The sequence below is a fragment of the Nesterenkonia aurantiaca genome (assembly GCF_004364585.1).
GTDB classification, from domain to species: Bacteria; Actinomycetota; Actinomycetes; order Actinomycetales; family Micrococcaceae; genus Nesterenkonia; species Nesterenkonia aurantiaca.
Genome location: NZ_SOAN01000001.1, coordinates 489,858 through 547,039, shown reverse-complemented (window position 1 = coordinate 547,039; position 57,182 = coordinate 489,858). Strand labels below are relative to the sequence as shown.

The window sequence follows — 57,182 nt, the reverse complement described above, 5'->3', positions numbered from 1 at the left end:
CGGAGCTGATCGCCGAATCCGGGGCGCAGATCGTGATCACGCACAACCGCGGCGACTCCCAGACCATGGGGTCCCTGACCGAATACGAGTCGCTGCTCGAAGACGTCGCAGCAGAGCTGCTCGCCGTGCGGGACCGATATCTCGACGCCGGTGCCCGCCGCGAACAGCTCATCCTGGATCCTGGAATCGGGTTCTCCAAGACCCACGAGCAGAACTGGGAACTGATCCGCAGCCTGGAGAGCTTCGTCCGGCTCGGGCACCGGGTGCTCTTCGGCGCCTCCCGCAAGGGGTTCCTCGGCTCGGTCACCTCCGAGGGCGCCCGAGACACCGCCACCGCGGTGCTCTCCGCATTGGCCTCCCAGGCAGGGGTCTGGGGCGTCCGGGTCCATGACGTGCAGGGAAGCCGAGATGCTGTGCAAGTGATCTCCAAGCTGAGAAGGTAGAACAATGTCCAGCAGGAGCAGCCCCCGTGACACCATCCGGCTCACCGGACTCACGGCCACCGGCCACCACGGGGTCTTCGACTTCGAGAAGCGCGAGGGTCAGATCTTCCGGGTCGACGCCGAGCTCACGCTGGACCTGCGCGCCGCGGGCCGCAGCGACGCCCTCCCCGACACCGTCTCCTATGTGGAGATCGCGGAGCTAATCCACGCCGCCATCACCGGCGAGCCCTTCGACCTGATCGAAGCCCTCGCCGATCACCTGGCTCGAGAGATCCTGGCCACCGATCAGCGTCTGCTCGCGGCGGAGATCACCGTGCACAAGCCGCAGGCCCCGCTGGCCCAGACCTTCGAAGACGTCTCGGTGACCGCCCGCCGGGACCGCAGCGATCTCCCTGCTGCGGGAGACCACGCGACGGACTCCGTGTCCGCCGCGGAGCCGGGACCCAGCCTGGACCCTGAGGCCGCTCCCGCGGGGGAGGTCACCGCGGTGCTGGCGCTGGGATCCAACCTCGGAGAATCCGCCGTGACGCTGGCCTCGGCAGTCGCCGCACTGGACCGTGCCGAGGCGGTGCGGGTGCTCCGAGCGTCCCCGTTGGCCAGGACCAGCCCTGTGGGCGGGCCGGCAGGACAGCCCGACTTCCACAACCAGGTGCTCGAGGTCAGCACCACGCTGAGCCCGCATGCGCTGCTGGCCTGCACCCAGGCGATCGAGCAGGACCATCACCGGGCCCGCGGTGTGGAGAACGGCGAGGTCCGCTGGGGCCCGCGCACGCTGGACATCGACATCATCACCTACGGCCGCGCGCGGATTTCCTCGATCACGCTCCAGGTTCCGCATCCGCGAGCCGGGATCCGGGGATTCGTCCTGGTCCCCTGGACCTGGATGGACCCGCGGGCTCAGCTGGACGGGACGCCCGTGGCAGAGCTCGCCCGGCAGGCCGCCGACGCGAAGAGCGTGGAACGGCTGGAGAGCGTCCGATGAGCCGACTCTCGGCGCTGCGCCTGCTGATCATCGCAGCCCACAGCGCCCTGGTCGGGTTCATCACCACTGTCTACATGTCTGCCCAGGGGATGGGCTCCCCGGTCCTGCCCCGCACGTCTCTGGTGACCCTGCTCGGGATCGCCCTGATCGTGCTGACCCTGGGGCTGCTGGTCTGGCGCGATCAGCGCCGGATCGCCTCGGCCGCAGCGAAGGGCCGGCGCGGCCAGCGCAGCCTGCACCCGCTCCACGCCGTCCGGGTCCTGACCGCAGGGCAGGCCGGCGCCTATGCCGGCGCGCTGATCGCCGGCTGGCATGCGGGTATCCTCGGTGACCTGGTGCCCGCCGCGGCGCTGAGCGCCCCGAACGTGAACTCATCCCTACTGATGATCACGGGGGGCATGATCTGGGTGATCATTGGGTTTGTCGTCGAGCTGCTCTGCAGGATCCCGCCGGACGAGAACCCAACGGATGAGAACCCGCTGGGAGAGCGGCACCGCGGAAAGCCCGAACGCAACACAGGACCGATACCGGAGGAGGGCTATGCCCGCGGAACCCATTGATCCCACAGGTGTCACCTGGACCCGAGTCGACGAGCGCTACATCACCGTGAAGTACATCACTGGGATCCTCGGCTGGGTGATCACCCTGGCGGTGATCGCGACCCCGATCGTGCTCGACGCGATCGGCGTCTTCAGCGGCATCCCGCTGTGGATCAAGATCTTGGTCTCTGCCGTGGTGCTGAGCTGGGCGGCAGCGGACCTCTGGCTGATTCCGCGAAGGATCCGAGCGATCGGCTACCACGAGCGTGCCGATGATCTGCTGATCCGCCGTGGGATCCTCTTCCAGCGGGTGGTTGCGGTGCCCTACGGGCGGCTGCAGTACGTCGACATCGAGGCCGGTCCGCTGATGCGCCGCTACGGCCTGTGCACCGTGCAGCTGAAGACCGCGGCCGCGGCCACCGACGCCGTCATCCCGGGCGCCTCCCGCGAGGAGGGCGCGCGGCTGCGTGAAGAACTCTCCGTCCGTGGCCAGGCTCGCCTGGCCGGTCTGTGAGTCGGGGCATGGACGATCGCACCGCCGGGAACCAGGCCGCCGCGCACCAGGCCGCCGCGAACCAGGCGGCCTCGAACCGCGCGGCCGCGAACCAGGCCGCAGAGGGACGCGCGGCTGGGGAGCACGCCGCTGAGGAGTCCAAGGGCACCTCTGAGCGGTGGTTCGACGCGAGCTGGACCAAGGTCCACCCGCTGAGCCCGATCGTGCGCGGCGGGCTCGCCGTCATCGCGATCCCCGGCATCTTCCTCAGCTACAACTGGCAGAGCTGGATGGACGCCTGGGAGGCGTTCCGCAGCGGCGAGATCCAGCGGAATGTGGAGTCCAACCCCACGCCGTTCCTGCTCGGCGCCGGCGGCGTGCTGCTGGTGATCGCATTGATCTTCTCCAGCTTCGTGCTCTCCTGGTGGTTCACCCGCTACAAGATCACCTCTGATCACGTGATGGTGAAGTCCGGAATCTTCGTGCGCCAGCACCGCCAGGCCCGGATCGATCGCGTCCAGGCCGTGGACCTGCGCCAGCCGCTGCTCGCCCGACTCACGGGCCTCGCCGAGCTCAAGTTCGAGGTGGCAGAGGGCGACGGCACCGCCGCCACCCTGGCGTTCTTGAAGAAGACCCAGGCCGAAGAGCTGCGCTCCGAGATCATGGACCGCGCGTCCGGCAGGGGCGAGCCCCTCACCGCGGCCGAGGGTGCCGGGCAGGCGCACGGTGACGCGGGTCTGGGTCCCGCGGGCCCTGACTACGCAGACCCCGATCACGCATACCCCGGCCATGCGGAACCGGCTCAGTCCTATGACCCCTTCAGCGCGCAATACCCCTACTCCAGCGCGCAGTACCCCTACGCCGCCGGTCCGACCTCGGAGTCCCATGGCACCGCGCGCCAGGACCGGCTGATCGCCAAGGTCCCCACCGGGAGGCTGATCGGCTCGGTGCTCAGCGGCTGGGGGACGGTCTTCGTGCTGGTCATCCTGGTCACGGGGATGGTGGCGGTCGGGATCGGTCTGGCCGTCGGCTCCGATGCGGATTCGGTCTCGATCTGGGCTGTGCTCACCGGCGTCGGACTCCCGGCGGTCATCCCGATGGGCCTCGCTGCCGTCACCATCTATTACCAGCAGTTCAGCTCCGGCTTCGGCTTCACCTCCACCGCCACCAGCTCGGGGCTTCGCGTGCGCTATGGGCTGCTGGAGACCACCAATCAGACCATTCCGCCGGGCCGGGTGCAGGCGCTGCAGATCCAGCAGCCGGTGCTCTGGCGTCCGTTCAAGTGGTTCAGGATCGTGGTCACCGTGGCCGGCTACGGCATCGGAGAGAAGCGTTCGGTGCTGCTGCCCGTGGGTCGGCTCGACGACGTGATGGTCACCGCCGCGGAGATGTTCCCCGATCTGCAGGTGGAGAACCCCGAGGAGGTGTTCACCGCCGGGCTCACGGGTACGGGGACCGAACTGGGCTACACCGAGGTGCCACGTCGTGCCCGGTTCTTCGACCCGATCGTGCGCCGTCGTCGCGGGTTCCGCACCACTCCCACCGCGCTGATGTTCCGCGACGGTCGCGCCTCCCGGCAGCTGACGATGATCCCGCATGAGCGGATCCAGTCGCTGAGCCTGACCCAGGGCCCGCTGCAGCGCCGTCGGTCGATCGCCGACATCTTCATCCACTCGCCGGCCGGCCCGTTCGCGGCGAAGCTGAAGAACCAGGACCTCGACGCGGTCAAGGACCTCTTCGAATACGAATCAGACCATGCCGCCCAGGCCCGGCGCTACAGCGACCGCAACCAGTGGATGCGCCCCGAGGAGCTGCGCGAGTTCGAACGCAAGGCCGCCGAGGCGCTGGCCGCACCGGACGCAGCCGCCGCCGGGGAATCTCCGGTATCGACCATCCCGACCGACCCCACCGTCCCGGACCACGCCGCAGAGCCGCTGCATCACACCGGCCCGGAGAACCCCGCATCCCCGCAGACCCACCAGGAACAGGACCCCCGTGACCGCTGAGCAGCCCGTGGACCCCTACGCCGCGGAGCTCCCGCCCTCCCAGCGGGAAGGTCGCCTCGGCATCGGTGTGATCTCGGCCGGGAAGGTCGGCTCGGTGCTGGGCGCGGCGCTGCGCGGGGCTGGGCACTCGGTGATCGGCGCCCATGCGGTATCCGCGGACTCCCGCAACCGTGCGGAATCGCTGCTGGGCGGGGTGCCGGTGCTGGAGATCCCGGAGATCATGCGCCGGGCCGAGCTGGTGCTGCTCGCGGTGCCCGACGACGCCCTTTCCGAGCTGGTGGCCGGGCTTGCCGAGGCCGGTCACATCCAAGCAGGTCAGCTGATCGTGCACACCTCCGGCCGCTACGGCACCGAGGTGCTCGCCCCCGCGCAGCGCAACGGCGCCATCGGGCTGGCGATCCACCCGGCGATGACCTTCACCGGGCTCAGCATGGACCTGCAGAAGCTGCATACCTGCGCCTTCGGGGTCACCGCCCCGGGCCCGGTGCTGCCGATCGCGCAGGCGCTGGTGGTGGAGATGGGCGGGGAGCCGGTGGTGATCCAGGAGGCCGACCGGCTGACCTATCACGCAGCGCTGGCGCACGCCTCGAACCACCTGAACACCATCACCGGCCAGTCCGCCGAGATGCTGCACCGGATCGGGGTGGAGCGCGCCGAGACCGTGCTGCGCCCGCTGATGCAGGCCTCGCTGGACAACGCGCTGGCCTCGGGGGAGGGTGCGCTGACCGGACCCGTGGCCCGTGGCGACGTCGGCACGCTCCGGCACCACGTGCAGCTGCTGGCGGGCTCCGAGCTGCCCGCCGACATCCGCACGGCCTATATGGCCATGGCTCGTGCCACCACCCAGCGTGCGCTCGACCGCAGCCTGATCACCGCCGTGAAGGCCGCCGAGCTGCTCAAAGTCCTCGACGCCTGAGCCGCCCACCTGAAACTGTCGCATCCCCATGCCATGTCCCATCGCTATGGATGGAAATAGCGATGGGACATGGCATAGGGATGCGACAAACGGCCCGAGGCCCACAAGCGGGCCCAGCATCCGTCAGGAGATGCGCACTCGGCGCGCGGACCTAGACTGTCCCGGTGACTCCACCGCAGGTCCTGACCACCGTTGCCAGCTTCCGCGCCGCGCTCGCCGAGGCCGTCGCCGCCCACGTCCGTGAACATTCAGGCGCACCCACCGTGGGGCTGATCCCGACCATGGGCGCGCTGCACTCCGGGCATGCCGTCCTCATCGACGCCGCCCGAGAGGCCTCGGACATCGTGATCGCCTCGATCTTCGTGAACCCGCTCCAGTTCGACGACGAGTCCGACTACCTGCACTATCCGCGCACGCCGGAGCTCGACGTCGCGCTGCTCGGTGCCCACGGGGCCGACCTGGTCTTCGTCCCCGACATCGCCACGATGTACCCCGGCGAGTCCCGCGCCCCGCTGGTGCGGGTCAGTGCCGGGGAGCTGGGAAGGCGCTGGGAGGGGGCCGCGCGGCCCGGTCACTTCGACGGGGTGGTCACCGTGGTGGCCAAGCTCTTCAACATCATGGGCCCCCCGGCGCCGGCCCGGCTGCAGGCCTGGTTCGGTGCGAAGGACGCCGAACAGGTCGCCATCATCACCCGGATGACCGAGGACCTGAACCTTCCCGTGGACATCCGCACCGTAGCCACGGTGCGCGATGAGCTTGGACTCGCCCGCTCCAGCCGGAATCAGCGTCTGGACGAGACCGAATACGCCGCCGCGCTCGCCCTGCCCGCCGCGCTCTTCGCGCTGCGCGAGGACGCCGCCTCTGGACGCGCGCTGGGGCTGGCAGATCAGGTCGCGGAGCTCAGCTCGGCCGAGGGCGTGGAGCTGGACTACCTGGTCGTCGTCGACCCCGGCTCGCTTCAGGAGCTTCAGCCCGGCGGCGCGCTGTTGGATCGGCTTGGCATCCTGCGTGGGCCGGCGCTGGCGCTGATCGCCGCCCGGGTCGGCCCGGTGCGGCTGATCGACAACGTCATGTTGACTCCGGGCAGGTCACAGCCCCGGGAGTAGGCTTGAGCCATGACCGACACCGCGAGCAGCAGCCCGAACGCACACGCCTCCTTCCCGTACATCGACCACGACGTGCGCCCGCAGGATGACCTGCAGCGCCATGTCAATGGCGAATGGCTGAAGACCGCCGAGATCCCCGCCGACATGGACGCCTACGGGTCCTTCCATGAGCTGCGCGACAGGGCCGAGGCAGATGTGCGCCAGATCTTGGAGCAGGCCGCAGCCGGGAACCTCGAGGCTGCGGAGCTCGAGGGCGCCGGTGAGGGCATCGCCGCCCGGATCGGGGCCTTCTATACCTCGTTCATGGACGCAGACGCCGCCCAGCGGCGCGGACTGACCCCGATCCAGACGATGCTGGAGAAGCTTGAGGCGGTCAGCACCGTGGAGGATCTCGTCCGGCTCTCCGCCGCCTGGCAGCGCCAGGGGGTGGACGGGATCTTCGTCGCCGGATCCATGCGCGACGCCGGGGACCCCACGCGGATGCTCTGGCACGTGATGCAGTCCGGCCTCGGCCTGCCCGACGAGTCGTACTACCGCGAGGAGAAGCTCTCCGAGATCCTCGCGGCATACCAGGACCATCTGGCGCGGGTGCTCGAGCTCAGCGGAGTCGATGAGGCCGCCGAGGCCGCCGCCGCCGTCGTCGCCCTCGAAGGTGTCATCGCCGCCGAGCACTGGGACAAGGTGACGCTGCGTGATGCGCAGAAGCGCTACAACCTGGTCACCGACGATGAGGCCGAGACGCTCATGCCGTTGCTGCGCGAGGCGTTCGCCGGCTGGGGCCTGCAGCCGCAGCACACCGAACAGCTGGTGCTTGCTCAGCCCGAGGTGCTCCCTGGGATGCAGGCGGCGCTGACCACCCAGCCGCTGCAGACCTGGAAGCTCTGGCTGCGGGTGCAGCTGCTGCGCTGGGCAGCCCCGCTGCTGCACGAGGAGCTGGTGAACGAGAACTTCGACTTCTACTCCAAGCGGCTCTCCGGGGCCCAGCAGCTCAAGGAGCGCTGGAAGCGCGGGGTCGCGCTGACCAACGCCCACCTGGGCGAGGACGTGGCTCAGATCTATGTGGCCCGGCACTACCCGCCCCAGGCACGCGCCGCGATGGATGAGCTGATCGATGCGCTGATCCAGGCCTACCGCGAGTCGATCAGCGCGCTGAGCTGGATGGGGGAGGAGACCAAGGGTCGCGCGCTGGAGAAGCTCGACGCGTTCAAGCCGATGGTCGGCTTCCCCGAGCGCTGGATCGACTACTCCAGCGTCGAGGTGGACCCCGAGGACGTGGTGGCCAATGTCCGCCGGGCCGCGGCGTTCGAATGGGAGCGTGACATCACCAAGCTTGACGAGGGACCGGACCCTGACGAGTGGCACATGAATCCTCAGACGGTCAACGCCTATTACTCGCCGCTGGAGAACGTCATCTGCTTCCCGGCCGCGATCCTGCAGCCGCCGTTCTTCTCCGCCGAGCGGGACATGGCGCAGAACTTCGGCGCCATCGGCGCCGTGATCGGCCATGAGCTTGGTCATGGCTTCGACGACCAGGGGTCGCGCTACGGCGCCGACGGCTCGCTGAGCAACTGGTGGACCGAGGCTGATCGCAGTGCCTTCGAGGAGCGCACCACGAAGCTCGTCGAGCAGTACAGTGCGCTCACCCCCTCGCAGGCGCCGGAGCACACGGTCAACGGCGAACTCACGCTGGGGGAGAACATCGGTGACCTCGGTGGTCTGGGCATCGCGCATAAGGCCTACCGGGTGTGGCTGCAGGCGCAGGGTGCGCAAGCCACCGAGGTCGAGGGCCTCAGCGCCGACCAGAGGTTCTTCTTCGCCTGGGCCCAGGCCTGGCGGAACCTCACCCGTCCCGAGCGAGCGGTCACCTTGATCAGCATCGATCCGCACGCGCCGGCGGAGTTCCGCGCCACCCAGGTGGTCAAGAACCTCGACGCCTTCCACGCCGCGTTCCAGACCCAGCCCGGGGACGGGATGCACCTGCCCCCGCAGGAGCGCGTCACAATCTGGTGACCCGGTGACCCGGTGACCCGGTGACCTGGTGACCCGGTGACCCGGTGACCCGGTGACCCGGTGACGCGGCGACCCGGTGACCCGGTGACCCGGTGACGCGGCGACCTGGTGACCCGGTGACCCGGTGACGCGGGGCGATCCGGTCGGTGCGCACGGCACGTAGAATGGCGGACTGTGACTGCCCAGAACTCCGCCGCCTCCGGCGCCAATGACCTTGACACCAACGACCAGCGCGCCGTGCGCCTGGACAAGCGCGAGCGCCTGCTCGCCGCCGGGGTCCAGCCCTATCCGGTGACCGTGGAGCGTTCGGCCTCGCTGGCCGAGATCCGCAAGCGCTTCCCGGACCTGGAGCCCGGGGCTTCTACCGGGGAGACCGTGGCGGTGACCGGGCGCGTGATGTTCGTGCGCAACACCGGCAAGCTCTGCTTCGCCACGCTGCAGGAGGGTGGACCCGACGGCAGCGGGGTCCGGCTGCAGGCGATGATCTCCCTGGCAGAGGTGGGGGAGGCTGCGCTCGCGGACTGGAAGGCGCTGGTGGACCTTGGTGACCACGTCCGGGTCAGCGGCGAGGTCATCGCCTCGCGCCGCGGCGAGCTCTCCATCATGGCGAGCTCCTTCGAGATCGCCTCCAAGGCGGTGCGACCGCTTCCGGTGCTGCATGCGGAGCTCAACGAGGAGACCCGGGTGCGTCAGCGCTATGCGGATCTCATCGTCCGGGACGAGGCGCGGCAGATGGTGTTCCGTCGGGCCGCGATCACCCGCTCCATCCGCGACACGCTGCATGATCGCGGCTACGTGGAGGTCGAGACCCCCATGCTGCAGCTGATCCACGGCGGCGCCCAGGCGCGGCCGTTCCAGACGTATCTGAACGCTTTCGACCAGGACATGACGCTGCGTATCGCCACCGAGCTCTACCTCAAGCGCGCCGTGGTCGGCGGCATCGACCGGGTCTTCGAGATCGGCCGGGTCTTCCGGAATGAAGGGGTGGACTCCACGCATTCCCCGGAGTTCACCACGCTGGAGTCCTATGAGGCCTGGGCGGATATGTACGTGATGGCCGAGCGGATGCGCGAGATGATTCTCAATGCCGCAGACGCCGCCGGATCCAGTCGTCAGATCCAGACGGATCAGGGCGTCATCGACCTCGACGGCGAGTGGGCCTGGGTCTCGGTCTACCCCGGTCTCTCCGCGGCGGTGGGAGAAGAGATCACCCCTGCGACCTCCGCCGAGAGGCTGCGCGCCGTCGCCGCGGCACACGAGGTCTCCGTGGACCCGGCCTGGGATGCGCAGAAGCTGGTGATCGAGCTCTTCGGCGAGATCGTCGAGCCCACGCTGATCCAGCCGACCTTCGTCTGCGACTACCCGCCCGCGGCGCAGCCACTGGCCCGCGCCCACCGCGAGAAGCCCGGCGTCATCGAAGCCTGGGACCTGATCATCGGGGGCATGGAGCGCGGAACCGCGTTCTCCGAGCTGGTGGACCCGGTCCTACAGCGAGAGCGCCTGATGGAGCAGGCCCGAATGGCCGCCGCCGGTGACGACGAGGCCATGCAGCACGACGAGGACTTCCTGCGAGCCCTGGAATATGGTGCGCCGCCCATGGGCGGAATCGGTCTGGGCATCGATCGTCTAGTGATGCTCTTCACGGGAACCGGCATCCGCGAGACGATTCTCTTCCCGCTGCTGAAACCTGAAGCACAGGCTTGAACGTTTTGCCGTCGAAAGACGTAGCATGATTAGCACCGCGAACGACGTTTTTTCAACCTGAGTGCAAGCAAGGAATGTAATGGAAAACTTCTGGACGTACTTCGAAGTTCTCGCCCCTTCCATCGGCGTCGGGCTGGTCTTCTGGCTTGCCATCCGCGCCATATTCCGGGCCGACCGAAATGAGCGTGCGGCCGAGACTCAGGCCCGCGAAGAGGCCTCTGATCAAGGGTTTAAGCGCGACGAACCGCCTGCTGCGCCACGCAGCTGAACTCCTGGCTCACCGCCGAATTCGTGGCGTGAAGCACAAAGTCATGACTGTCTTCGGTTGAGAAACTGGTTCCCAACGAGAATCATCTTCCGGGTCCATGGAAGCCAAAAACTATCCGGCTTGACCGCCAATTGTATTTCTTGAAATACTTAGCTTCACATAGATCGTTCTTGATCTATCGCAGCGAAAAGCGTCGCAAGAGATGAAGCCCATTGAGTCTCGACGTGTGAGTGAGCAGTGAGGTATATGAGATGGCCCAGAAGGTAGAAGTAGTTCTCGTCGATGATCTTGACGGCAGTGAGGCAAAGGAGACGGTCACGTTCGGACTGGACTCCCGCTTCTATGAGATTGACCTCAGTGAAGAGCACGCGAAAGAGCTGCGCGAGACGCTGAAGAAGTACATCCGCAAGGGTCGGGCCATTGCCCCGCCCTCCCCGCAGAATGAAGCCCGTCAGATTCGTGACTGGGCCGTGAAGAACGGTTATCAGGTCTCCAGCCGAGGTCGCTTGCACCGCGACATCGTGGAGGCCTACCGAAACGCCAAGAAGCGCTGATCCTGCGCACCGCTCGCGGTGCCGCGGAGACGATCGGCCGAGGTCGTCGAGAAGCCCGGACGCAGCATCACGCTGCGTCCGGGCTTCTCTGCTGTCAGGCTCGGCGCCGCTGTCGAGGGGGCAGAACTTTTCCCTACGGCGAACAGCGGCGACGGGACCGCTCGATGCCCGTAGCCTTGGGAGCAGAGCACCAACGCTAGGAGTGTCTGTGGCTATGTTCGAGAGATTTACTGATCGCGCCAGGCGCGTGGTTGTGCTTGCCCAAGAAGAGGCACGCATGCTGAACCACAACTACATCGGAACCGAGCACATTCTGCTCGGCCTGATCCATGAAGGTGAGGGTGTCGCGGCCAAGGCCCTTGAGTCGCTGGACATCTCCCTCACCGGAGTGCGCGAAAAAGTGCAGGAGAAGATCGGGCCCGGGCAGAATGCGCCGAGCGGCCACATCCCCTTCACCCCGCGCGCGAAGAAGGTCCTGGAGCTCTCGCTGCGCGAGGCGCTGCAGCTGGGCCACAACTACATCGGCACCGAGCACATTCTGCTGGGCCTGATCCGCGAGGGCGAGGGTGTCGCAGCTCAGGTGCTCGTGGAGCTCAATGCTGACCTGAACAAGGTCCGCCAGCAGGTCATCCAGCTGCTCTCCGGCTATTCCGGAGGCGGCCAGGAGAAGGCAGGCGCCGGAGTCGGCCAGGGCGGTGCGAATGAAGGCACCCCGGCCGGATCCGTCGTGCTCGATCAGTTCGGTCGCAACCTCACAGCTGCAGCCCGAGAGGCGCAGCTGGACCCGGTGGTCGGCCGTGACTACGAGCGTGAGCGCGTGATGCAGGTGCTCTCCCGACGCACCAAGAACAACCCGGTGCTGATCGGTGAGCCCGGTGTCGGCAAGACCGCCGTCGTCGAGGGTCTGGCCCAGGCGATCGTCAACGGCGATGTGCCGGAGCTGTTGAAGGACAAGCAGCTCTACACCCTGGACCTCGGGTCCCTGGTGGCCGGTTCCCGCTACCGCGGTGACTTCGAGGAGCGCCTGAAGAAGGTGCTCAAGGAGATCCGCACCCGCGGAGACATCATCCTCTTCATCGACGAGATCCACACCCTGGTCGGCGCAGGTGCGGCCGAGGGTGCGATCGACGCCGCGAACATCCTGAAGCCGCTTCTGGCCCGCGGTGAGCTGCAGACCATCGGTGCGACCACGCTGGATGAGTACCGCAAGCACATCGAGAAGGACGCTGCGCTGGAGCGCCGCTTCCAGCCGATCCAGGTCGCGGAGCCCTCCGTGGAGGTCACCGTGCAGATCCTGCGCGGACTGCGTGACCGCTACGAGGCCCACCACAAGGTCTCCATCACCGAGGAGGCCCTGGAAGCCGCCGCCTCACTGGCCAACCGGTACATCAACGACCGATTCCTCCCGGATAAGGCCATCGACCTGATCGATGAGGCCGGCGCCCGGCTGCGGATCCAGAAGATGACCGCGCCGCCGGAGCTCAAGGAGTTCGACGCCAAGATCGAAGACGTCCGGCGGGAGAAGGAATCCGCCATCGACGCCCAGGACTTCGAGGGCGCCGCCAGCCTGCGCGACAAGGAGCAGAAGCTCGTCGAAGAGCGCCAGGCCAAGGAAGACGCCTGGAAGTCCGGACAGATCGACGAGATCGCCGAGGTCGATGCCGATCTGATCGCGGAGGTCCTCGCGTTCTCCACCGGCATCCCGGTCTTCAAGCTCACCGAGCAGGAGTCGGACCGCCTCCGTCGCATGGAGGAGGAGCTGCACAAGCGGGTCATCGGTCAGGACGAGGCCGTGAAGTCGCTCTCCCGGGCGATCCGCCGCACTCGCGCCGGCCTCAAGGACCCCAACCGGCCCTCCGGTTCGTTCATCTTCGCCGGGCCCACCGGCGTCGGCAAGACCGAGCTGGCCAAGTCTCTGGCCGAGTTCCTCTTCGGCGACGAAGACGCGCTCATCACCTTGGACATGTCGGAGTTCTCCGAGAAGCACACGGTCTCCCGGCTCTTCGGAGCCCCTCCAGGCTATGTGGGCTACGAGGAGGGCGGTCAGCTCACCGAGAAGGTGCGTCGCCGTCCGTTCTCGGTGGTGCTCTTCGACGAGGTCGAGAAGGCCCACTCGGATCTGTTCAACTCGCTGCTGCAGATCCTGGAGGACGGTCGCCTGACCGACTCCCAGGGGCGCGTCGTGGATTTCAAGAACACCGTGATCATCATGACCACCAACCTCGGCACCCGGGACATCTCCAAGGGTGTGATGACCGGCTTCACCTCCAGTGAAGACACCACGACGAACTACGAGCGGATGAAGGCCACGGTCAGCCAGGAGCTGCGCCAGCACTTCCGGCCGGAGTTCCTCAACCGAGTCGATGACACGATCGTGTTCCCGCAGCTGAAGCAGGAGGAGATCGTTCAGATCGTGGATCTGTTCGTGAACCGACTCCGCTCCCGGCTCGCCGAGCAGGCCATGACCCTCGAGGTCACCCAGCCGGCTCGAGTGTTCCTGGCCGAGACCGGCTACGATCCGGCGATGGGTGCCCGGCCGCTGCGCCGCACCATCCAGACCCTGATCGAGGACGAGCTCTCCGAGCGGATCCTCTACGGCGAGATCCCCCACGGTGCCGGCATCTCGATCGGCGTCGAGGGCGAGGGCAAGGAGCGCAAGCTCACCTTCGAGTGGCACGATCCGCAGGATCAGATCGAGGCCGCCGAAACACCCGCCGCCATCGAGGGCTGAGTCCCAGGGTCGGCCAGCGCTGACCCAGATATGAGTGAAGCGCCGTCGGAATCATCCGGCGGCGCTTCACTCATATCTGCCTCTAGCCCCCGGGTGGACCGATGATCAGCAGCACCACGAAGACCAGGACGACGCCGACCGCCAGCCCTCCGCCGAGAAGTTTGGGCCGGTTCAGCAGCACCCGCAGGGCGCGGTCATGCCAGCTCTGATCTCGTGGATGCTCGGTGGCCACGGTGCGCCAGGGCCCGTCGAGCCGTCCGGTGCGCTTGAGCCAGAGATCCACCGGAATCGTGGCATACGGAATCACCGCACTGATCACTGCGATCGAGGTGGGACCGGCACTCCAGCGCTGGTTCTTCGCCACGATCACCGCGGTGGCCGCGTAGGCCAGGAACACGAAGCCGTGGATGCCGCCGCCGATGCTCACGGCGATGTCCAGGTCGTTGGTCGCGCGCAGGATCATCCCGCCGATCAGCAGGGTCCAGGAGACCGCCTCGGCGAAGGCCAGCACGCGAAAGAAGGTCTTGGGGGAGCGGAACACGGATCTCCAGAGTCATCGGGGCAGGGGGCTCCGAGCATCGTACGGGTTCATGCTGGGGTGCGCCGGAATATGTCAGGCCCCGGCGGTAACGTAGGGGCTATGGCAACTCGCACCGCGTCACGGAGCACGGGGAAGTCCCGGTCCAAAGGGTCCCCGTCCTTCGAATGCACTGAATGTGGCTGGCAGACGGTCAAGTGGGTCGGCCGCTGTCCGGAGTGCCAGGCCTGGGGCTCTGTGGAGGAGAAGGGCCAGGTCACCGCCAGGACGACGGCGGCCAGTCAGCTCGCTCAGCCCGCCCGGGTGATCCATGAGGTCGACGCCTCCGAGGCGGAGTTCAGACCCACCTCCATCGGCGAGCTCGACCGGGTGCTCGGTGGAGGGCTGGTGCCCGGCGCGGTGATCCTGATGGCCGGCGAGCCCGGTGTCGGGAAGTCCACGCTGCTGCTGCAGGTGGCCTCGGCGGTGGCCCGGGCCCACCCAGACTCCCCGGTGCTGTATCTGACCGGTGAGGAGTCCGCCGCGCAGGTGAAGAAGCGCGCCGAGCGCATCGACGCGATCTCCGAGGGCCTCTATCTCGCCGCCGAATCCGACCTGGGCCAGGCGTTGGGCCAGGTGGAGAAGCTCTCGCCCCAGCTCACGATCATGGACTCGGTGCAGACGTTCTCCTCGGCCGAGATCGACGGTGCCCCCGGAGGGGTCACCCAGATCCGCGAGGTCACCGCCTCGATGATCGAGTCCGCCAAGCGCAAGAACATGACCACCATCCTGGTGGGGCACGTGACCAAGGACGGCAGCATCGCCGGACCCAGGATGCTTGAACACCTGGTGGACGTGGTCTGTCAGTTCGAAGGGGACCGGCACTCCCGGCTGCGGCTGCTGCGCGCGGTGAAGAACCGCTACGGGCCCACCGATGACGTGGGCTGCTTCGATCTCAACGAGGACGGTCTGACCTCGCTCGCAGATCCCAGCGGGCTCTTCGTCTCGGCGATGACCGAACGTGTCCCCGGGACCTGCATCACCATCACCCTCGAGGGTCGAAGGCCACTCACCGCCGAGGTCCAGGCGCTGGTGGCCGAATCACAGGCGTCCCAGCCCCGCCGGGCGGTCTCCGGTCTGGACTCACCCCGGGTCTCGATGCTGCTTGCGGTGCTGCAGCGCCGCGCCAAGCTCACGGCGCTGATGAAGTCCGAGGCCTATGTGGCCACCGTGGGCGGGGTCAAGATCACCGAACCGGCGGCAGATCTCTCCATCGCCCTGGCCGTGGCCTCCGCTGCGCTGGAGAAGCCGCTGCCGAACCGGTTCGTGGCCTTCGGCGAGGTGGGCCTCGCCGGTGAGGTCCGCCCGGTTCCGGGTCTGCGCCAGCGCCTCGAAGAGGCCCAGCGGCTGGGCTTCACCCATGCCATCGTCCCGCGGAAGTCCACCGGCACGGAGAAGGAGGCCACCCCGCAGGGAATGCGGGTCCGCGAGGTCGGTTCACTCACCGAGGCGCTGAGCCTGGTGCTCGACGGCGGCCAGTCCGGCTGACCCGGTACCTGCCGTCTGCCCGGCGACGGGCCCGCCGGGCCCCTGAGAGGCCGAACCCTGCGCTCCGGGGAGGCTGATCTGCCCGGCATCATCGGCGGCCAGGCCGTCGCGCAGCAGCGAGTCCAGGCAGCGGCTCCGCTGCTCCTGGGAGGCGTCGGGAAGCGGGAGCTCGTCGAGCAGCTCGGTGCGCCCCACGGTTTCTCCGGTGCGCAGCACCGCCATGATCGCCCCACGCACCTGACGGTCCGTGCCCGCCCATCCCTGGCCTCGGGTCTGCTGCTCCTGCGTGGCCGGAGGTGACCCGGCGGCCCGCCATGCGCAGAGGTCCGCCACGGGGCAGGCCTGGCACTGTGGGGCGCGAGCCGTGCAGATCAGCGCCCCCAGCTCCATGGCCGAGGCGTTCCAGGCGCAGGCGGTGGCGCCGTCGTCGGGCTCAGCGGCGGGCATCAGTTCGTGGGCGAGCCGACGCTGCGCCGAGGTGTAGGTCTTGCCCGGCAGCGCGTGCCCGGTGAAGGCACGCGCGTGGACCCGGCGGATATTGGTGTCCACCACCACCTCGGGCTCCAGAAACGCGAAGCAGGCCACCGCGGCGGCGGTGTACTCACCCACGCCCGGCAGTGCGCGCAGCTCGGCGGCGGTGCGGGGCACCTCGCCCTGATGGCGCTCCACCATGGCCTGCGCGGCGGCCTGCAGGCGCAGCGCGCGACGTGGATACCCCAGCCGGTCCCATGCGGTGAGGACCTCTGAGGTCGGGGCCGCGGCGAGATCAGCCGGCTTCGGCCAGCGCTGCATCCAGAGCTCCCAGCGCGGAAGCACCCGCACCACCGGGGTCTGCTGCAGCATGATCTCGCTGACCATGACCCCCCACGGGGTGCAGTCGGGCTCCCGCCAGGGCAGCGGGCGGGCGTTGCCCTCGAACCACTCGATCACTCGCTCGTGGACCAGCGTGGGCTCCGGGGTGAAGCCGATCTCCGGGCGGAGGGATCCCTCGCGAGCGGAGTTCATCGGGCTGGCGAGGGTTGTCCTGGCGGCAGGCTCGGCGGTGGGTCTCATCGCCATGAGTCTAGAGACTCCCGGCAACCGCTGCTCCGGCGATGATGCCGTGCTCTGGCGATCGCTGCGCTGGGGTGCCGTGGCGAACCTGCTGCGACGGCGCCGGTTCAGGCCTGCACGTTCAGGCTGCCGATCAGCTCCTGCACACGGGTGCGGATGTCATCGCGGATCACACGGACGGTCTCGATTCCCTGCCCTGCCGGGTCATCGAGCTGCCAGTCCTCATACCGCTTGCCGGGGTAGAACGGGCAGTCGTCCCCGCAGCCCATGGTGATCACCACGTCCGAGTCTTGGACGGTGACCGGAGACAGCTTGTCCGGAATGTTCTTGGAGATGTCGATGCCGACCTCGGCCATGGCCTCCACCGCCACGGGGTTCACCGAATCCGCGGGCTGAGTGCCCCCGGAGTAGACCTGCACGGTGTCCCCGGCGAGTTCACGCAGGAAACCGGCGGCCATCTGGGAGCGCCCTGCGTTGTGGACGCAGACGAAGAGGACTGTGGGCTTGTAGGTGCTCATGGTGTTCCTTCCGAGGGCTTGCCGAATAGAGGGGGCGAAGGTCAGAGACTGTGAGGGGCGGCTGCGGCGATCGGGCTCTCCTGCTTGGCCGCGATGTTCGAACCGGTGAAGAACCGGCGGGCCCACAGGGCCACGTAGACCAGCGCGACCAGGACCGGAACCTCGATCAGTGGGCCGACCACTCCGGCCAGCGCCTGCCCGCTGGTGGCGCCGAAGGTGGCGATCGAGACGGCGATGGCGAGTTCGAAGTTGTTCCCGGCCGCGGTGAAGGACAGCGTTGTGGTGCGCTCGTAGCCCATCCGCAGCATCCAGCCGATGACCATGGAGGCGGCGAAGATGACCACGAAGTAGACCAGCAGCGGCACCGCGATCCGGACCACGTCCATCGGGCTGCTGAGCACCTGTTCGCCCTGCAGCGCGAAGAGCACAACGATGGTGAAGAGCAGGCCATAGAGCGCCCAGGGGCCGATCTTCGGCAGCACCTTGGCCTCGTACCATTCGCGACCGCGGGCTCGTTCGCCCAGGGTCCGGGTGAGGTAGCCCGCCAGCAGCGGGATGCCCAGGAAGACCAGCACCGAGACGGTGATTGCGACGATGGAGAACTCGGCCGAGGTGGTCTCAAGCCCGAGCCAGCTCGGCAGGACCTGCAGGTAGAACCAGCCCAGCACGCCGAACATGAAGACCTGGAACACCGAGTTGATCGCCACAAGCACCGCTGCCGCCTCACGATCACCGCAGGCCAGATCGTTCCAGATCAGCACCATGGCGATGCATCGGGCAAGCCCCACGATGATCAGGCCGGTCCGGTACTCCGGCAGATCGGCCAGGAAGACCCAGGCCAGGACGAACATGAACGCCGGGGCCAAGACCCAGTTGATCAGCAGCGAGGTGATGACCAGCTTCTTGTCCTTCAGCACCCGACCGGTCTCGTTGTACCGCACCTTCGCGAGCACCGGGTACATCATGATCAGCAGACCCACAGCGATGGGCAGTGAGACTCCGGCAACCTCCATGGACTCCATGGCCACGCCCACCTGGGGGACGACGGCGCCCAGCGCAAGTCCCAGCCCCATGGCGGCGATGATCCAGACCGGGAGGAAACGATCCAGCACCGAGAGCTTGGCCACCACGGCCGAAGCGTCGGGGACGGATGGGGCAGACTGGCTCACAAGCACTCCTGGGAAGATCGACAAACTTCGATGCCCCGAGTATCGTCAGGAATATCGATGGATGTCAATCCATGAGATGTGCGGGGGGAAGATATGCGCAGAAGCCGCCCCTGGACGGAGAATGGATCTCGAGCAGACCAGCTCGAGCAGACCAGGCCGAACCTTGGAGGAGAAGCGATGACCGCCCAGATCGACTGCAAGGTGCCGCAGGATCCGCAGTCGCCGGAAGATCGTGTCGCACTGGACTCCGAGGGCGCCGCCGAGCTCGCCGTGGGATTCAAGGCGCTCGCAGATCCGAATCGCCTCACCCTGCTCACCCTGATCGCCGCCGATGCGGCCGGGGAGGCCTGCGTCTGTGACCTCACCGAGCCGCTCGGCCTGGGTCAGCCCACTGTCTCCCACCACCTGAAGGTGCTGGTCGACGCCGGGTTCCTCACGCGTGAGAAGCGCGGGACCTGGTCCTACTACTCGGTGGTGCCAGGGGCTCTGCAGGACCTCTTCAACTCCCTGACCGATTGGACCACACCCTGATGCCCGAGACCACGACGAACCACTCAGCACCCGAGACCACCCCGGAGAACTCCACCAGCCCCTCCGATCAACCGGTCCGCGGCGCCGAGGAAGAGGTTGCTCCGGTGTCAGAGCCCACCGAGCGTTCCCAGAATCCAGCGGTGCTCTTCGTCTGCGTGAAGAACGGCGGCAAATCGCAGATGGCGGCCGGGCTGATGCGCCAGGACCTTGCAGCGGCAGGACTCGGGGGCGCCGTCGTCGTCTCCTCGGCCGGCACGCAGCCAGGCTCGAAGGTCAATGCGCTCGCTGCAGAGGTGCTCGCGGAGGTCGGTGCCGACATCGCTGGTGAGGCCCCCACGCAGCTGACGCCGGAGGCGATGCGTGAGGCTGGGCACGTCGTCATCCTCGGTGCCGAGGCCGAGGTCGACGCGCTCGAAGGCGTGAAGATCGAACGCTGGGAGCTCGACGAGCCCAGTGCGCGCGGCATCGAAGGGCGCGAGCGGATGGAGCTGGTCCGCGATGACATCCACCTGCGGGTGCGGGAGCTCCGGGAGCGCCTGCTCGGCTGAGAAACAGCGCCAGTCTCCTCCGCTAACCTGGGGCCATGGGTTCCCAGCGAAGGCGGCAGTCTGCCGAGGTCTACAGGCGTCGTCGCATCCTCGTCGGGGTGCTCGCAGTGGTGCTTCTGGTGCTTGCAGGATGGCTCGTGGGCCTTGCGATGGGCGGCGGGCAGGAGTCGCAGGAAGCCGAATCGGGCCCGGACTCCACAGGTCAAGACGCTGACGCGGGTCCCGACTCGACCGGCTCCGAGCCAGCGGACGAGGACGGATCGGAGCCCGGCTCCGAAGACCCCGAGGAGGCCGAGGCTCCTGACTCCGAGCCCGAACCGTCCCAGGACCAGCCCCCCGAGGACGGGAGCTGCCGCACCGGCGATCTAGAGGTCCGCGCCTCCACGGGCTCGGAGTCCTACGGGCCTGGCTACGCCCCGATGCTGGTGATGGAGGTGAAGAATACCGCCGACTATGCCTGCGAAGCTGACCTGGGCACCGAAGAGCAGGAGTTCCTGATCGAACATGGCGGGGCCGTCATCTTCTCCACCGCAGAATGCTCCGTCTCCCGCGAGTCGCTTCCCGTGCAGCTCGAGCCCGGTCAGGTGGAACAGGCGCATTTCACCTGGCCCCGCTCAGACTCGGCCGAGGACTGCGCCGAGCCGGCCGAGCTGAATCCTGGCAGCTATGCGCTGACGGTGAGCCTCAGCGGCGTCCGCTCGGAGCCGCATGACTTCAGGCTGAACGAAGGCTGATCCCGCCAGGTCTGGCGCTTGGCCGGAACAGCACGCCGATGCCGGGTCCGCGCCTAGACTGTCTCGATGGGTTCTTTCATCATCAGACCGGCGCGCACTGCCGACGTCGCCGCAATCATGGGCATGGCTGAACCTCTGGTGGACCAGCGCGTGCTGGTGCCCAAAGAGGCCGTCGCCTATTACGAGGCGATCCAGGAATTCGTCGTGGCCGAGGCCCAGGACGGCAGCCTGATCGGGTTCGGCGCCCTGCACGTGATGTGGAAGGACCTCGCCGAGGTGCGCACCCTGGCCACCGATTCCCGTTGGCGCGGACACGGCGTGGGATCCGGACTGCTCAAGGAGCTCACCACGCGAGCCCACACCCTCGGCGTCAGCCGAGTGTTCTGTCTGACCTTCGAGGTGGAGTTCTTCACCCGGCATGGCTTCGGGATCATGGATGACCAGGCCGCGGTGGACCCGGAGGTGTACACCGAGCTGCTGCGCTCACCCGATGAGGGTGTCGCGGAGTTCCTCGACCTCGCCCGGGTCAAGCCCAACACCTTGGGCAACACCCGGATGATCCTGCAGCTCTGATCTCTGGGGCCGCACAGCCCGGAACCTCACAGCTCGGGGAGCTGCTCGCGGGCGTCTTCATGGCTGGATCCTGCGGCCTGCAGCATGTCCACCACGAGCGTGCGCAGCAGCAGCACCACGGTCTCGCCCTCCAGCGTCCCGATCCCCAGGGACTTCGGGTGCAGTCGCTGAGCCAGTGCCGAGAGTCCCTCCTGCGCGGTGTTCATCCGGTGGGTATAGGCCGAGCCGGGCTCCGAGACCGCCTGGGAGAGCAGCAGCGAGCAGTCGGCGAACTCGTCCAGCACCGCCGAGAGGTTCTCCACCGCCTCGTCGCTGAGCGTGGCGTGGTCCACGGTGCTGATGATCCGGCGCGCCACCACCCGCATGCTGCGCACCGAGAGGTCCACCTGGTCCGCGACCTCGGCCATATGCCGGACATAGTGGCGGTGCTTGCGGTAGGCCGGGGAGAAGACGGTCAGCTCCTTGGCTGAGCGCACCGCGTTGCGCAGCTCATCGATCTGTGGCTGCAGGCCGCGGCAACGGATCAGTGAATGCCAGGCCTGTCGTGAATCCGAGTTCCGCACCGCCTCGGCGACGTCGCGCAGCGAGGCGGTCATCGCGTCCACCACGCTCTTGAGCTCAGCTATCGGCTCGCGGCGCGGATCCTTCGGGGTCAGCAGCGTGATCACCATCGCCACCGCGCCGCCGATGATCGCGTCCAGGCTGCGTGTGAACGGGCCGAGCGCGGCGGCCTCCGGGGGTGGTATCAGCACCACCAGCAGGGCCTGAAGCCCCATCTGCATGGCCAACACCGGCCCGGAGTCCAAGAAGCGGGCCAACATGATGGACAGGAACAACACCAGCGTGGCGGTGCCCAGGTTGGAGCCGAGCTGATGCAGCAACAGGTCGCCGATCAGGATGCCCAGCGTGCAGCCCACGCTGACCTCGAGCACCTTGCGCATTCGTGGTTCTTTGGTGAAGCCCAGGGCGATCAGCGCGGCGATGGCGGCGAAGAGCGGATCATCGTGGCCCAGCACCCGCTCTGCGATCGTGTAGGCACCCACGCCGGCCACGGTCATCTGCAGAGCAGGAATCACCGAGCGTCGCATCCTGCGGACCCCGACCCGGAATCGGCGTCGGGTGAAGCGGCGCGCCCGGTCCAGCGGGCGGGGAATGGAGCGCTCGGTCGTCACCCCATGAGTGTAGGCGGCGCACACCCAAGGGGATACGAGGTGCCTCACACCTGGCCGTTCTTGGCCATGTCATAGGACACACCGGCACGGCGCGCCAGTTCACCAAGCGTTCACCTTAAGTGAGCGCCACGGTCACCTGTTCAGCGGTCCAGGGTCACCTGTGGTGCCTAGTGTGATGCGAGGTTCGCAGGACGCACCCCTGGTGAACCGCACAGACTCCTTCAAACGGCGCATATCGGCGCCTGATGAAACCTCAGAGAGGCACAGACAACGTGAAGATGAAGAGCTTCGGTCGCGCGGCGGCCATCCTGTCCGTATCAACCCTGGCCCTGGTGGGCTGCGGCGAGTCCAACAACCCGGATGCCGGGGGCAGCGACGCAGAGGGCGGCGAGAACGGCGCGAGCAGCGAGGTCGCGGGCACCCTTGTGGGCGGCGGCGCCTCATCCCAGGAAGCAGCTATGACTGCCTGGACCGACGGCTTCACCTCCGTGGCCCCTGATGCTCAGGTCAACTACGCATCCGTGGGCTCCGGTGGCGGCCGCGACGGCTTCCTCGGCGGTGAGTACGACTTCGCGGGCTCCGACGCTGCGATGAGTGATGAGGAGTGGGAGTCCTCCCAGGAGGTCTGCGGCCCAGAGGGCGCGTTCCACATCCCCTCCTACATCTCCCCGGTGGCGGTGGCATTCAACGTCGAGGGCATCGAGGACACGCTGAACCTCGATGCCGACACGATCGCCGCCATCTTCGCCGGTGACGTCACCAGCTGGGACGACGAAGCCATCGCCGAGCACAACCCGGACATCGAGCTGCCCGCCACTCCGATCTCGGTGGTGCACCGCGCAGACGACTCCGGAACCACCGAGAACTTCGTGGACTACCTCGCGAACGCCTCGGAGAACTGGGACTACGAGGTCTCCGGCGAATGGCCCAGCGAGATCGCCGCAGAGTCAGCCCAGCAGACCTCCGGCGTCGTCGGCCTGACCTCCGAGACCGACGGTGCGATCACCTACGCCGATGCCTCCCAGATCGGTGACCTCACCACCGTCGCCGTGCAGGTCGGCGAGGAATACGTCGAGTACTCACCCGAGGCCGCCTCCCAGGCCGTGGCCTCCTCCACCCCGGTCGAGGGCCAGGCGTCGAACAACATGGCCTACGAGCTGGACCGCAACACCGAGGAGTCCGGCGCCTACCCGGTGGTCCTGGTGAGCTACCACATCTTCTGCAACGAGTACCCCGACCAGGAGACCGCCGACCTGGCTACCGCCTTCGGTGAGTACGTCATCTCCGAGGACGGCCAGGCCACCGCCGAAGGTGCCGCAGGCAACGCCCCGATCTCCGATGAGCTGCGCGACGGCGCCATGGAGTCGCTCTCGGCGATCACGGTCTCCGAGTGAGCTTGAGCAGTCGCTGCACAACGTGAGTCCCACGGACGTCGGGTGGTCGGGTCGGAGTTCAGACTCTGACCGCCCGGCGTCCGTGCACGTGTCATCAAGCATCAACCACACAGATCTGAGAGGCAGACCAGGTGACCAGCTCACTGACTCAGTCCGATAAGCGGGGAGTCGCCGGAGACCGCGTCTTCTCCGCGCTGACGCTCTCCGCCGGCGTCCTCATCCTGCTCACCCTGGCCTTCGTGGCACTGTTCCTGACGGTGAACTCACGGGATGCGGTCTACCAGGAGGACCAGGGCGGCTGGATCCTCACGGCGTTCCTCGACTACGCCTATCCGCTGGTGATCGGCACGCTCATCGCCTCCTTCATCGCGCTGATCCTGGCCGCGCCGATTGCTGTCGGTGTTGCGCTCTACATCTCGCACTACGCCCCGCCGCGATTCTCCAAGAGCATCGGATATGTGATCGATCTGCTCGCCGCGATCCCCTCGGTGGTCTATGGCGCGTGGGGCATGAGCTTCCTCGGGCCGGCGCTGATCCCGGTCTATGGGTGGCTGCACGAGAACCTTGGATTCATTCCGCTCTTCGCCGGCGACCCGTCCCAGACCGGACGCACGATCTTCACCGCCGGCGTCGTGCTGGGTGTCATGATTCTGCCGATCATCACCTCGGTCTGCCGCGAGATCTTCATCCAGACCCCGAAGCTGCATGAAGAGGCGGCGCTCGCGCTGGGCGCGACCCGCTGGGAGATGATCAAGATGTCGGTCTTCCCGTTTGCGCGCGCCGGCATCATCTCCGGCATCATGCTGGGCCTCGGTCGGGCTCTGGGCGAGACCATGGCGGTGGCCCTCGTACTGTCCCCAGGCATGCTCACCGCTTCTCTGATCTCCAGCGGGAACAGCACGATTCCGGCAGAGATCGCTCTGGGCTTCCCCGAAGCTCCGCCGGGCTCGGAACGTCAGGCCCAGCTCATCGCCATCGGCCTCGTCCTGTTCCTGATCACGCTGCTGGTCAATATGACAGCCCGTTGGATCGTCAGCCGCCACAAGGAATTCTCGGGAGCCAACTGATGACACAGACCCCAACTCCGACGCCGGCCTCGGTCCAGGGCCCCTCCGGTGCGCCAGGCCTCAGCGAGCCCACCAGCAACGGGGTGCCGCGGCGCAGCTCCCTGACGCAGAACACGTTGCCGTCCTGGCTGTGGATCGTCATGCTCGGCGGATCCGTCATTCTGGGCGCGGCGCTCTCGGCCCTGCTGGGATTCAATCTGGCCACATTCTTCATCTTCACCGCGGTGATCTACGTGATCAGCAGCTACATCGTCACCCGCACCCGGGTGAACCGCAGACGCGCCACCGACGGCCTCTGGACCAACCTGGTCTACCTCGCCTTCCTCATTGCCCTGATGCCGCTGGTCTCGGTGATCTGGTCGGTGGCCTCGGTCGGCATCCCGGGTCTGATGACGCCGGGCTTCATGGTCTCCGACATGCAGGGAATCACCGGGCTGGTGGACCAGGCGTCCCAGACCGAAGGCGCGCCGGTCCTCGGTGGCATCGCCCATGCCCTGATCGGATCGCTGCTGATCACCTTGGCCGCCACCGCGATCTCGGTGCCGATCGGTCTGCTCGCCTCGATCTACCTGGTGGAATACGCCAAGGGTGGGCCGCTGTCCCGGGCTATCACGTTCTTCGTCGACGTGATGACCGGCATCCCCTCCATCGTGGCCGGGCTCTTCGCCGGTGCGGCCATGGCCTGGTTCCTCTCGGTCTTCAGCGGGGTCACGGGCCTGCTCACCACCCAGCGCTCCACCCTCGGGATCACCGCGGCCATCGCGCTCTCGGTGCTGATGGTTCCGGTGGTGGTCCGGACCACCGAGGAGATGCTCCGAGTGGTGCCCAATGAGCTGCGCGAAGCCTCCTACGCCCTGGGCGTGCGCAAATGGCGGACCATCTTGAAGGTGGTCCTGCCCACCGCCATCTCAGGCATCGCCTCAGGGGTCACCCTGGCCATCGCCCGGGTGATCGGCGAGACGGCCCCGATCCTGGTCACCGCCGGGTTCGTGGTCAACACCAACTGGAACCTGTTCCAGGGTTGGATGACCGCGCTGCCGGTCTACATCTTCCGGCAGTTCCAGAACCCGACCTCGCCGAACTTCTCGGACCCCTCGGAGCAGCGCGCCTGGGCGGCGGCACTGGTGCTGATCCTGATCGTGATGGGGTTGAACCTCTTCGCGCGGCTCATCGCCAAGCTCTTTGCCCCCAAGCAGGCCGGACGCTGACCACAGCCTCCGCGGCCCCATCGTCCTTTCCAGAGAAAGTGTGAATATCAGACATGTCTAAGCGAGTAGATGTCATTGATCTCAACGTTTATTACGGTGATTTCCTGGCGGTGGAGGGCATTAACATGAGCATCGATGCCCAAGCGGTGACAGCCTTCATCGGTCCCTCCGGCTGCGGCAAGACCACCTTCCTGCGCTCGCTGAACCGGATGCATGAGGTCCTTCCCGGCGCCCGGGTGAAGGGTCAGCTGCTGCTTGACGGGGAGGACATCTACGATCCCGGGGTGGATCCGGTGACCGTGCGCACCCAGGTAGGCATGGTGTTCCAGCGTCCGAACCCGTTCCCGACCATGACCATCCGAGAGAACGTGCTGGCCGGCTATAAGCTCAACGGCGCCCGGCTCTCGAAGTCGGAGTCCGAGGAGATCGTCGAGACCTCGCTGCGCAGCGCGAATCTGTGGAACGAGGTCAAGGATCGGCTGGACCGCCCGGGCTCAGGCCTCTCCGGCGGCCAGCAGCAGCGGCTGTGCATCGCGAGGACCATCGCGGTGAAGCCCGACGTCATCCTCATGGACGAACCGTGCTCCGCGCTGGACCCGATCTCCACGCTCGCCATCGAGGACCTGATCGGTGAGCTGCAGCAGGACTACACGGTGATCATCGTGACACACAACATGCAGCAGGCGGCACGGGTCTCGCAGAAGACCGCGTTCTTTAACATCGCCGGCACCGGCAAGCCGGGGAAGCTCATCGAATACAGCGACACCACCGCGATCTTCAACACCCCGCAGGAGAAGTCCACCGAGGACTACGTCTCCGGACGCTTCGGCTGAGCACCGGGGAGCCGGCCAGTGGAGGCTGACCCCCGGTCGTGGGCCCGCCCTCGGCTGGGGTTCCTGTCTCGGCTCAGCCCAGCAGCGGACTGAGCGCAAGCGTGAAGACCGCCGTGGCAGTGCCGGCGGCGATCGGGGTCAGCACCCAGTAGCGGCAGATGCGGCGGAACTGCCGCCAGTGCACGGTGGTGAAGCGCTGGTTCGAACCGGCCCCGATCACCGTCGAGGCCGCGGTCAGCGATGTGGACAGCGGGAGCGCGAAGCCGAGCGATCCGATGAACAGCAGCGCCGAGGTGGACGTGGTCGCCACCATTCCGCGCAGCGGATCTATCTCCACCAGGCGGTGACCCAGCGTGTGCCCGATCCGCCAGCCGCCGCTGAGGCAGCCGGCGCCGATCATCAGGGCGAATCCGACGTAGGCGTAGGGCAGCCACATCTGCGCATCATCGACCTCTGCCGCGACCAGGGCGGTGAGCAGCACGAAGGAGAACCGCTGTCCCTGCTGCAGCCCGGTGCCCAGGGAGGTGACGCCCACGCTCACCGCCTGGGTCATCCGTGATGTCGTGTTGACCGCATCCGGATCCTCGCCGCGGGCGAAGCGAACGGCCACGAAGACCAGCAGATATGCGAGCCCGAAGGCGGCCAGCGGAGACAGCAGAAGCGTCAGCGCCGCTCCGGCCCAGGGCATCGCAAGAACTTGTTCGAAGTCGAGATCCGCGACGACGGCGGCGGCCAGCGTGCCGCCGAGGAAGCCAGCCAGCAGGGCGTGAGTGGTCGACGTCGGCATCCCGCGCAGGTAGGTGAAGAGGTTCCAGCCGAACAGCGCCAGGGCGGCGGAGAAGACGACGGCGAGCAGCAGTCGCGGCTCCATCTGCGGGAACTCAAACCAGGTGTAGAGGTAGATTCCCAGCGGCAGGGCCAGCAGCACGCCGAGGGTGTTGAATCCCGCCGCGAGTCTCGTAGCCGCCGGAGGTGTCAGCGCTCTGGTGCGCACCGGGATGGCGATCGCGTTGGGTACGTCGTGGAGTCCAGCGATGAATGCATTGGGAATCAGCGTCAGGCAGATGAGCCCGAGCAGAATCATCTCCACGCGGGTGCCTCAGGACTCGCGCACGATGATGGAACCGGCGGTGACCGCCACAGCTCGCTGGTCGTCGATCGCGGCGAGCAGCGCATCCGCGATCTGCGCCTGCTGCAGCGCGATGTTCGGCTGAAACGCGTTGTCCGTGCTGGTCATCCACGCCCGGTGGGTTCGGTTCGCCTGCTTGGTCAGACGCTGCATCTGGATCCAGTAGTCCTCAAGCAGGTCGAAGTCCTCCAGCCGGGACATCGCGGCCACCGTGAGGTCCAGCTGGCGGCTCAGCGTCTCTAGCTGTTCGGCGCTCTGGCTGGGCAGGCTCAGATGCGGGCGGGCAAGGATCAGGTCCCCGGCGGCGACCACATGCTCCATGGTCCGGTTCAGCTGCTGGGAGAGCGCGTAGATGTCGTGCCGGGGCAGCGGAGTCAGGAAGACGCTGCGTATATGAGTCATCAGGTTGAAGTGCAGGTCCACTGCCCGGCCCTCCAGGCCGAGCAGCTGTTCGCGCAGCACGGCACGTTCCTCGTTCGGGCTGCCCAGCAGCTGTGAGATCAGCTGCACCCCGGCACGCACCTCACGGGCGATGCTCGCCAGAAGGTCTGTGGCCTCAGGCTTGCGCTGGCCTCTGCGTGCGATCATGCGGTGTATTTCCCCAGGTGAACGAGTGTCGAGGTGTCGGCCACGAGTGTATAGCGCCAAGATGAATTCGGCTGAGCGGCCTGGAAAGGTCCGCCGTGAGGGGGATGTCTCCAATGAGCGGGCTCAAGAGCGTTGAGGTGTGCCGGGCCGGGAACGCCTCACGGCGCGGGGCCGCTCGAAGCGGCTCAATAATGGAGCCCGGGGGTTACCGCGGCCCGGCACACCTCCAGTGTGCTCCCTGTCCCTGCATGCGGTCAACTGGGCGGCAGGACCAGCTCTGAATCGGGGCCCTCAAGAGATATACCCAGGTCTGCGCTGAGCGCTGACCTGGGTATATCTGTCTCCAACGGAGGACTATGGTGGGCCCTGCGGGACTCGAACCCGCGACCAGCGGATTAAAAGTCCGATGCTCTACCAACTGAGCTAAAGGCCCCTGTGGAGCCGCTGAAGACCTCCCCTATGGTATCGCCGCCGGGGCCTGCGGCATAATGACGGACACGATGTGGGCTGGCAGTTCAGCGGCTCACAGACCGAAGCGAATCTCTCCAAGGAGGACGCGATGACCAGCCAGCCCCGCCACCGCCGGCCGCGCTACACCGAGCCGGCAGCCTTCGATCAGCGAGAAGGCGGCGCGGATCCTGCCATCATCTCCCAGGCGGCCCACGACACCGCCCATGCGCTGGTCTTTCACGGTCGCGATTCCGACGATCCCGAGGTCACCGAGCGGTTCATCCGGCTGGCCGAGACCGAAGGCATCGAAGCGATCGCCGAGCTCTGGTCAGATTCCCCGGCGCACTCCTTGGCCGGTGGCCTCTGGAGGATCTACGCGATCCGAGCCGCGGTGAACAAGGACCCGCAGCGGATGAGTGAGTATTACCAGCTGGGCAAGACCGACTCGGCGCCGCACGCGATCGCAGGAGTGGCCGAGCCGCCCACTGCGCAGGAGATGAACCGTCTGGCTGATCTGGTGCTGGCAGGCATGTACCGCGGCGATATCGATTCGGCCTTCGACCGGGCCGGGGCGTTCTGCCGAGTGATCGCCCGCGGCCAGGCGCTCTGGGCGGGGGGCTCAGAGCGGCACAGTCCCGAATCCGCTCAGCGCCTCACCGAGCGGGCCGACCAGCTGCTGCGCACCGCGGAGGAGCTGGAGAGCGCTGCCAGAGGCTGTCGCGCCGGAACCCTCGACTGATCGGGATTTTTCTCGCGAAAAATGTAAATCTACTGGTGCAGAAACCTGGTTTCTGACTTTTCTAAAGGTATTGTGGAAGTCGCGACGCGCGGGTCCAGCAGATGCAGTGTGTCGCCGACCGGGGCCGGGGGGCTTCGGCGTACGGAACCAGTCACGACCAGCTCTCGCTGGCCGCACCAAGGGGCGCACCATGACAGATCAGCAGCCGAACTCTGGCCGGGAACCAGAGTGGGATCGCTTCACTCCGCCAGGCGGGCATCAGCCGGCCGACGGCCATCCGGGCTCCGGTGAGCAGGGCCAGCCCGGGTACGACCAGGGCTACGGTCAGCAGGGCCAGCCCGGGTACGACCAGGGCTACGGCCAGGGCAGCTTCGGCGAATCGGGCTACCCGCAGCCTCCCGGCGGGCACGGATATCCCCAGGGGCCGCAGGGTCCTGGCGGGCCCAGTTACCCCGAGGGCCCCGGGGGCCCGATGTACCCGCAGGGTCCCGGTGGGCCCAGTGGCGGAGGCAAGGGACCCGGCAAGGGCCTGCTGATCGGGCTCATCGTGTCCGGCGTCGTCGTGGTGGGCGTGATCATCGCCCTGGTCATGATGCTCACCGGCGGCGGGTCTGCCGAGGCTGAGGATCAGACCGGTGACGCCGAAGCGGCCAGTGACACCGAAGCCGCCGAGGAGTCCGAGAACTCCGGGAGCGTCGAGACCGACGCCGAGACCCCCTACTCTGCGGTCGAGTCCTACTTCACCGCGCTCGCCGAGGGCGACGCGGAAGCCGCGCGCTCCCTGGTCTATGACGCCGGAGACACCACCTACCTCACCGAGGAGGTGCTCGCTGCCTCACTGGAGCTGGCCCCGATCACCGAGGTGGAGGTGGCCGAGGAGGAGATCACCGAAGACCTCGCGTTCTCTCACCAGGTCCAGGTCAGCTACACCCTCGGCGACGCCGCTGTGACCAAGCGGATCTACACCTACCAGAACAACGACACCGACTCCTGGGAGATCGACGGCGCTGCGACGCTGATGCAGCCAGATCTGGGTGACCTGGAGACCACGGTCAACGGCGAACCCGTGTCCGGCTCCGAGGTCACCGTCTTCCTCGGGCTGATCTACGAGATCGCCATCGATGACGAGAACTTCACCATCGACGGCGACGGCCTGGTCGAGGTGACGGAGAGCTACACCAGTGCCAGCACGCTCGATGTCGGACTCACCGAGGAGGCCACCGAGACCTGGCGCGAGCTGATCCTCAGCGAGGTCGAGGAATGCGTGGCCTCCACAGACCTGGAAGCCGGCTGCGGCCTCGACATGCCCGAAGACGCCTCCGGAGCCACCGTGATCGAAGGCAGCATCTCGCGTTCACTGCCGGCCGAGACCGACCAGGAGCTTCAGCGACTGACCCCGGAGCCCAGCTACTCCACGCCGACCCTGGTCGGTGCCGAGTACTTCAGCGGCCGCGTCGATGTGGAATATGAAGCCAAAGAGGACGGTGTGACCAGCCTCTACGAACTGTACTTCGGGGATCCGGGCACACTCGGGCGCCCCATGGTCGACATGACCGCCGATGAGCTGGAGGTCATCTGGGAGTAATGCTCCCCGGTGCGGGCTTACACTCTCCTCGTGCACCAGAACACTGCGAATCCCTCCACGGCGCTGCCCACCGGTGAATCGGTCCTGCAGGGCCTGCCCTGGCGATGGAACACCCAGGGCCGAATCTTCCTCATCGGTGGGCTGGGATTCATGTTCGATGCCTGGGACGTCTCGCTCAACGGGATCCTGATTCCGCTGCTCTCCGAGGAGTGGGACCTGACCCCCTCGGATGCTGCCTGGATCGGCACCGCCAACCTGATCGGCATGGCGGTGGGCGCCGTCATGTGGGGCACGATCGCTGACCGGATCGGGCGCAAGAAGGCGTTCGCCTGGACGCTGCTGATCTTCTCGCTGTTCACCGTGGCCGGTGCCATGACCGGAAGCCTGGAGTGGTTCGTGCTCTTCCGCTTCCTGGCAGGCGTTGGCCTCGGCGGCTGCATCCCGGTGGACTACGCCCTGGTGGGCGAGTTCACCCCGGCCAAACAACGCGGACGGGTGCTCACCGCCATGGACGGCTGGTGGCCCATCGGCGCGGCCCTGGCGGGCTTCGTCTCGGCCTGGCTGGTGGGGACCTGGGGGGATTGGCGGCTGCCGCTGCTGGCCATGATCCTGCCCGCCCTGCTGGTCTTCGCGGTGCGGCTCTTCGTGCCTGAATCCCCGATGTATCTCATGCGCCAGGGGCAGATGGAAGAGGCGCGCAAGGTCATCGACTCCATGGTGGCCCGCACCGGGGCTCCGGTCCGGGCGTACACCCTGGAGACCACCCAGGCCCCGGCGAAGCTGAGCTTCCGTGCGGTGGGCGAGCAGCTGAGGCTCGTCTGGGCGCATGGCTGGCGGGTCACCACCGTCTCCTGGGTGCTCTTCTTAGCGATCATGACCGTCTATTACATCGCGATCCAGTGGATGCCCACGCTGCTCATCGAGGCGGGGTATGAGCAGGATCAGGCGTTCATCCGCACCGCAGGAATGGCCGCCGTCGGACTCATCGGGGTCGTCATCTCCACGGTGCTGGTGGAGATCACCGGACGCCGGGTGCTGCTGGCGTTCTCCGCGCCGCTGGCCACCGCGATGCTGGTGATTCTTGGACTCACCATGCACCTGCCCACGGCGGTGCTGATCCTGCTGCTGGGCTTTGGGATGGTGATCCAGATCGCGATCCCGGTGCTCTACACCTACGTCTCGGAGCTCTACCCCACGGAGCTGCGCGGATCCGGCTTCGGCTGGGCCTCGACCATCTCGCGGATCGGTGCCGGACTGGGCCCGCTGCTCTTCATCGCCTGGATGGAGCCGACCTTCGGTCTGGCCGGAGCCTTCGGGATCTGCCTGATCGGCGTGGTGCTGGCGGTGCTGCTGATGCTCAGGCTCGCTCCCGACACCACCGCCAGACAGCTCGACTGAGCGCGGCTCTTCCGGCTCGAGCCGGTGAACATCACGGAAACTTCCGGGCAATGTTTGAGGTGAAAATGTGACGTACTATTGCCTGCATCACTCGTTTCTCGGCACCCGTAGAGGTGCCGTTCTTGCACCATGAGGAGAGCCCCATGAAGAGGTCCTTCAAGACCCGCGGCACCATCGCCGCGACGGCCGCCGCAGCACTGCTCCTGTCCTCCTGTGGAGAGGCTCCCGAGGAGGACGGCGAGGGCGCCGCCGCCGAAGAGGTCGACTACAAGGCCTGCCTGGTCTCCGATGAGGGTGGCTGGGACGACCGTTCCTTCAACCAGTCCGCCTTCGAAGGCCTGGAGATGGCCATCGACGAGCTCGGCGTCGACTCCGCCGACGCGCAGTCCACCGCCGAGTCCGAATACGGCCCGAACGTGGACACCATGGTCCAGCAGAACTGCGACGTCGTCTTCGGCGTCGGCTTCCTGCTCGAGGAGGGACTGCGGGAGGCCGCCGAGGCGAACCCGGAGACAGACTTCGCGCTGATCGACTCCTACTTCAACTTCGAAGAGGGTGAAGAGCTCGAGAACGCCAAGCCGCTGGTCTTCAACACCGGTGAGGCCGCCTACCTGGCCGGCTACGTGGCCGCCGCGATGAGCGAGACCGGCGTCGTCGGCACCTGGGGCGGCATCCAGATCCCCTCGGTGACGGTCTTCATGGACGGCTACGCCGACGGTGTGGAGCGCTACAACGAGGACAACGACGGCGACGTCGAGCTGGTCGGCTGGGACAAGGAAGGCCAGACCGGGTCCTTCTCCGGTGACTTCAGCGACCAGACCCAGGGCCGCGAGGTCACTGAGCAGCTGCTGAGCCAGGACGCTGACATCATCATGCCTGTTGCCGGCAACGCCGGCGTCGGCGCAGGACCCGCCCTGGAGGCGGCCGAGGCCAAGATGATCTGGGTCGACTCCGACGGCTACGAGTCCACCGACTACGGCGACATCGTGCTGACCTCGGTGCTCAAGGAGATCGGTCAGTCGGTCTACGCCACCATCGAAGAGGGCACTCAGGACGGCTTCAGCAACGAGTCCTACGTGGGCACCCTGGAGAACGAGGGTGTCGGCCTGGCGCCGTTCCACGACTTCGAGGACGAGGTGCCCTCCGAGGTGACAGAGGCCATCGAGCAGCTGCGCCAGGAGATCATCGATGGCGACACCGCCATCGAGTCCGAGAACGCCCCGTCCTGACCCGATCCTCACCGACGAATAACTGATTGGCGACACCGCAGCGATGAAGCTTGAGCTCAGAGGGGTCACTAAGCGGTTTGGCTCCTTCACTGCCAACGACCGGATCTCCCTCACCGTCGCACCGGGCGAGATCCATGCCCTGCTCGGCGAGAACGGGGCCGGCAAGTCCACGCTGATGAACACCATCTACGGGCTCTACAGCCCCGACGAGGGTGAGATTCTGCTGGATGACAGGGAGGTCAGCTTCAACGGGCCCGGTGACGCAGTGGCCGCCGGGATCGGCATGGTGCACCAGCACTTCATGCTGATCCCGGTGTTCACCGTGACCGAGTCCGTCGCGCTGGGCTACGAGCCCACCCGCGCGGCGGGCATCATGGACATGGCCGTGGCCCGGGCGAAGGTGCTGGAGATCTCCGCGCGCTTCGGCTTCGACGTGGACCCCGATGCGCGCATCGAGGACCTCCCCGTCGGTGCTCAGCAGCGCGTGGAGATCATCAAGGCGCTCTCCCGCGACGCGAAGGTGCTCATCCTCGATGAGCCCACCGCAGTGCTGACTCCGCAGGAGACCGACGAGCTCATCACCATCATGGGCCAGCTGCGCGACTCCGGCACCTCCATCGTCTTCATCACTCACAAGCTGCGCGAGGTCCGCGCGGTGGCAGACCGCATCACCGTGATCCGGCGCGGCGCCGTGGTGGGGGAGACCTCGCCACAGTCCACCGAGACCGAGCTGGCCGGGCTGATGGTCGGCCGTGAGGTCAACCTGACCACCGCGAAGGAGCCGGCCGATCCCGGTGAGGTCAGCTTCGAGGTGCGCGGGCTGACCGTGCTCAGCAGTGCAGACAAGGTCGTCGTGGACGACGTCGATCTCTCCCTGCGGCGCGGCGAGATCCTAGTGATCGCCGGGGTCGACGGCAACGGCCAGAGCGAGCTGGCCCAGACCATCCTCGGGCTCCGAACCCCGGTGGCGGGCAGCATCCTGCTCGACGACCAGGATCTCGCCCCGCTCAGCGTCAAGCAACGCCTGGCCTCAGGACTGGGCTTCGTGCCCGAGGACCGCAGCACCGACGGCGTCATCGGCGCCTTCACCATCACCGAGAACTACGTGCTGGATATGTATGACCGGCCGCCGTACTCCGGGGGCCCCGGCAATGCGGCGCTGCGTCTTCCGGTCATGCGCGAGGCCGCGCAGACCCAGGCCGAACGTTTTGACGTGCGCATGGGCACCGTGGACGACCCGATCTCCACCCTCTCCGGAGGCAACCAGCAGAAGGTCGTGCTGGCCCGTGAGATGAGCCGCGACCTGCGGCTCTTCGTGGCGAGCCAGCCCACCCGCGGCCTCGACGTCGGCTCGATCGAGTTCGTGCACCGTACGATCATCGAGGAGCGTGACAAGGGCACGCCGTGCCTGATCGTCTCCACCGAGCTTGACGAGGCGCTGAACCTTGCCGACCGGATCGCGGTCATGTACCGCGGCAAGGTCGTAGGCATCGTGCCGGCCAGCACCAGCCGCGACGTGCTCGGCCTGATGATGGCCGGGGTGCCTGCCGATGAGGCGCAGGCCCAGGCCGCCACCCACCACACCGTGCTGGCCGAGGCCGATGAGCAGGCCGAAGCAGAGGAGAACCAGTGAGCGCATCAGGGTCCCAGCAGGGGATGACCCCTGCCCCGAAGCCCGAGCAGCAGAGCCCGTGGGCCGAGGCTGAGGGACGGCTCTCGCGTGCCCTGCGCGAGCTGGGCCAGACCTCCTGGGTGGTCACCGTCCTCGCCGTCGTCGTCGCCCTGGTGGTCGGCGCGGTGCTGATCCTCGCCGCCAACCGCGATGTCCAGGCCAGCCTGAGCTACTTCTTCGCCCAGCCCACTGCCTTCCTGGAGACCTCCTTCCAGGTGCTGCGCGAGGCCTACTCCGCGCTGTTCCGCGGGGCAGTCTTCGACTGGCAGGCCCCCTCGGCGGCTCGGTCGATCCGGCCCCTGACTGAGACCATGGTCTACTCGGTGCCGCTGATCCTCGCGGGGCTCGGCATCGCCATCGGCTTCCGCTCCGGCATGCTGAACATCGGCGGGCAGGGCCAGATCATCCTGGGCGCCACCTCCGCCGGGTTCCTCGGCTACGCGCTGTCGCTGCCCACGGGGCTGCACGTGCTGCTCGCCCTCGCCGGCGGCATCCTCGGCGGTGCCATCTGGGGTGGGATCGCCGGTGTGCTGAAGGCTCGCACCGGGGCCAATGAGGTGATCGTGACGATCATGCTCAACAACATCGCCATCTACCTGCTCGCCTGGCTGCTGCAGCAGCAGTGGTACAAGCAGACCGGCTCCAACCAGCCGCTCTCGAGCTCAGTGGATGAATCCGCCCAGCTCTTCTCGCTGCTGGGCTCGGGCTTCCGGCTCCACGCCGGGTTCCTCATCGCGATCCTGGCCACCATCGGGGTCTGGTGGCTGCTGGAACGCTCCACGCTGGGCTTCGAGTTCCGCGCCATCGGGGAGAACCCCGAGGCGGCGCGCACCGCCGGGATCAACGTGCCCAAGGCCACCGCGCTGGTGCTGGTGATCGCAGGTGGCCTCGCCGGTCTCGGCGGCGCCGCCCACGTGCTGGGCACCGAATATCGACTCGCCGGCGGTGTGGCGGGCACCCTGGGCTTCGATGCCATCACCGTGGCGCTGCTCGGCCGCTCCAAGCCCCTGGGCACCTTCCTGGCCGGTCTGCTGCTGGGCGGGCTGCGCGCCGGCGGCGTGCTGATGCAGGCGCAGACCGGCACCCCGATCGACATCGTGCTGGTCCTGCAGGCAGTGATCGTGCTGATGATCGCCGCACCGCCGCTGGTGCGGGCCATCTTCTTCCTGCCCCACGCCGATGGACGCCCCCGGATCCGCCGACGCAGCGCACGACGCAAGACCGAAGCTTCGGCCGCCACATCCTCGGCCAGGCAGCCCGAGCTGCAGACCGCTTCCACCTCGAAGGCATCGAGCGCCGAACCTCCGAGCGCCGAGTCCCCGAGCACCTCGACACAGGAGCCTGGCAAGTGAGCGAACAGACCGTGAGCACCGCTGCCGTCCAGGCCGACCCGCTCAAGCAGTCGGCTACCGGAGTCCGTCCGATCTCCTGGAAGTACCCGATCACCTACGCGGTGCTGGCCGCGCTCGCGGTGCTCTTCGCGCTGACCATTCCGGCGGGTGCACGGACCCACTTCCGCCTCTCCTCGGGCGGAGACTTCTTCGAGATCCCGCTGGTGGAGCTGCCGTCACGTCCAGCCGGCTGGATCCTCGCGGTGATCCTGGTGGCGCTGGCCGGCCTCGCGATCTGGCAGGCGTCACGTCGCGTGCAGACCCGCCTGTGGCTGCCGCTGCTCTTCGGCGTGCTCTTCGTGCTCGCGTTCCTGGTCTGGGCCGGCGCCGACCGAGGTGCCGTCATCCCGCTGGTCACCATGCTCACCGGGGCGCTGGCGCTCTCGGTGCCGCTGATCTTCGGCGCCATGTGCGGACTCGTCGGCGAGCGTTCCGGCGTGATCAACATCGCGATCGAGGCCCAGCTGCTGGCCGGCGCCTTCCTGGCCGCCGTCGCCGCCTCGGTGTTCACCAGCGCCTACATGGGACTGGTCTTCGCCCCGATCGCCGGCGCGCTGGTCGGCGCGCTGCTTGTGTTCTTCTCGGTGAAGTACCAGGTGAACCAGATCATCGTCGGCGTGGTGCTCAACGTGCTGATCATCGGACTGACCGGGTTCCTCTTCTCCACCGCGCTGACCCAGAACCCCGAGCTGTGGAATGCCCGGCAGCAGCTGCCGCGACTGCCGATCCCAGGACTCTCGCAGATCCCGGTCATCGGCCCGGTGCTGTTCAACCAGACCATCCTGGTCTACCTGATGTACCTCATCGTGGGACTGCTCAACTTCTTCCTGTTCCGCTCGCGCTGGGGGCTGCGCACCCGTGCGGTGGGCGAGCACCCCAAGGCCGCGGACACCGTGGGCATCAAGGTCAACCGGATGCGGGTCTACAACGTGATCCTGGGTGGGGCGATCGCCGGTCTCGGCGGCGCGTTCTTCACCATCGGGCAGGGACTCGCCTTCGGCAAGGAGATGTCGGCAGGCGCGGGCTTCATCGCCCTGGCCGCGATGATCCTGGGCCGCTGGCACCCCATCGGAGCCTTGCTGGCCGCGCTGCTGTTCGGCTTCTCCACCTCGCTGGGCAACACGCTGGCCACCATCGGGACACCCGTGCCCTCGGAGGCGCTGCTGATGCTGCCCTATCTGATCACCATCCTCGCGGTGGCAGGCTTCGTGGGGCGGGTCCGGCCCCCTGCGGCCAACGGCACCCCGTATGTGAAATAGCGCAGGTGGTGATCGCTCGTCTTTACCGCAGCCGAGCTTCCGTATAGGCTCTGACCAGCTCAAGCAACGGGCTCTTGATCCACTACTCAAGGGTTGCTTATGGAGGATTTTTCAGATCCGATCGCCCGGCCCTCCGGCGGGCACACCACGGTTCCCCCGCAGGATTCCCGCATCATGTGCGTCATGGATCTCATGTCGCGCGTCGAGTCAGTCGTCTCCGTGACCGCACCGCTGCGCGATGCCGCAGCTCTGGTGCGGGGAATGGATGCGGCCGTGCTGGTCGTGGGGCTCTCGCACCAGCCGATGGGGCTGATCACCGAGGCCGCCCTGAGCGAGGTGGCCGGGAAGCACCCCGAGCAGTGGGAGAAGAAGCGGTGCGCCGCGCTGGTCGGCGCCTCACCCCAGCCGCTGGGCCTGGAGGATCCGATCGAGGCAGTGCTGGCCCGCTACCGCGTCTCCGGAGCGCAGCCGCTGCTGGTGCTCGATCGAGACGAAGCGGTGGGCATCATCTACCCTGACCCGGTCTTCAGCTGGTGCCTGACCCAGCCCTCCGCGGTGTTCGACGCGCTCGGCCTCGGCCGCGACCCCCGCTGATCCACGCTTCATGCTGATCCGCGGCCCCCGCCCTCGCTCCGCCTGACGCCCTCCTGACCTCCCCTCATGTCCTGACCAGCTGCCGCGGTGAATTACTGTGGGCACTGGATTGCATGAGACCCACGACACACCAGAATGAGGCGCCATGAGAATCGCAGTCACAGGATCCACCGGCAAGCTCGGCACAGTCGTGGCGCGGGAGCTCCGATCGGCAGGCCATGAAGTCATCGGCCTCGACGTCGAAGGCGCCCGCGGCCCCGGTTTCGTGAAGCTTGACCTCACCGACTACGGCCAGGTCATCGATGCGCTCGGGGGAGTCGGGGATCAGCACGAGGGCGTGGAGGCGGTCGTGCACCTGGCGGCCGTCCCGGCTCCCGGGATCCGCACCGACGTGGCCACCTTCCACAACAACATCAACGCCACCTTCAACGTCTTCTGGGCCGCAGCCCGGCTCGGGATCGAGCGGATCGTCTACGCCTCTTCCGAGACGGTGCTGGGGCTTCCCTTCGACACCCCGCCGCCGTACATCCCGGTGGACGAGGCGTACCCGGCCCGGCCCGAATCCACCTACTCGCTGGTCAAGCACCTCGAGGAGCAGATGGCCATCGAGCTGGTCCGCTGGAACCCGCAGCTGGCCATCACCGCGCTGCGCTTCTCCAATGTGATGAACCCCGAGGATTACGCCGAGTTCCCCGGCTTCGACTCAGACGCGACGCTGCGCAAGTGGAATCTCTGGGGCTACATCGACGCGCGCGACGGCGCTCACGCGATCGAGCGTGCGCTCGAGGTCGCCGGCCCCGGATTCCAGCGCTACATCATCGCCGCCGCAGACACCGTGATGTCCCGACCGAACGCCGAACTCGTCGCCGAGGTCTTCCCCGAGGTTGAGCTGCGCGGGGAGCTCGGCGTCCATGACACGCTGCTCTCCATCGAGAAGGCCCGCCGGGAGCTCGGCTACGCGCCGAAGCACTCCTGGCGCGACGCCTCGGGCACCGCCTCGTAGTCTCAGCAGGCAGGCAGGCAGGCAGGCAGGCAGGCAGGCTCAGGCGCACAGACAGGCGGCCCTGCGCTCCAGTGATGGAGCGCAGGGCCGCCTGTCTTGTGTGGTCTGCCGCAGCAGGCCGAGTCAAGAACGCACATCCACCTTTCGGGTCTGCGGATACCGGATCTCTTCGACCATCTCCTGCACGTATTCGCTCGGGGGCGCAGTGAGCTTGGAGACCACCACGATCACGATGAAGTTGAGCGCAGCACCGATCGCACCGATGCCCTCCGGGGAGACGTTGAAGATATGATCGTTCGCGCCGGTGCCGAAGACCTCCAGCGTGTAGATCATGTAGGTGCCGGTGAACGCGAGACCGGTCAGCATGCCTGCAGTGGCACCCGGTCCGTTGGCCTTCTTCCAGAAGATCCCGAGGATCAGGATCGGGAAGAAGGTCGCCGCAGCGAGCCCGAAGGCGAACGCGACCACCTGGGCCACGAATGCCGGCGGGTTGATGCCGGCCCAGATGGCGAACAGGATCGCAACGCCCATGGCGATGCGTCCGACCATCATCTGCTCCTTCTCCGAAGCGCCGGTCTTCTTGATGACCCGGAAGTACAGGTCGTGGGAAGCGGCCGAGGAGATGACCAGCAGCAGGCCAGCCGCGGTGGACATGGCAGCTGCCATGCCGCCGGCGGCCATCAGGCCGACGATCGGAGCGGGAAGCCCGCCGATCTCCGGCGATGCCAGGACCAGGATGTCGTTGTTGACGATCAGGTCAGCCCCGGAGGTGGCGATGTTGGAGACCGTACCGATCGTCTCGACGTCGTCGTTGACGGTCACCAGCCCGGTCGGAGCCCAGGTGTTGATCCAGTCAGGCAGGTTGTCTGGTGCCTGGCCCTGCACGCCCTGGAGCAGGTTCAGCTTGGTGAAGGCGCCCACGGCAGGAGCCGTGAGGTAGAGCAGCGAGATGAAGAACAGCGCCCAGAAGGCCGAGTAGCGCGCACCGCGGACCGTCTTGGTCGTGTAGAAGCGGATGATCACGTGCGGAAGGCCGGCGGTGCCCAGCATCAGCGAGAGCGTCACCAGGAATACGTCGATCTGGCCGCCTGCGCGGCCCGAGAACGCCTCGGTGAACTCGTTGAGTCCGAACTCCACGCTGAGCGAGTCCAGTTCTGCCAGGATCTGCCCGTAGGAGATCTGCGGAACCGGAATACCCGTGGTCTGGTAGGCCACGGCGAAGGCCGGGATCAGGTAGGCGATGATCAGCACGGTGTACTGCGCCACCTGGGTGTAGGTGATGCCCTTCATGCCGCCGAGGACTGCGTAGATGAAGATGACGACGGCGACCAGCACCACGCCCCATTCGATGCTCAGTCCCAGGAAGCGGCTGAAGACGATGCCGCCGCCGGCCATCTGGCCGACCACGTAGGTGAAGGAGACCACGATCGCGGCGACGGCCGCGACGATGCGCACCGACTCCGAATAGCGGTCGCCCACGAACTCGGGCACCGTGAACTTGCCCCATTTGCGGAGGTAGGGAGCCAGCAGCAGTGCAAGCAGCACATAGCCGCCGGTCCAGCCCATCAGGTAGACCGAGCCGTCGGAGCCCAGGAAGGCGATCAGGCCCGCCATGCCGATGAAGCTGGCGGCGCTCATCCAGTCTGCCGCGACCGCGGCGCCGTTGGCGAGGGTCGGCACACCCTGAGAGGCGACGTAGAACTCCTTGGTCTCCTTCACCCGGGAGCGCCACGCGATGATGATGTAGATGCCGAAGGTCAGGATGATGAAGAAGAAGGTCCAGAACTGAGTCTCGTTCACTTGTAACCACCTTCTTCGTTGCGCTCGGAGACGCCGAACTCATCATCGATCTTGTCCATCCAGAGGGCGTAGACCAGGATCAGGACCACGAAGACGTAGATCGATCCCTGCTGGGCGAACCAGAGGCCGAGCGGGAAGCCGAGAATCACGATGTTGTTGAGCGGCTCGATCAGCAGGATGCCGAAGCCGAATGAGACGGTGAACCAGATGACCAGCAGCGTGATCATCAGTCGGAGGTTCTTCTTCCAGTAGCGCTTGCGCCAACTGGTGTCCTCCGTCTCTGGCGGACCGCCGGAGGTTCCCTCATGTGCCACATCGGACATGGGAGGCTCCCTTCCTAGTGCGAGTAGTGCGGGGCGATTCACCCGCGCGGATGCGCAGGGACTGGTCTAAGACAGTCAAAATGTGGCGCGGATCACAAGTCCGGGGACCTCCAGCGGTGTATCTGTGTTTGCCAGCGGCATGAATTCCGCGCTGAACGGAGAATCCGGCGAGAATGACCGCTCGCGGACCAGAATCTGCCGTTCAGCGCGGGAATGCCGCCGCTGGTCAGGTTCTCCGGAGCAGGCTTCGCCTGTGGCGCTGATCACATCTAGGATGGCGACATGACCACCACAGCGGACAAGGGCATCTACGGCGGGATTACTGCGCGCTTGAAGGCTGGCAGTGCCACCGGCTGGGGCGTCTTTCATCCCGGCAGCAAGGCGATGATCCTCGGCGGACTCATGATGATCGTCTCCGCGTTCCTGCCCTGGGTCTACCTGCCCTTCATGGAGCAGGTCACCGGAGAGACTTATGTGTTGCGCGGCACCGACGGTCCCGGCGTGATCACCCTGGCGGTGGGCTTCCTGGCTTTCGCCGGCGCATTCGTGCCGCGCCGGAAGCTGGCGATCGCGCACGCTGCGATCCCCGGGCTCATCGTGGCAGGCATTGTGCTGCTGCAGGCCTGGAACCTCCTGGCCTTCTCGGCGAGCTCCGGCGCCTGGGGCGGACTGCTTCCCGGCATGGGGCTCGTCCTCGCCGGCGGCGGTGCCGTGGTGTTGCTGAAGTCGGCGTGGAGCATGTACCGGACGTGGCTCCCCGCCTGAGGGGATATGGCCAGCGGTGGTGAAACCCTCTTCCGCGGGTTCGACGCCGGAATCATCCCAGCCACAGCCTCGACCGGCCAGCGCACATCTTCCTCACGGCGAGCTCTCTGATCCGGTCTTCCCGGATGACGCCGCCTTCGTCTCTGACAAGGATGTCCGCGACACCCCCGCCGAGGTCGATGCCGCCTTCCGCGCCCAGCGCGGGGTGGCACTGGCCTACTTCCTGGTCTTCCTGGTGCTGGTGGCGGCGTTCCCGGTGTTGACCATGACGCTGCAGTGGTGGACCGAGGCGCGGGTCTTCGGGGAGCTCAGCCCCGGCTTCGTCGCCGCGGCCGGAGGGCTCTACCTGGCGTTCGCCGTCATCGGCATTGCTGCGGCCCGACTCAGCGCCTCGGTGGAGTCACGCATGCTGGGGGGCCAGCAGGGACTCCACGACGAGGACGATGCGTCCGGTCCGGCGCCCGGCGCCACGCTCGGCACGGAGGATCCTCGATGACCTCGACTGCGGTGGTGACGCTTGCCGCAGTGCTGATCGTCGTGCTCGGCGTCTCCTTCATCAGCCGACCTCGGGGCCCCTCCACCGTGGACTTCTACCTCGCGGGCCAGCGGGTCGGGGTCATGACCAATTCCTGGGCGATCTGCGGGGACTACCTCTCGGCCGCCTCCTTCCTCGGGGTGGCAGCAGCCGTCTACGTCTCGGGACTGGACGGCGCCTGGTACGCCGTAGGCTTCGCCGCCGGCTTCGTGCCGGTGCTGCTGCTCATCGCCGCGCCGCTGCGCCGCTTCGGAGAGTTCTCGCTGGCCGACTTTCTCGGCCGCCGGATGGACTCGGGCCCGGTTCGGCTGGCCTCGGTGGGCGTGGTCCAGCTCGTGATCCTCTGCTATCTGGTGCCGCAGTCGGTGGGCGGCGGCATCACCTGGGAGCTGCTGGTCGGGCAGGGCCTGCTGGGACTCTCGCCCTATGCGACCGGGGTGCTGCTCTCCACGGCTGTGGTCGCCGTCGTCGTCGCCTTCGGCGGGATGCGCGGGACCACCTGGAACCAGGCGGTGCAGTTTCTGCTGCTCTTCGCCGCCCTGGTCTGGCTCGCCGTGGTGGTCACCGCGGACGGCTTCCGCTATGGGGAGGCGGTGCAGAGTCTGAGTGAGGCCCCGTTGGCGAATCCCACCCTCGGCGGCGCAGAGGGGCAGGAGTGGACGCTCACCGAGGAGACCAATCACATGCACCCGGGGGAGCCGGCGCTCTTCGGTGAGCCCGGGGCCCGCTACGGGCCGCTGGGCCAGGTGGCGCTGGTGGTCACCCTGGGGCTGGGCACCGCCGGGCTGCCGCATGTGATGAACCGGTACTTCACCTCCCCGACCGGCAAGGCCGCGCGCACCACCACCGTCTGGGTGCTGGCGCTGATCGGCGCGTTCTACGCGATGGCGATCATGCTGGGCACCGCCGCCCGGGACATCATCCCCGACGCCGTCGCGGGCCGGCCCTGGCTTCAGGAGCTCACCGTGAACGGGGTGCTGCATACTCCGGAGCACGCGCTGCCGGTGCTCGGTAGGATCTACGGCGAGCAGACCGGGTTGGGTCTGATCGCCGCTGCCGCGCTGATCGCCGCGATGTCCACGGTGGCCGGACTGCTGCTGGCCTCGGCGGCGACCTGGGGCCATGACGTCTACGAGCGCCACATCAACCCGCGCGCCACGCAGCGCCAGGCGGTCTGGGCCGGGAGGATCACCACGCTGCTGGGGGCCGCGCTCGCGGCGGGCCTGGCCATCGCACTGCGTCCCGAGGCCTTCGCCCCGGCGATGCCCTCGCTGGTCGCCACCATGGTGACCTGGGCCTTCGCCGTGGCCGGATCAGCATTGACCCCGGTGCTGGTGCTCGCGATCTGGTGGCACCGCACGACGGCGGCCGGGTCCCTGGCCGGCCTGCTCACCGGGGCGGTCCTCTCGGTGTCCATGTTCATGACCGCCGGGCTGATCGAGACCGACTGGCTGCGCGAGCTGCTCGCCGCCCCGACCCTGGTGGTCGCACCGATCACGGTGGCGGTGGTGGTGCTGGTCTCGCTGCGCACCAGGGCACCCGACGGGGTGCAGGCGCACTGGGTGCGGATGCATGGAACTGCCGCGGACCGCCGCGCGGAGCGCATGGCCCGACTGACCCGAGGAGGCGTGGATGCGCGGTAGCGCGATGTTGGCGGCCGGAGTGACCCTGATCTGGGTGCTGGTCTATCTCGGCACCCAGGTGTTCGCGGACCCGGCTCTGCCGATGCTGCCCACCCTCGGACTCGGACTCGGGCTCACGGTCGCAGCGGTGCTGGGTTATCCCTCGGCGCTGCGCGGGGCCACCGGCCGGCGTCGTCAGCGTCCGGTCTCCCCCCGGGAGGTCGAGGTCAGCCGCGGGGTGCGCAACCTCGCCGCGGCGGGGCGCTCCATGCCGCTGCGCGCCGGACTGACCCCGGAGGCCGCCCGGCGGACCTGCGAGCTGCTGCGCCCGATGCTCTCCGGCGACGCGGTCTCGATCACCGACCGGGAGCAGATCCTGGCCTATGTGGGACCTGGTGCCGATCACCATCGTGAGGGGGCCCAGATGCAGACCTCCGCGGCGCCGCGCACCATCGCCAAGGGCAAGACCCAGGTGGTCCGCGACCGCGCCGGGGTGGGCTGCAAGAAGCCCGACTGCGAGGTCACCTCGGCGGTGATCGTGCCGCTGCGCGTGGGTGCCCGGGTGATCGGAACCCTCGGGGTCTACCAGGCAGAGACCGAGATCCCGCCGCGTCAGCTGGTCGAGGACATGGCCTCCATGCTCTCGCTGCACCTGGAGCTCGCCGAGCTCGACCGCGAGAAGCAGCTGGCCACCGACGCGCGGCTCAACGCGCTGCGCGCCCAGATCAACCCGCACTTCCTGTTCAACATCCTCAACACCATCGCCTCGAAGGCCCGCACCCGCCCCGATGAGGCCCGCGAGCTGCTGCTGCGACTCTCCGAGTTCTTCCGCTACGCGGTGCGCCAGGAGGGGCACTATGCGGAGTTCGCTCAGGAGTACTACTTCGTGCGCACCTACGTGTCGTTGGAGCAGGCGCGCTTCGGGGACCGGCTCAAGGTCCGCTACGACATCGACCCTCAGGTGCTCACCACCCGGGTGCCGGTGCTGATGATCCAACCTCTGGTGGAGAACGCGGTCAAGCACGGCATCTCGGGCAAGCCTGCTGGCGGGACCGTGCATCTGCGCGCCAGAGTGGATCCGTTGGCCCGCACCACGAGCATCCGGGTCAGCGACGACGGGGTGGGGATGGCTTCTGATGTGCTGGCGCAGATGGCCGACGGTGCCGGTCGCCTCGGGGGAGGGGAGACGGTGCCCGATGATCCCAACCACGCCGGCGTCGGTCTGCAGAACATCACGGAACGGCTGAACTCGCTGTTCGGGGACCGCTACGACCTCTCGATCTCGACGCCGCGCTCCGGGGGCACCGTGGTGGAGCTCCAGATTCCACTGCGGTGATGACGATCACAATGGTCTGGATGTTCCCCCTATACTGAGTGGATGCATCCACGCGCTCTGATCGTGGACGACGAGGCTCCTGCCCGCGAGGAACTCCGGTTCCTGCTCGAGGAGATCGGCGGCGTCCAGGTGGTGGGAGAAGCCACCAATGGTGAAGAGGCGCTCCTGCTGCTGAACTCCCTGGCCTATGACCTGGTCTTCCTCGACATCCGCATGCCCGGGCTCAGCGGGCTTGAGGTCGCGCAGCGGCTGCGCGGCGCCAGCGCTCCCGAAGGGGTGCGGCGGCCTCAGGTCATCTTCACCACCGCCTACCCGGATCATGCCGTGGAGGCCTTCGACCTCGCGGCCGCGGACTACCTGGTCAAGCCGTTCTCCGCCGACCGACTCCAGCGATCCGTGCAGCGGGCGCTCGCCGGCGCCGAGGCCGCATCCTCACCCGTGACCGCGCCGGCGCCCGCCGTGCCAGGGCCCGCCGCGCCGGCCACGCGCCCGGCGCAGCAGCTGGTGCGGATCCCTGTGCAGAAGGACGGCAGGACGGTGCTCGTGGACGGCGAGGCGATCGTCTATGCGGTGGCGGCGCGCGGCTATGCCTCGCTGAAGCTCACCGACGATCGCGTGCTGGTCTCCTTCTCGCTCAATGAGCTCGAACGTCGACTCCAAGGTCACTTCTTCCGGGTGCACCGCTCGTATCTGGTCAATCTGCGCTACGTCCGGGAACTGGTGCCAGACTTCCGCGGCGCGCTGGTCCTGGTGCTCAATGACCGTCAGCGCAGCCGAGTGGAGGTCTCCCGCCGGCACGCGCCCGAGCTGCGCCGTCGCCTCGGGGTATGAGCGCTGCGGCTAGCTGCGCGGGTGATCCTCGGGGAACGCCTGCGGCATCGGCCTGGTCGGCGCGGTGCCGGACCGCCCACCGGGAGCCGTGCCCGGCTGCGCCGTGGGCGCAGGAGCCTGGTCCAGTCCTCGGGGGCCGCTCTCCGGCGCCTTGCCTCGGTCCTGCTGCCCCTTCGCCGGGGAGCTTCCGGCGGTCGCGGAAGCTCGCGCGACCTCGGGGCGCTTCGCGGATGCCGGGGCAGGCTGCTGCGCCGCCGGCTGACGCCCCCAGGCCTTGATGCAGCCAAGGACCACATAGGCGATGAGCAGGGCCAGGGCAAGCAGTCCATGCAGGATCATGGTCGCGGTCGCGCCGGCCGCCTCCTGGTTGGTCAGCGCCAGCACGAACATCCCGATGCTGTGCACGATGGTCAGTTCCATCAGGCCGGGGTAGGCCCGGGGGCGCCAGGCGACGAGGGCGAAGAGCCCCGCGAAGACGATCAGCCCGAACGCGTGCCAGGCCTCCGCGAGGAACGTCTCGGAGGTGGTGAGCTGGAGCTGAGCCAGTGACCAGCCGGCGAAACCCGCGGCGCCGAGCGCTGAGACGATCAGCAGGGTGCGCCCGGTGGCTCGTCGTCGTGATGCGGTGATCTCTGCGGCCATGATGAATCCTCTGATCTGCACTTGGGGGAACTGCCCCGGGGGCGGTGTGCTCCCATGGTCTCAGCTTAGGCCCGCGCTCAGCGGCTGACCAGTGAGGAGAGCCCTTCGAGAGGCATCTGGTGCAGTGCTCCCGCTGGGATCAATCGCATGGAATGATCCTGACTGTTGCGTGGTTCACACAACACGAGGGCACGGTTGCCCTCAGACACAGACGCAGGATGAGAGAGGTTGCCGATGGCTACTGTTCCCACGATCACACTCAATGATGGAACCGCGATCCCCCAGCTCGGCTTCGGGGTCTGGCAGGTCCCGGCCGACGACGCCGAGAAGGTGGTCGCTGAAGCGCTGAAGGTCGGATACCGGCATATCGACAACGCTGCCGTCTACGGCAACGAAGAAGGCGTGGGACGCGCCATCGCCGCCTCCGGAATCCCCCGCGAGGAGCTCTTCATCACCACCAAGGTCTGGGTGAACGACTTCAAGGCCGGAAACACCAAGCAGGCGCTTCGCACCTCGCTGGAGAAGCTGGGCCTGGACTACGTGGATCTGTACCTGATCCATTGGCCCGCGCCGGCCGACGAGGCCTACCTCGATGCCTGGAAGGCGATGGAGGAGCTGCAGGCCGAAGGGCTGACCCGCAGCATCGGCGTCTCGAACTTCCTGCCCGAGCACCTCGAGCGCGTGGCCGAGGCGGGCACTGTGATTCCAGCGATCAACCAGGTGGAGATCCACCCGGCGCTGCAGCAGCGCGACATCCAGGAGGCCAACGAGCAGCACGGCATCAAGACGCAGGCCTGGAGCCCGCTGGCCCAGGGTGCGGTCTTCGAGGATCAGCCCGTGGTCTCCGCGGCCCAGGCGCACCAGGTGTCCCCCGCGCAGGTCGTGATTCGCTGGCACCTGCAGCGCGGACGCATCCTGTTCCCCAAATCGGTGACTCCGGAGCGTATCGCGTCGAACTTCGACGTCTTCGGCTTCGAGCTCACCGAGGAGGAGCTCACCGCCATCGACGGACTCGAGCGCGACGGTCGGACCGGCCCCAACCCGGGAGAGTTCAACCCCTCCTGAATCGTTGCCGCCGAGCCCTGGGCGAGGCGCAGATCCTGGGCCGTGTTGCAGACCCTCGGTGGTGGCACAGAGAAGAGCAGGGCCCCAGTTCAGATCGAACTGGGGCCCTACTCTGTCTCAGCCCAGCGCCTGCGGGGAGGCGCTCGACCGGCACCCGCAGATCAGCGCCGGGTGTTCTCCTCGGTCCTATCCGGCTTCGGCTCGGTCTCGGCGTTGCCGACGGCCTCCTCGTAGATCTGCTCGGATTCCCACTGCTGACCGGTGGCGGACTGGGCGAACTCCGGGGTCTCGAAGACCTGATCGCCGATCGGGTCCGTGAAGGCGACGTCCTCATCCCAGCCGATGGTCCCCGTCTCGGGGTTGACCACGGTGGAGTGGGACGGGACGTCCTGGATCGCGAACACCATGTCATCGGCGGCGAACGGGGTCGAGATCGCCGACTCCTTGGACGTGTGCTTGTCCAGTCCCGCCAGCGTGGCGGAGGTGCCTCCCAGGAAGCCCTTGAAGGCGGCGCGCTGGCCGGTGAGGATCGAACGCAGGTTCCGGTGCACACCGGGGGTCGAGTCCCCGCCGCCGGAGGCGCTGCGCGCGGTGTCCACCAGGGCAGCCTTGCTCGCCGTGGGCCGGATCCGGACGTAGCGGGGCATCGTGGCGGTCTCGTAGTTGAACATCTTGACCTGTGCGATCACCGCGAGCACCATCACGATCGACATGGGAGCCGCCGCGCTGATGGCAGCAACCTGCAGCACCCGTAGTGACGCATCCGCCGCTTCTCCGCCGCCGGCGGCCAGCAGCACGATGGCGGTGATCGCGATGAAGACGGTCCAGAAGACCCGAGTCAGCTTGGGGGTTTCGGTGCGCCCGCCGTAGGCGAGCACATCGGTGACCAGCGAGCCGGAGTCTCCGGAGGTGACGAAGAAGATCGCGATCACCAGAATGGCCACCACCGCAGTGATCGACGCCAGAGGGAGCTGCTCCAGCAGGGTGAAGGTGGAGCCGACAGTGTCGATCTCGCCGTCTTCGCCCACCATGGCGCCCTCGGTCATCTGGAACCAGATGCCGGAGGAGCCGAAGATGGTGAACCAGATCAGACCCACCAGGGTGGGTGCCAGCAGCACTCCCATCACGAACTGGCGGATGGTCCGGCCTCGGGAGATCCGCGCGATGAACATGCCCACGAAGGGTGCCCAGCTCATCCACCAGCCCCAGTAGTAGATGGTCCAGTCGGCGGACCAGCCGCCATCCTCGCCACCGGCGTAGCTTGCGCCGGTCTCGAACAATAGCTGTGGGAAGGCCATCAGGTATTCACCCAGGTTGCCCACCATCGACTGCAGCAGGAACAGGGTTGGGCCCGCGATCAGGATGAACAGCGCGAGAAGCGCGGCGAGCACCATGTTGAAGTTTGAGAGCCACTTCAGGCCCTTGTTCACTCCGGTGACCACCGAGAAGGTGGCGATCGCCATGATGACCACGACAATCATGGTCAGCAAGATGTTGCTCGTCGGGTCCTCGACCCACCCCATGAAACCGAGTCCTGCCGCGATCTGCTGAGTGCCGATGCCCAGGGAGGTCACGATGCCGAAGACGGTGCCGACGATGGCGATGACGTCGATGACGTGACCGACCCAGGATTCGATGAGCTTGCGTCCGAAGACCGGCTCCAGGAGCCAGCGCACGGAGAGCGGGCGTCCACGGCGGAAGGTCATATAGGCAAGTCCGAGGCCGAAGACGACATAGATCGCCCACGCATGCAGGCCCCAGTGGAACATCGACTGCCCCATGGCGGACCCCATATTGGCAGCCTCTCCGGCCTCGATCATCACACCGTCGGCGTCCACGCCGACAGCTCCGGTGACATCCGGCGGTGCGATGAAGTGCCAGAGCGGCTCGGCCACACCCCAGAAGACGAGTCCGATGCCCATGCCTGCGGCGAAGAGCATGGTGAACCAGGACCCGAGGGAGAACTCAGGCTTCTCGTCGTCGCGGCCCAGGCGGATGTTGCCGGCCTTGGAGGCTCCGGCCCAGAGGGCGAAGACCACGAAGCCGGTGGCGGTCAGGACGTACCACCAGCCGACGGTCTCCACGATGCCGGAGTTCAGCGTCTCGAAAGCCTCGGCGCCGTTTGACGCTCCCCAGAGGGTGGCAAAGATCAGGCCGGCGACGATGATGAGCACGGCGGGGATGAATACGGGCTTGTTCAGGCCGCGCCAGGCATCAGCCGGCGACCAGTCCCGTAGTCGAGCTTCGGGTTGCGAAGCCATGAAGTCCTCCTCAGTCAGGTGAGAGTGTTCTCTAGTTGTGTGCGAGATGATTCAGCGCGCGACTTGTCCTTCGTTCCAGACACAGAAAACGACGACGTCGGCTCCGTGGTCGCAGCGGCGGGGTGATTCCCCTGGTCCCGGTGCGGCAGTCAGCAGAGCTCTGCGTCGTCGTCAGAAGTGTCGTGCACTCACAAAGGTGTAGCGTTCGTCTACTATTTACACACTCTATGGTCTTATAATGCAACTGCTGCGGCCCCAGGAGACCTCCGTCACCGTACGGTTCAGCTCCGCAGCGCGAGCTCATGCATCTCGCTGCTCGACTATTACGCCTTGATAACTGTTTGCCTCAGCAGCGTCCTGGGGTTGGCACGGCCGGGGTGCCCCACTACGGTGTAACCCATGCCCAATGGCCAGCAACGATCTGAGCTGCGGGCCAGAGGATCCTTGCGCAGCGGCCTCGCCGGCTGCCTTGTGACCGGCCTGATGGTGGCAGGATCTTCCGGTGCGCACGCCGCAACTCCCACAGGCGGCCCCAGCAGCAGTGACCCCACCAGCAGCAATGTCGAGAGTGGCGGGAGTGCGAGCAGCGCCCCCTTCTATCCGACCCCGGGACAACCCCTGGCGAGGGCTGAGTCCCTGGAGCCCGTCACGACCGTGGAGAAGACCTCTGGCGATATCCGGGTCGCCACCCTGCATGCCCAGATTCGCGGCGGCTCCTCCGCGGAGGTGCTGGAGGAGCTCGACGGCGGCATGCACCCGCAGGCCCGGGTCTTGGCCGAGACGGTTCAGGTCAACGCTCCCGACGTGCTGGTGCTGACCGGACTCAGCTATGACGAGCAGCAGCAGATCGCGGCGACCGTCAACGAGGAGTACCTCTCTCGCGGTCAGAACGGCCAGTCCGGCATCACGTACCCCCATGTCTACACCGCACCGACCAACTCCGGCATCGAGTCTGGCGCGGATCTCGACGGCGACGGACGGATCGGCGGGCCCGCCGACGCGCTGGGCTATGGCCGCTATGCGGGGGAGCGCGGCATGGCGGTGTTCTCCACCCACCCGATCGTCGAGGATGAGGTCCGCACGTTCCAGGACTTCCTCTGGCAGGACATGCCGGAGAACTCGATCCCGGAGGACGAGTTCTCGAAGCTGGAACAGTCGGTGCTTGCGCTGCCCAGCACCAGCCTGTGGGACATTCCGCTCGAGGTTCCCGGCGAGACCGGGCACGTGCATGTCGTGGCCACCGATCTCACCAGCCCCCCAGGCCCCACCAGCTCCGACGTGGCCCGCAGCGAGGACCAGCGTCGAATGGTCGCTGAGTTCATCTCCGGAGCCTCCTGGTACCTCTATGACGACGAGGGCACTTACGGCGGTCTCGAGCCCGGCACCCCGTTCGTGCTCGCCGGAAGCCTCGCCGACGCGAAGGAGCTGCAGACCTGGCCGGGCGATCAGGTTCCGGCGCTCGCCTCGCTGCTCGAGGGAGGCGCCATCCAGGACCCCGGGCCTGAGGCGGTCACGGAAGAGCCCCTGTCGCAGCGCCGCGACGCCGCAGTTGATCCCCAAGCAACCCACGGCCTGGCCGGCGGCGATGCGGTGCGGTCCTCCTATGTGCTGCCCGCGACCGACCTCGATATCGACAGCTCCGGCGTCTTCTGGCCCGCAGAGGGAGAGTTCGGCTTCAATCTGGTGGATCCGGCAGACCCAGACGCTCCGGTCGGCCGGCTCGTCTGGCTGGACATCGCCGGGAGCTGAATTGCTTCCCGACTCCTCGGGGTCACACCTTAGACTGAGGCCATGAAGAAGTCCTCAGCGAATGGGAAACTCATGGGCACTGCGGCTTCCGGCTTCTTCGCCCAGCAGACGGCATCAATGGTCAAGGGTCACGCCTTTGACGATTCCGGCAAGCTGACTCCGCGGGCGGAGACCTGGTTGACCCGGGCCGTGACCGTGCAGCGCCCGCTGGTGCTGGCGAATCTGCGCAGGCTGCGCAAAGCTCACCCCGGCCTCTCCAACCGCCAGCTGGCCGCTGCGCTGGACAAAGACTTCACCCGCGCGATGACCGGCGGTGGTGCCCTGATCGGGGCCACCGCAGCGGTCCCGGCCGTCGGCACGGTCACCTCGCTGGGGCTCTCAGCGGCGGCCACGGGCAGCTTCCTCGAAGCCTGCGCGCTCTACGCCCAGTCGATCGCCGAGCTCTCAGGGATCAGCACCGCAGACCCTGAAAGGGCGAAGTTGCTGGTGATGGGTGTGATGCTCGGCGATCAGGGCCGCAAGCTCCTGGGGGAGCTTTCCCAACAGGCCGGCGGCAAGGGGGCCGGCCCGTTCTCCTCCCTGGTCCCGATGAACATCTCCTCCGGCTCTACTGGAGTCTCGGGACTGGTGGTCAATCAGATCAAGCGCCAGTTCATGCGCCGATTCTTCATCCGTTCCGGCACCTCGATGTTGGCCCGCGCCATACCCTTCGGCATCGGGATGGTCGTCGGCGGCGCCGCGAACCACCGGCTGGCCAGCCAGATCGTGAAGTCCGCCCACAAGACGTTCGGCGAGCTGCCGGAGCAGACACCAGCGGCCCTGACGGCCGATATGGAGCGCGCGCTGGAGCGTGAGCGGCTGCGGACCGAGCGCAAGGCTCGGCGCGGGCGCAAGCGTGAGATCCTCGCCGAGCGCCGGTCCAAGAGCGGCTCGCAGGGCGAGACCTCGGCCGAGGCACTGGAAACCAGCCAACCCACCTCCGACGCGACGCGTCGCTGAGCAGACTCCACCCCCGGGACCGCTTCATGCCATGTTCACTCAGGATTCTCCGGATGTTCCCCCCGATCGTCGCGGCCCGTTGTCCTTCTGGGTCCAGTCTGGAGCCGTGATGACAGACCTCGCGCAGAACCGAGATCCCGCAGGCCCGCTTCGACCGGCTCCTCCGGTCAGCCTGGACGCGGCGCTGATGAGCGCTCCGTCCCCGGCAGACCCGTTCGATGCGCGTGAGCCAGCGGCACTGCGCCGCCGGCGGGCCAAGATCTTCGCGCACCGGGGGGCCTCCGGGCTGTTCCCGGAGCACACCCGAGCGGCGTATCGCCGGGCCATCGAGGAGGGTGCAGACGGCCTGGAGATCGACCTGCACCTGACCGCGGACGGTGAACCGGTCTGCTTCCACGACGCCACGGTGGACCGCACCAGCAACGGCACCGGCTCGGTGGCGGAGCTCAGCCTGGCTCATATGCGCACCCTGGACTTCACCAGCTGGAAGACCCCGAGGCTTCCCGGTGACTATGGCGGGCGCCACCAGCAGCTGATGACACTCGCCGACGTCCTGGAGCTGATGATCGACGCCGGACGCGACCTCGACCTGGCCGTGGAGCTCAAGCACCCGTCTCCTTATGGGGACCGGCTGGAGAACAAGGCGCTGCGCACCTTGCTGCGCTTCGGATGGGACCCAGAGACCTCCGTGATTCCGGCGGGTGAATTCGGCCAGCACGCGGTGACCGTGTCCTTCATGAGCTTCTACCCCGGATCCCTGGTCTACCTCGCGGACATGGTGGCCCCGGACAAGCTCTGCGCCCTGCTCAGCTCGGTCACCGAGGCGCACGTGCAGAAGCGGCTGGAGAAGATGCCCCTGGCGATGGCGGTCCGGCCCGTGGTGGCCGCCGTGATGCGCGGGACCCTCCGCGACTCCGAGGCGTTGGTCTGGAACGGGCGAGCAGGGATCGCCGGGCCCGGACTGGCCTACGTCAAGGATCACCGCGCCGAGGTCAAGGCCTGGGTGGCTCGTGGCTCTCGACTTCGAGTGTGGACGGTCGATGACTCGCAGGACGCCGGCCTGCTCCTGGAGCTCGGGGTTCAGGAGATCACTACGAACTACCCCGCACGCATGCTGCAGGCGGTCACCCCCGCCGGTCGGGGCTGACCAGCCGCTGCACGGGGTTGCTGCACGAGGCCGTTGCATTGGCCACTGCGTTGGCCACTGCATTGACCACTGCAGGGGGCTGCTGCCGGAGCTCTGGATGAGCTGAGCCCACACGGTGCGGTCCCCCGCGGATGTGCCTGTGGACATGGAGCGATATCATGGGCGCAAGCTGACCACCACGGCCTTCAGGAGCTCCCATGAACCCCGCACCGCACCGTGAAGCCCCCGACAGCGCCTCGCTGGGAAGTGGTCGCGCTGTACCCCCGCCCGCACCAGAATCATCGCGGAGCCCCGCCGGTTCGGCACGGGGAAGGACCCGCGGCGTCGTCGTCGGCGTGGACGGCTCTGAGCAGTCGCTGCGCGCGGCGCACTGGGCCGCGGCAGAGGCGCACCGCCGCCAGCTTCCGCTGACCGTGGTCACTGCCTATTCGATCCCGGCATTCGCCGCCTCCTCGATGGACGGCGGCTACGCGCTGATGGACGACTCTGCGCTGCGCCAGGGCTCAGAGAAGGTCATCGAACAGGCCGCGGAGTTCCTGCGTGACTACCCCGGGGAGGTCCGCTATGAGGTCGAGTCCGGGGACCCAGCCGGGGTGCTGCTGGACTATTCCCACGACGCCGTGGTGCTGGTGGTCGGCAGTCGGGGCAGGGGAGGGTTCCTGGGGCGGCTGCTCGGCTCGGTCTCCTCGGCGCTTCCGGCACATGCGAAGTGCCCCACCGTGTTGGTCCCGCTGAAGTTCTCCTCCAAGGAGTCCAACGCGGTGACCACTGCCACCGGAGCGATCCCGGTTGTGGGCGCATCGCCGCAGCTGGGGAGCGCCGCGTCCCAGCCGGGCGGTGCCGCGCCGGCCTCGATGATCGCCGAGGGTGCCCAACCGATCCGGGCCAAGGATCCTCGTCCGGTGTCCGCCGGGGTGGACGGCTCGGACTTCGGCCGAGTTGCGGCCTTGGTGGCCGCGCGTGAGGCCAGTGAGCGGGGCACCAGCCTGCGGATCGTGTGTGCGCTGCCGCCGGTGGGTGCGACGCTGGTCTGGATCCCGACCAGCATCGACAACGACGCCGCGCTCCAAGAGCTGCGCGAGAAGCTTGATGCGGGTCGAGACTGGCTGCACAGCCACTACCCGGATCTTCAGATCGACACCCAGGTGATCGACGGCACCGCCGTGGACGTGCTGGTCCAGGAGACCCGCGGCGCGCAGCTCACCGTCATCGGGACGCGCGGCCGTGGAGGATTCGCGGGGATGCTGTTGGGATCCACCTCGCAGGGCGTCCTGCACCATGCTGAGGGTCCACTGATGGTGGTGCCGCAGAACGAGGACACGCGGCTTCAGAACCGTCCCGAGTTCGGACCGGTGCTCGGCGACTGACGCCATGCGCGCGAGGCAGACATGAGGAAAGAGGGCTCCCGGTGTCCGACGCCGGGAGCCCTCTTCATCTTCAATCCATCTCTCCGCCCTACCGCGAGCGGGAGATCCAGTGAGAGGTTATTCGGTGGTGCGTGTGCTGGTTCAGATCACTCGACGCACAGTTGACGGTGTCTGGTAGACCGACCGCACGGTGATGCCGCGGGTCGGGTTGGAGGCATCGACCATCTGACCGTTGCCCAGGTAGATGCCCACGTGGCCCGGTGCGCTGGCGCTGCCGAAGAACACCAGGTCTCCGCGGCGCATGTCGCCCGCAGATACTGCCTGTCCCTCGTTGACCTGGCTGAACGTGGTGCGGCTCAGGCTGACGCCGGCCTGGCCGAAGGCCTGCTGGATCAGCGAGGAGCAGTCGAAGGCGTTGGGGCCGTTGGCGCCCAACACGTAGCTGACATCGCCGCGGTTGGCCTGGGCCACGGCCCAGTTGATCGCGATCTCAACGCCGTTGGAGTTGCTGCTGGCCGGGACCACGTTCGAGGACTGCTGCTGGGCCGGTGCCTGGCTCTGCGACTGAGTCTGCGCCGGAGCCTGTGTGCGCTCTGGAGCGGGTGCCGGAGCAGGAGCGGGTGCCGGAGCAGGCGCGGGGGTCGGCGCCCGCGTGGGCTCCGGTTCTGGCGTCGGCTCAGGCTCGGGCTCTGGTTCGACCTGCGCTGCGAGGTAGTCGACGTGCCAGCTCATTTTGTTCCAGGAGGCGTTGCCGTCGGCGTTGGTCAGTGCTCCGTTGCTCAGCACCGCCCGGTAGTAGTCCTGAGCGCCTCCGCTGAAGGAGGACTCCAGCTCAGCTCCCTGGCGCATGAGCGTCTGCATGCCGGTGCTCAGATCGCTGAATGACGCGATCGTGGGCTCCGGAGCAGGCGCCGGCTGTGGCTCCTCGGAAGGTGCGGCTTCCCCGTCCGCACCTTCCGAGGAAGTCTCTTCCGCGGTTGCTTCGGCGGCGGCTGCCTCAGCTGCTGCCTGCTCGGCGGCTGCTTGCTCGGCGGCGGCTGCTTCCGCTGCTTCGGCTGCTGCTGCCTGCTCGGCGGCGGCTTCCTC

General features: G+C 67.3%; 52 protein-coding genes and 1 tRNA gene (1 of these 53 only partly in view). 40 read left to right on the top strand and 13 right to left on the bottom strand.

Annotated elements, in window-relative coordinates:
• The 12 genes from folP to EV640_RS02380 all read left to right on the top strand — a co-directional run.
• Nucleotides 1–443: the 3' portion of a dihydropteroate synthase gene (gene folP, locus EV640_RS02435; protein ID WP_133725675.1), read on the top strand. The gene continues 382 nt to the left of window position 1, outside the view; the window shows 443 of its 825 coding nt (coding positions 383–825); its start codon lies off the left edge, out of view; it ends in the stop codon at nt 441–443.
• A 4-nt stretch (nt 444–447) separates the two neighbouring features.
• On the top strand, nt 448–1,425 hold the full coding sequence (folK, locus tag EV640_RS02430) for a 2-amino-4-hydroxy-6-hydroxymethyldihydropteridine diphosphokinase (RefSeq protein WP_133725674.1): 978 nt from the start codon (nt 448–450) through the stop codon (nt 1,423–1,425).
• Nucleotides 1,422–1,985, top strand: coding sequence for a DUF3180 domain-containing protein (locus EV640_RS02425; RefSeq protein ID WP_133725673.1), 564 nt, complete (start codon nt 1,422–1,424; stop codon nt 1,983–1,985). The genes folK and EV640_RS02425 overlap by 4 nt, the downstream gene beginning before the upstream one ends.
• Entirely contained in the window at nt 1,966–2,478 is a 513-nt protein-coding gene (locus EV640_RS02420) for a PH domain-containing protein (RefSeq protein WP_036474747.1), read from the top strand. Before EV640_RS02425 ends, EV640_RS02420 begins: the two co-directional genes overlap by 20 nt.
• Nucleotides 2,479–2,486: 8 nt before the next feature.
• Nucleotides 2,487–4,463, top strand: a complete 1,977-nt coding sequence (locus tag EV640_RS02415; RefSeq protein ID WP_133725672.1) for a PH domain-containing protein — start codon at nt 2,487–2,489, stop codon at nt 4,461–4,463.
• Nucleotides 4,453–5,379 (top strand): Rossmann-like and DUF2520 domain-containing protein, encoded by a 927-nt coding sequence (locus tag EV640_RS02410; protein ID WP_166645817.1) that lies wholly within the window; start codon nt 4,453–4,455, stop codon nt 5,377–5,379. The genes EV640_RS02415 and EV640_RS02410 overlap by 11 nt, the downstream gene beginning before the upstream one ends.
• 164 nt (nt 5,380–5,543) lie before the next feature.
• Nucleotides 5,544–6,485: a pantoate--beta-alanine ligase gene (gene panC / locus EV640_RS02405; protein WP_133725670.1), complete on the top strand. Its 942-nt coding sequence runs from the start codon at nt 5,544–5,546 to the stop codon at nt 6,483–6,485.
• Between the two features lie 9 nt (nt 6,486–6,494).
• A complete protein-coding gene (locus tag EV640_RS02400; RefSeq protein ID WP_133725669.1) occupies nt 6,495–8,495 on the top strand; it encodes a M13 family metallopeptidase in 2,001 nt (666 codons plus the stop codon).
• 174 nt (nt 8,496–8,669) lie between these two features.
• Nucleotides 8,670–10,199 carry a lysine--tRNA ligase gene (lysS, locus tag EV640_RS02395; protein ID WP_133725668.1) on the top strand — a complete coding sequence of 510 codons (1,530 nt, stop codon included), beginning with the start codon at nt 8,670–8,672 and terminating at the stop codon, nt 10,197–10,199.
• 79 nt (nt 10,200–10,278) lie between these two features.
• Nucleotides 10,279–10,467 carry a hypothetical protein gene (locus tag EV640_RS02390; protein ID WP_133725667.1) on the top strand — a complete coding sequence of 63 codons (189 nt, stop codon included), beginning with the start codon at nt 10,279–10,281 and terminating at the stop codon, nt 10,465–10,467.
• 251 nt (nt 10,468–10,718) lie between these two features.
• Nucleotides 10,719–11,021: a histone-like nucleoid-structuring protein Lsr2 gene (locus tag EV640_RS02385; RefSeq protein ID WP_036474614.1), complete on the top strand. Its 303-nt coding sequence runs from the start codon at nt 10,719–10,721 to the stop codon at nt 11,019–11,021.
• A gap of 214 nt (nt 11,022–11,235) precedes the next feature.
• Nucleotides 11,236–13,752, top strand: a complete 2,517-nt coding sequence (locus EV640_RS02380) for an ATP-dependent Clp protease ATP-binding subunit (RefSeq protein WP_036474613.1) — start codon at nt 11,236–11,238, stop codon at nt 13,750–13,752.
• An 82-nt stretch (nt 13,753–13,834) separates the two neighbouring features.
• On the opposite strand, the gene EV640_RS02375 is transcribed toward EV640_RS02380, so the two are convergent.
• Nucleotides 13,835–14,293: a DUF3817 domain-containing protein gene (locus EV640_RS02375; protein ID WP_036474612.1), complete on the bottom strand. Its 459-nt coding sequence runs from the start codon at nt 14,291–14,293 to the stop codon at nt 13,835–13,837.
• A 99-nt stretch (nt 14,294–14,392) separates the two neighbouring features.
• On the opposite strand from EV640_RS02375, the gene radA reads away from it, so the two are divergent.
• The gene (radA, locus tag EV640_RS02370) at nt 14,393–15,817 is read left to right on the top strand and encodes a DNA repair protein RadA (protein WP_036474611.1); all 1,425 of its coding nucleotides are present in this window, start codon (nt 14,393–14,395) and stop codon (nt 15,815–15,817) included.
• Here radA and EV640_RS02365 read toward each other — a convergent pair.
• The 3 genes from EV640_RS02365 to arsB form a co-directional block, all read right to left on the bottom strand.
• Nucleotides 15,767–16,870, bottom strand: coding sequence for an HhH-GPD family protein (locus EV640_RS02365; protein WP_243832195.1), 1,104 nt, complete (start codon nt 16,868–16,870; stop codon nt 15,767–15,769). The two genes, radA and EV640_RS02365, sit on opposite strands and share 51 nt — an antisense overlap.
• Nucleotides 16,871–16,977: 107 nt before the next feature.
• Complete coding sequence (locus EV640_RS02360; protein WP_133725666.1) at nt 16,978–17,388, bottom strand: arsenate reductase ArsC; 411 nt, start codon at nt 17,386–17,388, stop codon at nt 16,978–16,980.
• Between the two features lie 41 nt (nt 17,389–17,429).
• On the bottom strand, nt 17,430–18,461 hold the full coding sequence (arsB, locus tag EV640_RS02355; protein WP_424991608.1) for an ACR3 family arsenite efflux transporter: 1,032 nt from the start codon (nt 18,459–18,461) through the stop codon (nt 17,430–17,432).
• 273 nt (nt 18,462–18,734) lie between these two features.
• Between arsB and EV640_RS02350 the strand changes: the two genes are divergently transcribed.
• The 4 genes from EV640_RS02350 to EV640_RS02335 all read left to right on the top strand — a co-directional run bounded on the left by EV640_RS02350 (nt 18,735) and on the right by EV640_RS02335 (nt 20,943).
• Nucleotides 18,735–19,088 carry an ArsR/SmtB family transcription factor gene (locus tag EV640_RS02350; protein ID WP_051501019.1) on the top strand — a complete coding sequence of 118 codons (354 nt, stop codon included), beginning with the start codon at nt 18,735–18,737 and terminating at the stop codon, nt 19,086–19,088.
• Nucleotides 19,088–19,636 (top strand): arsenate-mycothiol transferase ArsC, encoded by a 549-nt coding sequence (locus EV640_RS02345; protein ID WP_084479462.1) that lies wholly within the window; start codon nt 19,088–19,090, stop codon nt 19,634–19,636. The genes EV640_RS02350 and EV640_RS02345 overlap by 1 nt, the downstream gene beginning before the upstream one ends.
• A 35-nt stretch (nt 19,637–19,671) precedes the next feature.
• On the top strand, nt 19,672–20,370 hold the full coding sequence (locus EV640_RS02340) for a hypothetical protein (RefSeq protein WP_133725665.1): 699 nt from the start codon (nt 19,672–19,674) through the stop codon (nt 20,368–20,370).
• Between the two features lie 66 nt (nt 20,371–20,436).
• A complete protein-coding gene (locus tag EV640_RS02335; RefSeq protein WP_036474606.1) occupies nt 20,437–20,943 on the top strand; it encodes an amino-acid N-acetyltransferase in 507 nt (168 codons plus the stop codon).
• 26 nt (nt 20,944–20,969) lie between these two features.
• Here the strand turns inward: EV640_RS02335 and EV640_RS02330 are convergent, their stop codons facing one another.
• Nucleotides 20,970–22,115, bottom strand: a complete 1,146-nt coding sequence (locus EV640_RS02330) for an FUSC family protein (RefSeq protein ID WP_235180979.1) — start codon at nt 22,113–22,115, stop codon at nt 20,970–20,972.
• 272 nt (nt 22,116–22,387) lie between these two features.
• Here EV640_RS02330 and pstS point away from each other — a divergent pair, with 272 nt between their 5' ends.
• From pstS to pstB, 4 genes are all read left to right on the top strand, one after another.
• On the top strand, nt 22,388–23,509 hold the full coding sequence (gene pstS, locus EV640_RS02325) for a phosphate ABC transporter substrate-binding protein PstS (RefSeq protein WP_133725785.1): 1,122 nt from the start codon (nt 22,388–22,390) through the stop codon (nt 23,507–23,509).
• A 131-nt stretch (nt 23,510–23,640) separates the two neighbouring features.
• Nucleotides 23,641–24,576: a phosphate ABC transporter permease subunit PstC gene (gene pstC, locus EV640_RS02320; RefSeq protein ID WP_036474604.1), complete on the top strand. Its 936-nt coding sequence runs from the start codon at nt 23,641–23,643 to the stop codon at nt 24,574–24,576.
• Entirely contained in the window at nt 24,576–25,784 is a 1,209-nt protein-coding gene (pstA, locus tag EV640_RS02315) for a phosphate ABC transporter permease PstA (protein WP_133725664.1), read from the top strand. Before pstC ends, pstA begins: the two co-directional genes overlap by 1 nt.
• Nucleotides 25,785–25,837: 53 nt before the next feature.
• Nucleotides 25,838–26,617 (top strand): phosphate ABC transporter ATP-binding protein PstB, encoded by a 780-nt coding sequence (gene pstB / locus EV640_RS02310; protein ID WP_133725663.1) that lies wholly within the window; start codon nt 25,838–25,840, stop codon nt 26,615–26,617.
• Nucleotides 26,618–26,690: 73 nt separating this feature from the next.
• Here pstB and EV640_RS02305 read toward each other — a convergent pair whose 3' ends face one another.
• The 3 genes from EV640_RS02305 to EV640_RS02295 all read right to left on the bottom strand — a co-directional run bounded on the left by EV640_RS02305 (nt 26,691) and on the right by EV640_RS02295 (nt 28,767).
• Complete coding sequence (locus EV640_RS02305) at nt 26,691–27,701, bottom strand: inorganic phosphate transporter (protein WP_166645845.1); 1,011 nt, start codon at nt 27,699–27,701, stop codon at nt 26,691–26,693.
• A 15-nt stretch (nt 27,702–27,716) separates the two neighbouring features.
• Complete coding sequence (locus tag EV640_RS02300; RefSeq protein ID WP_036474602.1) at nt 27,717–28,334, bottom strand: DUF47 domain-containing protein; 618 nt, start codon at nt 28,332–28,334, stop codon at nt 27,717–27,719.
• A gap of 357 nt (nt 28,335–28,691) precedes the next feature.
• Nucleotides 28,692–28,767: transfer RNA gene (locus tag EV640_RS02295), tRNA-Lys, on the bottom strand.
• 126 nt (nt 28,768–28,893) lie between these two features.
• Here EV640_RS02295 and EV640_RS02290 point away from each other — a divergent pair.
• The 9 genes from EV640_RS02290 (at nt 28,894) to EV640_RS02250 (ending at nt 39,654) form a co-directional block, all read left to right on the top strand.
• Nucleotides 28,894–29,523 carry a hypothetical protein gene (locus tag EV640_RS02290; protein ID WP_133725661.1) on the top strand — a complete coding sequence of 210 codons (630 nt, stop codon included), beginning with the start codon at nt 28,894–28,896 and terminating at the stop codon, nt 29,521–29,523.
• A gap of 190 nt (nt 29,524–29,713) precedes the next feature.
• Nucleotides 29,714–31,108, top strand: coding sequence for a hypothetical protein (locus EV640_RS13660; RefSeq protein ID WP_208292158.1), 1,395 nt, complete (start codon nt 29,714–29,716; stop codon nt 31,106–31,108).
• A 30-nt stretch (nt 31,109–31,138) separates the two neighbouring features.
• Nucleotides 31,139–32,506: an MFS transporter gene (locus tag EV640_RS02280; RefSeq protein WP_133725660.1), complete on the top strand. Its 1,368-nt coding sequence runs from the start codon at nt 31,139–31,141 to the stop codon at nt 32,504–32,506.
• 143 nt (nt 32,507–32,649) lie between these two features.
• Entirely contained in the window at nt 32,650–33,735 is a 1,086-nt protein-coding gene (locus tag EV640_RS02275) for a BMP family lipoprotein (protein ID WP_133725659.1), read from the top strand.
• Nucleotides 33,736–33,778: 43 nt separating this feature from the next.
• Nucleotides 33,779–35,368: an ABC transporter ATP-binding protein gene (locus EV640_RS02270; RefSeq protein ID WP_036474601.1), complete on the top strand. Its 1,590-nt coding sequence runs from the start codon at nt 33,779–33,781 to the stop codon at nt 35,366–35,368.
• A 23-nt stretch (nt 35,369–35,391) separates the two neighbouring features.
• Nucleotides 35,392–36,759, top strand: coding sequence for an ABC transporter permease (locus tag EV640_RS02265; RefSeq protein ID WP_036474600.1), 1,368 nt, complete (start codon nt 35,392–35,394; stop codon nt 36,757–36,759).
• The gene (locus EV640_RS02260) at nt 36,756–38,057 is read left to right on the top strand and encodes an ABC transporter permease (protein WP_235180976.1); all 1,302 of its coding nucleotides are present in this window, start codon (nt 36,756–36,758) and stop codon (nt 38,055–38,057) included. Before EV640_RS02265 ends, EV640_RS02260 begins: the two co-directional genes overlap by 4 nt.
• A 99-nt stretch (nt 38,058–38,156) precedes the next feature.
• On the top strand, nt 38,157–38,651 hold the full coding sequence (locus EV640_RS02255; RefSeq protein WP_133725658.1) for a hypothetical protein: 495 nt from the start codon (nt 38,157–38,159) through the stop codon (nt 38,649–38,651).
• A gap of 145 nt (nt 38,652–38,796) precedes the next feature.
• A complete protein-coding gene (locus tag EV640_RS02250; protein ID WP_133725657.1) occupies nt 38,797–39,654 on the top strand; it encodes an NAD-dependent epimerase/dehydratase family protein in 858 nt (285 codons plus the stop codon).
• A 123-nt stretch (nt 39,655–39,777) separates the two neighbouring features.
• On the opposite strand, the gene EV640_RS02245 is transcribed toward EV640_RS02250, so the two are convergent.
• Entirely contained in the window at nt 39,778–41,454 is a 1,677-nt protein-coding gene (locus EV640_RS02245; protein ID WP_133725656.1) for a sodium:solute symporter family protein, read from the bottom strand.
• A complete protein-coding gene (locus EV640_RS02240; protein WP_036474597.1) occupies nt 41,451–41,777 on the bottom strand; it encodes a DUF4212 domain-containing protein in 327 nt (108 codons plus the stop codon). Before EV640_RS02240 ends, EV640_RS02245 begins: the two co-directional genes overlap by 4 nt.
• A gap of 282 nt (nt 41,778–42,059) precedes the next feature.
• On the opposite strand from EV640_RS02240, the gene EV640_RS02235 reads away from it, so the two are divergent.
• Genes EV640_RS02235 through EV640_RS02215 form a run of 5 tightly spaced genes read left to right on the top strand, consistent with a single transcriptional unit; the run spans nt 42,060 to nt 46,866 of the window.
• Complete coding sequence (locus tag EV640_RS02235; protein WP_051501016.1) at nt 42,060–42,542, top strand: hypothetical protein; 483 nt, start codon at nt 42,060–42,062, stop codon at nt 42,540–42,542.
• Between the two features lie 19 nt (nt 42,543–42,561).
• Nucleotides 42,562–43,038, top strand: coding sequence for a hypothetical protein (locus EV640_RS02230; RefSeq protein ID WP_208292157.1), 477 nt, complete (start codon nt 42,562–42,564; stop codon nt 43,036–43,038).
• Nucleotides 43,035–44,720, top strand: coding sequence for a sodium/solute symporter (locus tag EV640_RS02225; protein ID WP_133725655.1), 1,686 nt, complete (start codon nt 43,035–43,037; stop codon nt 44,718–44,720). Before EV640_RS02230 ends, EV640_RS02225 begins: the two co-directional genes overlap by 4 nt.
• Nucleotides 44,710–46,035 (top strand): histidine kinase, encoded by a 1,326-nt coding sequence (locus tag EV640_RS02220; protein ID WP_133725654.1) that lies wholly within the window; start codon nt 44,710–44,712, stop codon nt 46,033–46,035. Before EV640_RS02225 ends, EV640_RS02220 begins: the two co-directional genes overlap by 11 nt.
• 42 nt (nt 46,036–46,077) lie before the next feature.
• Nucleotides 46,078–46,866: a LytR/AlgR family response regulator transcription factor gene (locus tag EV640_RS02215; RefSeq protein WP_133725653.1), complete on the top strand. Its 789-nt coding sequence runs from the start codon at nt 46,078–46,080 to the stop codon at nt 46,864–46,866.
• Between the two features lie 9 nt (nt 46,867–46,875).
• On the opposite strand, the gene EV640_RS02210 is transcribed toward EV640_RS02215, so the two are convergent.
• Nucleotides 46,876–47,508, bottom strand: coding sequence for a hypothetical protein (locus EV640_RS02210; protein WP_051501014.1), 633 nt, complete (start codon nt 47,506–47,508; stop codon nt 46,876–46,878).
• A gap of 234 nt (nt 47,509–47,742) precedes the next feature.
• Here EV640_RS02210 and EV640_RS02205 point away from each other — a divergent pair, with 234 nt between their 5' ends.
• Nucleotides 47,743–48,573 (top strand): aldo/keto reductase, encoded by an 831-nt coding sequence (locus tag EV640_RS02205; RefSeq protein WP_036474594.1) that lies wholly within the window; start codon nt 47,743–47,745, stop codon nt 48,571–48,573.
• A gap of 161 nt (nt 48,574–48,734) precedes the next feature.
• Here EV640_RS02205 and EV640_RS02200 read toward each other — a convergent pair whose 3' ends face one another.
• The gene (locus tag EV640_RS02200; RefSeq protein WP_133725652.1) at nt 48,735–50,834 is read right to left on the bottom strand and encodes a BCCT family transporter; all 2,100 of its coding nucleotides are present in this window, start codon (nt 50,832–50,834) and stop codon (nt 48,735–48,737) included.
• Between the two features lie 654 nt (nt 50,835–51,488).
• Between EV640_RS02200 and EV640_RS02195 the strand changes: the two genes are divergently transcribed.
• From EV640_RS02195 to EV640_RS02180, 4 genes are all read left to right on the top strand, one after another.
• Nucleotides 51,489–52,583, top strand: a complete 1,095-nt coding sequence (locus EV640_RS02195) for an endonuclease/exonuclease/phosphatase family protein (RefSeq protein ID WP_133725651.1) — start codon at nt 51,489–51,491, stop codon at nt 52,581–52,583.
• Nucleotides 52,584–52,625: 42 nt separating this feature from the next.
• Nucleotides 52,626–53,582, top strand: a complete 957-nt coding sequence (locus EV640_RS02190) for a hypothetical protein (RefSeq protein WP_133725650.1) — start codon at nt 52,626–52,628, stop codon at nt 53,580–53,582.
• Between the two features lie 109 nt (nt 53,583–53,691).
• Nucleotides 53,692–54,729 carry a glycerophosphodiester phosphodiesterase gene (locus EV640_RS02185; RefSeq protein WP_243832207.1) on the top strand — a complete coding sequence of 346 codons (1,038 nt, stop codon included), beginning with the start codon at nt 53,692–53,694 and terminating at the stop codon, nt 54,727–54,729.
• A 197-nt stretch (nt 54,730–54,926) separates the two neighbouring features.
• Nucleotides 54,927–56,096, top strand: a complete 1,170-nt coding sequence (locus EV640_RS02180; RefSeq protein ID WP_133725649.1) for a universal stress protein — start codon at nt 54,927–54,929, stop codon at nt 56,094–56,096.
• A gap of 141 nt (nt 56,097–56,237) precedes the next feature.
• Here EV640_RS02180 and EV640_RS13655 read toward each other — a convergent pair.
• The coding region (locus EV640_RS13655) for a C40 family peptidase (RefSeq protein WP_208292156.1) at nt 56,238–57,182 on the bottom strand (945 nt) is incomplete at its 5' end.

Excerpts from the sequence above, each read along its gene's own strand:
- EV640_RS02185 (WP_243832207.1), top strand. The coding sequence starts at position 53,692 with ATGACAGACCTCGCGCAGAACCGAGATCCCGCAGGCCCGCTTCGACCG.
- EV640_RS02210 (WP_051501014.1), bottom strand. The coding sequence starts at position 47,508 with ATGGCCGCAGAGATCACCGCATCACGACGACGAGCCACCGGGCGCACC.
- EV640_RS02415 (WP_133725672.1), top strand. The coding sequence starts at position 2,487 with ATGGACGATCGCACCGCCGGGAACCAGGCCGCCGCGCACCAGGCCGCC.
- pstA (WP_133725664.1), top strand. The coding sequence starts at position 24,576 with ATGACACAGACCCCAACTCCGACGCCGGCCTCGGTCCAGGGCCCCTCC.
- EV640_RS02205 (WP_036474594.1), top strand. The coding sequence starts at position 47,743 with ATGGCTACTGTTCCCACGATCACACTCAATGATGGAACCGCGATCCCC.
- EV640_RS02420 (WP_036474747.1), top strand. The coding sequence starts at position 1,966 with ATGCCCGCGGAACCCATTGATCCCACAGGTGTCACCTGGACCCGAGTC.
- EV640_RS02250 (WP_133725657.1), top strand. The coding sequence starts at position 38,797 with ATGAGAATCGCAGTCACAGGATCCACCGGCAAGCTCGGCACAGTCGTG.
- EV640_RS02350 (WP_051501019.1), top strand. The coding sequence starts at position 18,735 with ATGACCGCCCAGATCGACTGCAAGGTGCCGCAGGATCCGCAGTCGCCG.
- EV640_RS02345 (WP_084479462.1), top strand. The coding sequence starts at position 19,088 with ATGCCCGAGACCACGACGAACCACTCAGCACCCGAGACCACCCCGGAG.
- EV640_RS02380 (WP_036474613.1), top strand. The coding sequence starts at position 11,236 with ATGTTCGAGAGATTTACTGATCGCGCCAGGCGCGTGGTTGTGCTTGCC.
- EV640_RS02255 (WP_133725658.1), top strand. The coding sequence starts at position 38,157 with ATGGAGGATTTTTCAGATCCGATCGCCCGGCCCTCCGGCGGGCACACC.
- EV640_RS02300 (WP_036474602.1), bottom strand. The coding sequence starts at position 28,334 with ATGATCGCACGCAGAGGCCAGCGCAAGCCTGAGGCCACAGACCTTCTG.
- EV640_RS02180 (WP_133725649.1), top strand. The coding sequence starts at position 54,927 with ATGAACCCCGCACCGCACCGTGAAGCCCCCGACAGCGCCTCGCTGGGA.
- EV640_RS02275 (WP_133725659.1), top strand. The coding sequence starts at position 32,650 with ATGAAGAGGTCCTTCAAGACCCGCGGCACCATCGCCGCGACGGCCGCC.
- EV640_RS02425 (WP_133725673.1), top strand. The coding sequence starts at position 1,422 with ATGAGCCGACTCTCGGCGCTGCGCCTGCTGATCATCGCAGCCCACAGC.
- EV640_RS13660 (WP_208292158.1), top strand. The coding sequence starts at position 29,714 with ATGACAGATCAGCAGCCGAACTCTGGCCGGGAACCAGAGTGGGATCGC.
- EV640_RS02220 (WP_133725654.1), top strand. The coding sequence starts at position 44,710 with ATGCGCGGTAGCGCGATGTTGGCGGCCGGAGTGACCCTGATCTGGGTG.
- arsB (WP_424991608.1), bottom strand. The coding sequence starts at position 18,461 with ATGGGGCTGGGACTTGCGCTGGGCGCCGTCGTCCCCCAGGTGGGCGTG.
- radA (WP_036474611.1), top strand. The coding sequence starts at position 14,393 with ATGGCAACTCGCACCGCGTCACGGAGCACGGGGAAGTCCCGGTCCAAA.
- EV640_RS02265 (WP_036474600.1), top strand. The coding sequence starts at position 35,392 with ATGACCCCTGCCCCGAAGCCCGAGCAGCAGAGCCCGTGGGCCGAGGCT.
- EV640_RS02385 (WP_036474614.1), top strand. The coding sequence starts at position 10,719 with ATGGCCCAGAAGGTAGAAGTAGTTCTCGTCGATGATCTTGACGGCAGT.
- EV640_RS02400 (WP_133725669.1), top strand. The coding sequence starts at position 6,495 with ATGACCGACACCGCGAGCAGCAGCCCGAACGCACACGCCTCCTTCCCG.
- EV640_RS02215 (WP_133725653.1), top strand. The coding sequence starts at position 46,078 with ATGCATCCACGCGCTCTGATCGTGGACGACGAGGCTCCTGCCCGCGAG.
- EV640_RS02290 (WP_133725661.1), top strand. The coding sequence starts at position 28,894 with ATGACCAGCCAGCCCCGCCACCGCCGGCCGCGCTACACCGAGCCGGCA.
- EV640_RS02225 (WP_133725655.1), top strand. The coding sequence starts at position 43,035 with ATGACCTCGACTGCGGTGGTGACGCTTGCCGCAGTGCTGATCGTCGTG.
- EV640_RS02365 (WP_243832195.1), bottom strand. The coding sequence starts at position 16,870 with ATGAGACCCACCGCCGAGCCTGCCGCCAGGACAACCCTCGCCAGCCCG.
- EV640_RS02190 (WP_133725650.1), top strand. The coding sequence starts at position 52,626 with ATGAAGAAGTCCTCAGCGAATGGGAAACTCATGGGCACTGCGGCTTCC.
- EV640_RS02340 (WP_133725665.1), top strand. The coding sequence starts at position 19,672 with ATGGGTTCCCAGCGAAGGCGGCAGTCTGCCGAGGTCTACAGGCGTCGT.
- EV640_RS02200 (WP_133725652.1), bottom strand. The coding sequence starts at position 50,834 with ATGGCTTCGCAACCCGAAGCTCGACTACGGGACTGGTCGCCGGCTGAT.
- EV640_RS02240 (WP_036474597.1), bottom strand. The coding sequence starts at position 41,777 with ATGTCCGATGTGGCACATGAGGGAACCTCCGGCGGTCCGCCAGAGACG.
- EV640_RS02390 (WP_133725667.1), top strand. The coding sequence starts at position 10,279 with ATGGAAAACTTCTGGACGTACTTCGAAGTTCTCGCCCCTTCCATCGGC.
- EV640_RS02335 (WP_036474606.1), top strand. The coding sequence starts at position 20,437 with ATGGGTTCTTTCATCATCAGACCGGCGCGCACTGCCGACGTCGCCGCA.
- EV640_RS02235 (WP_051501016.1), top strand. The coding sequence starts at position 42,060 with ATGACCACCACAGCGGACAAGGGCATCTACGGCGGGATTACTGCGCGC.
- folK (WP_133725674.1), top strand. The coding sequence starts at position 448 with ATGTCCAGCAGGAGCAGCCCCCGTGACACCATCCGGCTCACCGGACTC.
- EV640_RS02270 (WP_036474601.1), top strand. The coding sequence starts at position 33,779 with ATGAAGCTTGAGCTCAGAGGGGTCACTAAGCGGTTTGGCTCCTTCACT.
- pstB (WP_133725663.1), top strand. The coding sequence starts at position 25,838 with ATGTCTAAGCGAGTAGATGTCATTGATCTCAACGTTTATTACGGTGAT.
- EV640_RS02360 (WP_133725666.1), bottom strand. The coding sequence starts at position 17,388 with ATGAGCACCTACAAGCCCACAGTCCTCTTCGTCTGCGTCCACAACGCA.
- EV640_RS02305 (WP_166645845.1), bottom strand. The coding sequence starts at position 27,701 with ATGATTCTGCTCGGGCTCATCTGCCTGACGCTGATTCCCAATGCATTC.